The following is a 54498-nucleotide window of genomic DNA, read 5'->3' as shown; positions in this document are numbered from 1 at the left end:
CGGCCGGAGCGATCCAGCGCCACGGTCCGCGCGGGGAGCCCGTCCAGGCCCCGCTCCCCCGCCCATTCGTCCAGACGGTGCTCGACCAGCAGCAGCGCGCAGCCGGTCTGATCCGTCGCGGCGTCGACGGCGCCCCGCACCGCGGCCACGCCCTCGGCGTCGAGCATGGCAGTGGGCTCGTCGAGCAGGAGCAGACGGGGCCGCGCGGCGATCGCGGCGGCGAGCGAGGCCCGCTGCAGCTGTCCGCCGGAGAGCGTCGCGGCGGAGCGGTGCGCGAGCTCGCCCACGCCCATCGCGCTGAGCACCTCGTGGACCCGCGGCCCGATCCGCTCCGGAGGCGTGCAGGCGCTCTCGAGCGGGAGCGCGACGTCGTCGGCGATCAGCGGGAGGCAGACCCCGTCGACCGGGTCCTGGCCGAGATGGCCGAGCACGGGTACGGTCGCGAGGACCCCGCCCGCCACCGGGTCGATCACGCCCGCACCCTCGGCGACGCCATCGGCCGCACCGCCGGCCGTGCCGTCGCCGGGACCTCCGGCCGTGCCCCCGGCCATGCCGTCGGCCGGGTCCCCGGCCGTGCCGTCGAACAGACGCACCGTTCCGGTGACCCGACCGCGCTGATGGGACGGGATCGCCCCGGCGAGCACCCGCAGCAGGGTCGACTTGCCCGAGCCGGACGGTCCCAGCAGCAGCACCTGCTCGCCCGCACGGATCTCCCCGCTCCAGGGGCCGACACCGGCCCCCGAGGGCAGCACCGCCTCGAGCCCCTCGGCCACCAGAACCCGGGGATCCCCGGCGGTGACCGGGGACCGAACCGGGCTCTGCTCCTGCACCGGGGCCGCTCCCGCGGCGTGCGCCTCAGCGGACACGGCGCTCGGGGATCGGTGCCGCGTCCGCGGCGCCGATCGCGAAGTCGGCGAGCACGCCGGTGCGCTCGAGCGCGCGGACGATCACCTTCGCCAGCAGTCCGCCGAGTACGATCCCGGACAGCACCTGCATGCCGAGCCGGAGCGCGAGCAGGTCCTGGCCGTACCAGCCCATCCGGTACGCGGTCCAGAAGAACACCAGACCCGCGCCGAGCGCGCCGGAGGCGGCGAACACGCCCCAGCCGAAGCGGCGATAGCGGGCCAGGGCGAAGGGCAGCTCGGAGCCGATCCCCTGCAGCGCCGCGGAGAGCAGCAGCAGGGGGCCGACGGGGCTGCCGAGGAAGACCACCTCGATGATCGCGGCGAGCATCTCGGCGAGGATCCCCACGCCCGGGCGGCGCAGGATCGCGATCGCGATCGGCGCCACCAGCAGCCAGGAGCCGAACACGAGGTGCTGGGCGAGGTCCCCGGCCGGGCCCATCGCGATCGCCAGGCCGTTCCAGGCCTGCACGAACACCCAGTACAGGAACCCGAACACGACGCCGAGCACCACCACGAGCACGAGCTCGCGCAGGCTCAGCGGGGTGCGGCGACGGGACGTGCCGGCAGAGGCGGTCGCGCCGACGTCGGCGGGCGCCGCGTCGGGAGCGGCGGACTCGTGCGCGGGCGCGGCGGTGCCGTGCTCCTCGGTCATCGCGCATCCTCCCGGCCCTCGTCGTCGCCGCCCGGTGCGTCGGCGCCCGCCGCGAGCTCCCGCACCTCGTGCGAGGGGCTGTTCAGCGAGAGGGTGAGGTGGCTGGTGACGTGCTGGACGCCGCGGCCGACGAGCAGCCAGCCGGCGAGCGCGGTCGCGATCACGTCGCCGGCGTCGCCCTCGAGCCGGGTGACGAAGTGCTCGGAGCCGCGGAAGGTGCCGAGGTCCTTCGCATGCTCGATCGCGGCGTAGATGTCGCGCATGTGATCGGGGGCGGTGCCGTCGACGGCGACCTCGTCGGCCAGCGGGTACAGGGCCCACTCGGCGCTCGCGAAGCGACCGGTGCGGCGCGGCTGCGGCACCTCGGTCGCGCGGGGGCCCGCGCCGCCGGGCAGCTCGCAGGCCACCTCGCCGGGGCAGCCGCGCGAGAGGAGCACGGAGAGGGTCGCGTGGTGACCGGTGCGGGCGAGGGCCTCGGCCAGGTCGATCAGGGCGCGCTGGAGGTGGGTCTCGTGGCCGCCGAGATAGGTCGAGACGTCCCCGGTCTCGTGCACGAGGCCGGTGAGGTCCAGCCGGGAGAGCGCATCGGTGAGGATCCTGGCGTAGTCCTCGCTCATCACGGCGGCGGTGACGCGGGCGCCGACGCCGAAGCCGAGCGGGGTCGCGGTCGGGTCGTCGACGGCTGCGGCAGACTCGGCGGACACGCCGGGCGTCCAGGCGACGTCCTCGGTCGCGGAGGAGGTGCGGGCGGGCGATGAGGTCACGGTCCATGCCTTTCGTACGGGCACGGGCGCGCGGCGACGATCGCTCGGCGGAGCTCCCTGCGCCGGCATGATCCGGATCAGGTTCTACGGTCGGAGTTCGAGTACTCCCTCTCAGCCCGGCCTACCGGACTCCCGTGCACGCCCCACACCCTACCGGTCCCGCCCGGCGCACGCCCCTCGTGTCCAGCGCTGCTGTCAGCGGGTCGTCGGCGGATCCTCGACGAGGGGGACGAAGAGATAGGCGCCGTGCTCGCTCACGGTGACCCCCTCGCCGTGACGCTCCAGGCGCAGCATCCGCTCGCGCACGGGGATCACCATCACGCCGCCGTCCGCGAGCTGCGCGACGAGGCTCTCCGGCACGGCGTCGGCCTGCGCGGAGACGAGGATCCGGTCGTACGGCGCGTCCTGCGGCGCGCCGAGCACGCCGGGGTGCGCGAGACGGATCTCGGCATCCGCCGTCCCCGCGTCCGCTGTCCCGGCGAGCGCGGCCCGGGCCGGACCGATCAGCTCGGCGCGCCGCTCGACGCCGATCACCCTCCCCTCCGGTCCGCACAGCCGGGCCAGCAGCGCCGTCGTCCACCCCGATCCCGAGCCGAGGTCGAGCACTCGCTGCCCCGGTCGCACGTCGAGGAGGATGAGCATGTTCCGCACCGTCGTGGGCTGGGAGTTCGTCTGGCCGTGGCCGATCGGCAGGGGCCGATCCTCGCGGGCGAGCCGCCGCAGCTCCTCGGGGAGGAACCGTCGCCGGTCGGTCGCCGCGAGCGCCTCCCCGAGGCGGCGCTCGCTCTCGGCCCGGTGCGACATGGCGCCTCAGCTCCGGGCGATCTCGACGACGCCGTCCTCCGGCCAGTCCCGCACCTCGGTGCCCTCGGGGGCGAGGTTCGTGACCTGGCGCAGGTAGATCGGTCGTCCGAGGTCGCTCGCGACCGCGTCGTGGACGGGCAGGGCGAGTCGCGGGCCGACGGCGCGGAGGAACTCGATGGTCTCGGACATCTTCGACCAGGGCGCCGTGACGGCGAAGGCGAGGACGTCGATGCCGTGGAACTCGGGGACCGGCTCGAGGGAGTCGCCGGTGATGCCGAGCCGCGGCCCGTCCCCGGCGGACAGGACGATCCCGCAGTTCCCGATCCGCGGGATGTCGGGGTGGATGATCGCATGGCGTCCGCCGACGGCCTCGAGCCGCAGCGACGGGTGGTCGCCGACGGGCGTGAAGCGGTGCGCCTCCCCGGCCGCGAGCGGGATCACCCGCTCCTGCGCGACGAGTGGCCCGCCGCTCCCCTCGCCGGCGCCGCCGTCGGAGGCATCGGCGGCGGTGAGCATCCGGGCGGTCTCCGGCTCGGCGATCACCTCGGCGTCGGACGCGGCGGCGAGGGCCTCGCCCAGCAGATCGGGGTCGACGTGGTCGGGGTGCTGATGGGTGATCACCACGGCGTCGAGGCTCGCGAGCTCCTCGGCGCCCAGGCCCCGCACCGCGTCCGCGCTGAAGCCGCCCGGATCCACGAGCAGGCGCCGCCCGGCGGTCTCCACGAGCAGGCAGGAATGGACGAGGTGGCGGATCTTCATCGGGTCCTCCCGGGGGTCGAGGTCGCGTGCCTCGAACCTAGTCCCGTCGGCCGGTACGTGCCAGGGCAACGGGCCGTCCGCTCGGGAGGGCGCCGCCATGGGCGCCCCGTCGGCGCCGCGGCGTTCCTCGGTACGATGGGGCCCTCGGGCCGTGCCCGAGCACCTGCCCCCGGCACGCCGCCGCGCGCGCCACACGTCCCCTCAGGAGTGCCCCCATGCCACGTGTCGTGGTCCACGTCATGCCGAAGCCGGAGATCCTCGACCCGCAGGGCAAGGCGGTCGCCGCCGCGCTACCCCGTCTGGGCTTCGAGGGCATCGCCTCGGTGCGCCAGGGCAAGCGGTTCGAGCTCGAGGTCGAGGGCGAGGTCACCGACGAGGTGCTCGCCTCCCTGCGCGAGGCCGCCGAGACCCTGCTGTCGAACCCGGTGATCGAGGACGTCGTCTCGATCGACGTGGAGGACCCCTCCGCGAAGGGCGCGGCCTGATGCGCATCGGTGTGGTGACCTTCCCCGGCACGCTCGACGACCGCGACGCGCTGCGCGCCGTGCGGCTCGGCGGCGCCGAGCCGGTCGCGCTGTGGCACGGCGACGACTCGCTGCACGAGGTCGACGCGGTCGTGCTGCCCGGCGGCTTCTCCTACGGCGACTACCTGCGCGCGGGGGCGATCAGCCGCTTCGCCCCCGTGATGGACAAGGTGGTCGACGCCGCGAACGGCGGCATGCCCGTCCTCGGCATCTGCAACGGCTTCCAGATCCTCTGCGAGACGCATCTGCTGCCCGGTGCGATGATCAAGAACGCGCACCGCGCGTTCATCTGCCGCGACCAGCCGCTGGCCGTGGAGAACAACCGCACCGCCTGGACCTCCGGCTACGAGGCCGGCCAGGTAATCCGGGTGCCGCTGAAGAACCAGGACGGCCAGTACGTGGCCGACGAGCGGACCCTAGCCCAGCTCGAGGACGAGGGCCGTGTGGTCTTCCGCTACGCCGCCGGCGCCACCCACGGCCCGGCCGGCTTCGAGCAGAATCCCAACGGCTCGCGCCACGACATCGCGGGCGTCACCAACGCCGCGGGCAACGTCGTGGGCCTCATGCCGCACCCGGAGCACGCGGTCGAGCCCGGCTTCGGGCCCGACGAGCCCGGCGCGGGCACCCGCACCGGCACCGACGGACTGACCATGTTCAGCTCGGTGCTGCGCAGCATGGTGGCCTGAGCGGCGACATCGCCTCGCCGGCCCCGAGGCCCCGTCACGGCAGCCTCCTCCCCGGGAGCGGCCTGCGCGGTCAGGCCCTGACCGCGCTCAGCACCGTGAAGCGGCGGTCGCGGGCGCGCTGGCGGACGGCACCGAAGCGGGCCTCGAGTTCGGGCCGGTAGCGCAGGTGGGAGTTGTGCACGAACCACAGCTGCCCGCCGGGGCGCAGCACGCGGGCCGCGGCGTCGAGGAGGCCCTGGACGAGCGTCGCGTCGACCACGGTGCCGTCGTGGAAGGGCGGGTTCAGCAGCGCCAGGTCGGCGCTCGCCTCCTCGCACCGGGAGAGCGAGACGTCCCAGGTCACCTCCACCCCTTCGCGGTCCAGTCCGGAGGCGGCGAGGGTCGCGCGGGTCGAGGCGACCGCGTCGGCGTCGTCGTCGCTGCCGAGCACCCGAGCCTCCGGGAGCGCGGCGGCGAGATACGCGGTGAGCAGGCCGTTGCCGCAGCCGAGGTCCACCGCGAGGGGCAGGTCGCCGGCGTCCCCGTCCGCGCGGGCCATCGCGTTCTCCCCGGTTCCGTCCTCTGCGGCGGTAGCGGACCGCTCGCCTCCCGTCGCGAGCTGCCCGCCGACGACCGCTCGATCGAGCGCCTCGAGCAGCAGGAGGGAGCCGGCGTCGGCCCGGGCCCCGCCGAACACGCCGCCGAGGCCGCGCAGCGCGAGCGCCTGCTCCTGACCGCGCACCGCGATGCGCACCTCACCGGTCGCGGGCTGCGCGGCGTCGACGTCGGCGCGCGGGCCCGAGGCGACGAGGGCGCGGGACTTGCCCAGTCCGCGCGAGCCGCGCACCTCGGAGAACACGGCGGCGAGGGTGTCGTTCTGGGAATGGGTCATGTGCTTGACGCGGCCGCCGGCGACGAGGGTGAGATCGTCCCGCCCGCTGCGCTCCGCGACGACCGCGAGGCGTCGGGCGAGGTCCTCGAGCGCGGCGAGGGACTTCGGCAGACGGGCCAGCGCGAGATGCGCCTCGGCCCCGGCCGCGAACTCCTCGAGCGGGGCGGGCTCCGCATCCGTCGGCAGCACGAGGCGCCCGGCCTGAAGCGGACCGGGCAGCAGCGCGGCGAGCGCGTCCGTCTCCGCGCGGGAGCTGGTCCACGACAGGACCCGCGCGCCGGGGTGGTCGGCGACGAGCTCGAGCGCCTCGGCGGTCAGCACACCGGTCGCATCCCCGATCACGAGCATGTCGCAGGGGCAGCCGATCTCGCCGTGCTCCTGGGCGGCGCGCAGGATCACCCGCTCGGTCTGGTCGGGGGCGGGGAGCTCGCCGGTCGGCTCGGGCAGGGCAGCGGTGCTGGTCATGAGATCTCTCGTGCAGTGGGATGGAGGGCAGGGACGTCGGGTGCACGGCGGGGGCGTGCGGCATTCCTCGGAGGCAGGGGCGCGGCCCGCGCGTCGGTCTCAGGCGGGCATGCCCCGCCGTCCCCGCGAGCGCAGGCGCCCGCCCGGCAGCCTCGGGGCGGGCAGCGCGGCGGGGGTGTGCGGGGCGAAGGGGCCGAACTGCTCGTCGTCCTCGGCGAGTCCCCCGCGCTCACGGGCGCTCTGCGCGATCGGGGCGTCCTCGAGCGCGAGCTCGACGCCGATCTCGGCCTGGTAGCGGGCGCGGAACGCCTCGACCTCCTCGTGGGAGCGGCCCACGAAGTTCCACCACATGATGATGTCCTCGCCCAGGGGCTCCCCGGACAGCAGTATCAGGCGGAGGTCCTCGTCGCCGGTCACCTCGATCTCGAGGTGGTCGACACCGTCGGGCAGGACCATCAGCTCGCGCGGCGCGACATCGGCGCGCAGCGACCGGGCCGACGACTCGTCGCCCGTTCCGCCCGTCGCAGGTCCCGTCCCGCGGGCCGTCGTGAGCCGCGCGGTGCCGCGGTCCACGAGCACGCCGTGCTCGTGTCCCGGGTCGAGGTCGAGCCGCAGCATGCTCCCGGCACGCAGCTCGAGCTGGGCCATGCCGAGGTCCGTGTCGGTGACGACGGGGCTCGCGTCCTCGAGCAGGTCCCCGTCGCCGTCCACGCCGTGCAGCGTCCCGAGGCCCACGCGGGCGCGGGCCGTGCCGGTCGCGACCTCCGCCGGGGTGCGGACGAGGAACTCCTGCTCGCGGAAGCGGGTGCGGTCCGGCAGGGCGTACCAGAGCTGGACGCCGTGCAGCACGGTGGTGTCGTTCGCGGAGAACTCCGAGTGGGTGATGCCGGAGCCGGCGACCATGAGGTCCACGTCGCCGGGCCGCACCAGGGCGTGGCTGCCGATCGAGTCGCGGTGGGTGATCGCCCCGTCGAACAGCCAGGACACGGTCGCGAGGCCGGTGTGCGGGTGGCGGGCCACGCGCATCCCGTCGGTCGCGGAGACGTCGTCGGGACCGAAGTGGTCCACGAAGCACCAGGCGCCGATGAGGGAGGTGCGCCGGGCGGGCAGGGTGCGGTGCACGGTCATGCCGCGCGGTCCGCCGAGCGGGACCTCACGCGGCTCCAGCAGCACGAAGTCCTCGAAGGTGGTCATGGTCCGAGTCTAGGCGGCGGGGTGGTCCGCACGGCCGGCCCTGTCCCGGCTGTCGACCGCACCCCTACGCTGTGTCCATGTCGCCGCCGACCTCGCCCGCCGTCCGACTGCTCGAGTCCGCGATCGATGCGGGGACCGTGCCCGGCGGGATCATCGCGCACGGGCGGGATCCCGAGCCCGTCGCCCGCGGGGCGGTCGCGCCCGGGGGTGCGGCGTTCCGGGCCGATGCGATCGTGCGCATCCAGTCGATGACCAAGGCGATCCAGGCCGTCGCGGCGCTGCGCCTGGTCGAACGGGGCGTGCTCGCGCTCGACTCCCCGGTCGCTCCCTGGCTCCCCGAGCTCGCCGCCCCGCGCGTGCTCCCCCGTCCTGACGCCGACCTCGACCGGGCCTTCCCCTCCCCCACCGAGATCACGCTCCGTCATCTGCTGACCTGCACCTCCGGGCTCGGGATCGCGACCGCGGAGGGCCCGCTGCAACGGGCGATGGCGGAGTCCGGCCTCGAGGCGGGCTCGGCGCCGTGGACCCTCGCGGCCGACGAATGGCTCGCGGCGCTCGGCGCGCTGCCGCTGGCGGGCGAGCCCGGTCGGGTGTGGCGCTACCACCACTCCTTCTCCGTGCTCGGGATCCTGCTCTCCCGGGTGACCGGATCGCCGCTGGACGCGCACCTGCGCGCGGACCTGCTGGATCCGTTCGGGATGGTCGACACCGGCGCGTTCGTGCCTGAGGCGCAGCGACACCGCCTCCCGCCTGCCTTCGCCGTCGAGGACGGCGAGCCGGCGGAGGTCGAGCCCGCGGCCGGCGGACCGCTCGTCGGACCGCCGCCCGGGGACGTCTCCCACGGCGAGCTCGTCTCGACCGCCGCGGACTACCTGCGCTTCCTGCGCGCGCTGCGGGACGGGGAGCTGCTCTCCCCGGAGCACCTCGCGATGATGACGACCGATCAGGTGCCCTCGTCCGTCAAGCAGCCCGACTCGTTCTACCCCGGCTTCTGGGACGGGACGGGCTGGGGCTTCGGGGTCAGCGTCGTCACCGGAGGGGAGCATCGCGGCCGCTGGGGCTGGTCCGGCGGGTACGGCACGGACTACTTCGTCGACGCCGACGGGACGATCGGGCTGCTGCTCGCGCAGGTCGAGATCGGCGAGCACCTCATGCCGCTGCTCGAGGCGTTCCAGGAGCTGCCGACGCCGCCGAGCTGAGTCGGCCGCGGGCCCTGCCTCCAGCTCAGCCCTCCCGCGCCTCCAGCTCGGCGATCAGCCGCGCCGGGGCGACGGTGCGGTAGGACTCCTCGATCAGCTCGGCGAGCTCGACGAGGTCGGTCGCCTCGTCCAGGTCGATGCCGAGCCAGCCCGACGGGCAGAGATAGGCGGGCACGTAGCTGCGGGGCTCCTCGGCGAGCGCGGCCCGTTCCCGGGGCGGGAGGTGCAGCATCACGGACTGCTCATGAGGAACCCACTCCCCGTCGACCTTGAGGGATCCGCCGTAGTAGCAGTGCACCTTCACGGTGTGGAAGGCGGGCCGGCCATGGCTGATCTTCTCCCTCGCCCCGGGCAGGGCGAGCGCGATCTCCCGGACGCGCTCGAGCCACGGATCGTCGTCGTCGAACATCTGCGGATGCGCCATGAAGAGATCCTCCGCCCTCCTGCGGCCCGAGGGAAGGGATTCCGGAAGCGGCCTCTGTCGCGCCGGGGAGCATGGTGGGATGGGTGCATGGACACCGCCCCCTTCGTCGTCCTCCTGCTCGTGGCGCTGATCGATCTCGTCCTCGCGGCCTGGTTCATCGGCCAGGGCCTGCGAGCCGGGGCGAACTCCGCCGAGGGCCGGCCCCGACTGCTGGTGGGGAGCATGCTGATCCCGGGCGCGCTCCTCATCGCCGTCCTCGCGTTCGTCCTGTTCGGGCCGATGGGCTGACGTATTCCAGCGCCCCGAGAGCCCGGTGCTCTCCGCGTGTCGCACGATACGAGCGTCGCCGGTCCGAGCCGGCGCCGACGGGAGGTGCCGGCCGTCTCGCCCCGGTCGGCGGCCGGATCACGAGCGTCCGTGCCTCCGTAGGCTGACTCCATGGCACTCTCCCTCCTGGTCGACTGCGACACCGGCATCGACGACGCGATCGCCCTGACCTATCTCGCCTGCCGGGACGACGCGGAGGTCGCCGGGATCGTCTCGACCGGCGGGAACGTCCCGGCCGCGACCGTGCACCGCAACAACCTCGCGCTCTCGGAGCTGCTGGGCGTGGACGCGCCGGTCGCCCTCGGTGCGGACCGTGCGCTGGTCGAGCCGCCGATGTTCGCCGACGACACCCACGGGCCGGCCGGGCTCGGCCACGCCGAACTGCCCGAGGCCGCGCGCGCGGAGGATCCCCGCTCGGGGGCGCTGCTGTGGGTGGAGCTGGCGCGGGAGCGGCCCGGGGAGCTCGTCGGCCTGGTGCTCGGACCGCACACGAATCTCGCGCTCGCCCTCGAGATCGAGCCGGAGCTGCCGCGGCTGCTGCGCCGGCTGCACGTGATGGGCGGTGCGATCAACCATCGCGGCAACACCGGTGCGACCAGCGAGTGGAACATCGCGGTGGACCCGGAGGCGGCGCAGCGCGTGCTCGCCGCCTTCGCCACGGCGCCGCAGCTGCCGGTGCTGGGCGCGTTGCAGGCGACCGAGCAGATCGTCTTCACCGGGGCGGAGCTCGAGCGGCTCGAGGCCCTCGCCGCCCGCTCGGCGCATCCGGTCGCGCGGATCCTCGCCGATGCGGTGCGGTTCTACTTCGAGTTCCATCAGGCCGACGGCTTCGGCTGGACCGCGCACGTGCACGATCCGCTGGTCACCGCCCATGCCCTGACCGGCGAGTTCGCGAGCACCCGGCCGCTCCCCGTGGACGTCGAGGTGGCGGGGACGCTCACCCGCGGTCAGACCGTCGGCGACGAGCTGGGGCGGTGGGGTCGAGGACCGACGGTGGAGCTGCTCGACGAGGTCCGGCCCGCCGAGTTCGTCGAGCACCTGCTGGGAACGCTCGAGGCCGGTCTGGGCTGAAGGTGCCGACGGCTCGGTCTCAGGCCGCGTCCTGTTCCGGTGGCCGTGCGCGTGAGCCAGTGGGCGGCAGGACCACGAGGTAGTCCACCCGGGCCGCTCTTCTCCCTGCGGGAGGATGCGGCCGCACTGTGCCTCCTCGTCGCGACGTCGTGGGCTCTGCGTCGGGAGCGGGCCCTTCGCTGAGGGGCCGCGCGTCCTCGGGGTGCACCTCGGCAGCCTGCACCTCGCCGTCCTCCTCCACTGCACGAAGCTCCGGCAGCGCGAAGCGTCGGTGCATCGGGGGGAGCACGTCATGGTCAGGGTCTGCGGCGCCTCCCTCGCCGACGTCCGGGACAGCCGGTGCCTTTCCCGCCTTCCGCAGCGCCGTGCCGACGGGGTCGAAGTTCACGCCGCGCCGCCTTGCGGTCTGTCCATAGCGGGTCGTCCATTCGACGATGCGTCGTGTGCCGTCCTCGTCGATGACCACACGGGCTGTCGCGCCCGCCGCCTCCTTCTGGTTGTCGGCGGCGCAGAGCCCGTTGCCGTTGTCGAGGCTCGTCGGCCCGCCCTGCGGCCAGGGGACGATGTGGTCGTTCTGCCGGATGCTCGCATCGCAGTGCGGAGCGCGGCAGGTCTGGTGCGCGTAGCGGAGGAGGCGGCCGAGGCCGGCCGGGAACGCCCGTGATCGGGACTCCACTGCGACGAGCTGCCCGTCCTCCGCGTCCTGGAGGAGCTTCCGCAGCGCGAGGACGACCTCGGGGTCCGGGTGCTCGAGCGCGCGCAGCATCTCCTCGCGGATGTGCTCGTACGGGACCGCGCCGAGTCCTTCCACGGTCGCGGCGTCGGCATGGCCGGGCGCGAGCAGGGAGCGGTCGGTGATGATTACGCCGATGTCGACCACAGGGAGCTCGCCTCCCTCGCCGCGGCCGAGGACGGTGTCGGCGAGGAGATCGGCCATGATCTGCTGGTGACCGCGCCGGTCGCCGTCGGCCCGCGACCGCTCGGCGGCCACCGACAGCGTCTTGCGGATCCGCGCGGCGTCGAGGCCGGGCAGATGCGCGGTCAGGGTCGCCATGCCGTGCCGTCCGCGGCGCACGGTGACGCTGCGCTCCCGTCGCGCCACGCGGTGACGCGCGGCCGCACCCTCGGGGTCCAGCGCGTGGAGGATCCGCGCGGCCTCGTCGCCCCATTCCCCCGGTCCGCAGTCCTCGAGGTCCGCGAGATGCGCGCCGAGGATCCGGTCCACATGCTCCCGCTGTTCAGGCGTCGCCGGCCCCATCGCCCGTCCCACCTGGTGACCTGCGGCGGGCATCGCCCGCCCCTGGGCGAGAGCCCGGAGCACACGCGGCATCGAACGGACCAGCCGCCTGCACGAGGACATGCTCTGCCCCGCGGCCGACGTGGACTTCTTCAGCGCGGCTGCAGCCTCCGCACGCGCGACCCTCTGCGCCTGCCGGGGCGTCTCCCCGCGCTCGAGGCCGTCCTCCGCGACCGCCGACTCGAGACGGACGAGGGCACGCGCCTCGATCGCCGCCACCGCGCCGGAGAGCTTCCGCAGCTCCGTCAGCAGGGCGATCGTCCGCTGCGCGTCGAGCGCCTCGAGATCGGCCGATCCCCGCTCCCCGAGCCGTGCGAGAGCCGCCTCGGCCAGGACGACGTCGATGCCGTCGACGACGAGCTCCTCGACCCCCGCGACGAGGCTCGGCATGCCACCGGGCCGCCGGGACTCCCCGTCGGGCTCCGGGGGCTCGACGGCCCCACCACGCGAATCGAATGACATGCCTGTATTTTCGCAGGTCTGTTCGATGAACGGAAGAGCTGCGCCATCACTACTGATCAGTAGTCCGGAATTGTGGACAACCATCCTGTGTGGAGGAGACGTGACGCTCACGCACCTCACGACCATGGGTACGGTCGCCGCGATCGGCCGGAGGGAACGGGCGTCGCCGACCCCACATCGTTTCGAACGTCGCCTGACTCCTGTTCGCGCTCTCGACCGATCACCGCTCGAAGAATCAGCAGGAGCCACGACAGCGAGAGCGGCGGGGACACCGCCGAGACCGTCCCGACCCCGCCCCGTCTACCGCTCGAGCGTCGTCACCTCGACCTCGAAGCAGCGCCGCGGCCCCTTCTCCCCGCGGGCGGGCTTCCAGCCCACGCACCGCGCGGTCCCGGCCGATGGATCGTCCTCGAAGGCGACGAGCACGGAGCCGGGCAGCGTGACCGGGGCGTCGAAGGTGACGTCCCAGCGCAGCGGCTTCGACAGGTCCACCCGCGCCTCGGTGAAGGCGCGCGAGGCGGTGTACATCCCGTGCGCGATCGCCGAGGGGAAGCCGAAGGCCTTCGCGGTGACGGCGGAGAGGTGGATCGGGTTCACGTCGCCGGAGACCGCGCCGTAGCGCCGTCCGATGTTCGCACCGAGCACCCAGCGGCCCGTCGGCTGCGGCGGTTCGAAGTCGCGCCGCGACCGCCCGCCGTCCGACGGAGCGGTGCCCGAGGGCTCCGCCGCTGCCGGCTCCCCGCCCTTGACGAGATAGGTGGAGACGTCGGTGGCGATGATCTCGCCGTCCTCGCCGAGGATCGTGGAGACCGCCTCGAAGGTGCGGCCCTTGCGGTGCGGGCGCAGGTCCCGCACCCGGCACTCGACGTCCACGAGATCGTCCACCTTCACGGGCCGGTGCTGGAGCACCTGGTTGCGCAGGTGGACGAGGCCCAGCAGCGGGAAGGGGAAGTCGCGCCGGGCCATGAGCGCGAGCGAGACGGGGAAGGCGAGCACGTGCAGCACGCCGGGGTGGACCAGGTCCGTCGCGGGACCGCCCATCAGGTGGTCGAAGTCGCGGGCGCGCTCGGCGTCGATCCGCACCTTCCTCACCCGGTAGGCGATGTTCGGCAGCGTCTCCGCGCCGCCGCCCGCACCGCCCTTTCCACCCTTCCCGCGCTTCCCGCCGAGGCGGGAGCGCGGGTCGAGCGCGGCGGCGTAGATCGCGGGGAACGAGGGGACGTCGGAGAGGTGCTTGACCTGCTCCGGCGCGTTCTCGGCGTGCGCCGCGGCGCCCTGCCCCGCCCTCACTTGCCCACCATGTTCTGGCCGCACACGCGCAGGGTCTCGCCCTGCACGCCGCCCGCCTCGTCGCTCGCGAGGAAGGCGATCGCCTCGGCGACGTCGACGGGCAGGCCGCCCTGCTGCAGCGAGTTCACGCGCCGGGCGACCTCGCGGGTCAGCGGCGGCATCTTCGCGGTCATCTCGGTCTCGATGAAGCCGGGCGCGACCGCATTCGCGGTGCCGCCGAGCGGGGCGAGACGACCCGAGAGCGCGTCGACGAAGGCCATCACACCCGCCTTGGACGCGGCGTAGTTGGTCTGGCCGCGGTTGCCGGCGATGCCGCTGGTGGAGGCGAGCGAGACGACGCGCGGCTGCGCGCCGAGCACGCCGCCGCCCTCGCCCTGGGCCTCGAGCAGCGACTCGGTGAGCGCGATCTGGCTGGTGATGTTCACCGCGAGCACCGGGTCCCAGCGGTCCGGGGTCATGTTGGCGAACAGCTTGTCCCGGGTGATGCCGGCGTTGAGCACCAGCACGTCGAGGCTCAGCCCCTTCTCGCGCAGGAACTCGACCACCCGGCGCCCGGCGTCGGCCGAGGTGACGTCGAGCTGGAGCGGGATCGCGCGCAGCTCGTTGGCCAGGCGCGCGAGCTCGGTGCCCGCGCCGGGGACGTCGAGCACCACGAGCCTCGCGCCGTCGGCCGCGAGCGTGCGGGCGATCGCCGCCCCGATGCCGCGCGCTGCACCGGTGACCAGCGCCGTGCGCCCGGCGAGCGGGAGCGAGGCGTTCTCGGTCGTGCTGCCCGCCTCGGTGGAGACGGTCAGCAGCTGACCGGTGATGAAGGCGCTGCGGGCGGAGAGGAAGAAGCGCAGCGCGCCGACGGCGCCGGGGGCGTCGACACCGACCCCGTCTGCCAGCAGGATGCCGTTGGCGGTCGCGCCGCCGCGCATCTCGTGCGCGACCGAGCGCAGGAACCCCTCGACACCGCCGCGGGCGGCATCGCGCGCAGGCTCCTCGCCCGTCGCCGGGCGGGAGATCGTCACCAGGCGCGCGCCCGGTGCGAGGGCGCGCATCGCCCCGGCGAGCGGGAGCAGCAGCGGCCCGAGCTCCGCGGGCGCGGAGAGCTCGTCGGCCACGACGATCACCGAGCCGATCGAGCGCAGGCCCTCGACGCGGCGGCGCACGTCGACGCCGCCCTCGAGGAGTCGGTGGGCGACCGCATCGGCGCCGGCCGAGGCGCCGAGCACGACGACGGGGCCGAGCACGGGCTCGGGGCGGTCCTCCCGGCGCAGGAGCCGGGAGGGTCGGGGCAGGCCCAGCTGCTTGGCGAGCATGCCGCCGGGGGCGGAGCGGATGAAGCGGGTGTAGGCGTCGACCATGGGGACCTCCGTGAAGGGTCGGGGTGTCAGTCGGTGACGGACTCGAGCAGCATGACCGTGCCCTGGCCGGCGGCGGCGCAGACCGAGATCAGGCCGCGCTGGACCTGGCCGGTCTCCTTCGCCCGCTCGTGCAGGAGCTTGGCGAGGGTCGCGACGAGGCGTCCGCCGGTCGCGGCGAAGGGGTGGCCGGCCGCGAGCGAGGAGCCGGTGATGTTCAGCCGCGAGCGGTCGATCGCGCCGAGCGGCGCGGAGCGGCCCAGGCGTTCGCGGCAGAACTCCTCGGACTCCCAGGCCTTGAGCGTGGTCAGCACGGTGGAGGCGAAGGCCTCGTGGATCTCGTAGAGGTCGAGGTCCTGCAGGGCCAGGCCGTTCGCGTCCAGCAGCTCGGGGACCGCGTAGGCGGGGGCCATGAGCAGGCCCTCGTCGCCGTGGGCGAAGTCGACGGCGGCGCTGCGCGCGTCGACCACGCGGGCGAGCGGGGTGAGGCCACGCTCGGCGGCCCACTCGGCGCTGCCCAGCAGCACGGAGGAGGCGCCGTCGGAGAGCGGGGTGGAGTTGCCGGCGGTCATCGTCGGCTCTGCGACCTGCGGCGACTTCACGCCGAAGACGGGCTTGAGGGTGCCGAGCTTCTCCAGGGTCGAGTCGGCACGCAGGTTCTGGTCGCGGGCGAGGCCGCGGTAGCCCGTGACGAGGTCGTCGAGGAACCCGGCGTCGTAGGCGGCGGCGAGGTTCTTGTGGGAGGCGAGCGCGAGCTCGTCCTGGGCCTCGCGGGTGATGCCCCACTGCGCGGTGGTCAGCGCCTGGTGCTCCCCCATGGACAGGCCCGTGCGGGGCTCGCCGTTGCGGGGCGGGACCGGGGCGAGGTCCGCGGGGCGGATCGCGGAGAGCGCCTTGACGCGCTGCATCGCGGTCCTCGCCGCGAAGGCGCGGTGGAGGATGCGGCGCAGGCGCGGGGTGACCTCGATCGGCGAGTCGGAGGCGGAGTCGACGCCGCACGCGATCGCGGAGTCGATCTGGCCCAGGCGGATCCGGTTGGAGACGTGCAGGACGGTCTCGAGGCTGGTCGCGCAGGCCTTGGACATGTCGACGGCGGGGGTGCGGGGGTCCAGCGGCGTGCCCAGCGCGCTCTCGCGGGCGAGGTTGAGGTCGCCGGCGAGCTTCAGCACGGCGCCGCCGGCGACCTCGCCGAGCTTCTCGCCCTGGAGCGAGTAGCGGGCGACGAGGCCCTCGAGCGCGGCGGTGAGCAGGTCCTGGTTGGAGATCCCGGCGTAGGGCCCGCCGGAGCGGGCGAACGGGATCCGATTGCCGCCGAGGATCAGCGCATCGCGCGGGGAGTCGGTGGGGGTCACTGTGGGGCACCTCTTCGTGGTCACGGGGACGGATCGTCGGGAAGGACTTTACATAGAACCGTCGGTACTTGATACCCTAGGTTCTGTGAATGCGACGACGCAAGCCCCCGCGGACGGGCGCTCGGCCCGCTGGGCCCAGCACCGAGAGCAGCGACGTGCTGAGCTGCTGGACGTGGCCCGGCACCTGATCCACGAGCGCGGCCCCGACGTGACGATGGAGGACATCGCCGCGGCCTCGGGCACCTCGAAGTCCATCGTCTACCGGTACTTCGAGGACAAGTCCCACCTCCAGCGCGACCTGGGCCGCAGCATCCTCCAGGCGATGCACGACAAGCTGCTCGCGGAGATGCGCGTGCTCGAGGAGCGGATGGGCCGCGAGCCCGCGCCCGGGGAGCGCATCCACGCGATGATCCGCGCCTACGTCGGGACCGCGCAGCGCTCCCCCGGCGTGTACCGCTTCGTCACCCGCCCCAGCGACGGGCTGAACCACTTCCTCGCCTCCGTGACCCGCATCATCACGACCTTCCTCCCCGCCGGGACCCCCTCGCCGCAGATCTGGGCGACCGGCGCGGTGGGCTTCGTCGAACGGGCCGTGGACACCTGGATGAACGACCTCGAGGCCCCCGACGGCGCCTCGACCACCCTCACCTCCGATCAGCTCGTGACCCACCTGGTCACCTGGCTCATGAAGGGACTGCACGCATGACCGCCGAGACCTCCACCACCGCATCCGCCCCCGCGCCCACCGCCGCGAGAGGCACCGACGCCGCCGCGAGCCCCACGCCGACCGGCCCGATCCCGGTCCCCGCCGACGGCAGCCCCCGCCTCGACGTCGAGATGGTCTCCGAGGCGCTGCTGGGCAGCTGGGCCGACGCTCGGCGCGACGCCCGCGAGCGGGCGGCCCGCCCCGAGATGCACCGCCCGATCGACGCGAGCGTCGCCGAGCACCGGGAGCGGGTCTTCGGCCAGCTCCGGACCCTCGCCGAGGAAGAGGTCTCGCTGCCGATGCTCCCCGAGCACCTCGGCGGTCCGAACGACAACGGCGCCAACGTCGCCGCCTTCGAGGAGCTGGTCGTCGCCGACCCGTCCCTCCAGATCAAGGCCGGCGTCCAGTGGGGGCTGTTCACCTCCGCGATCGTGCAGCTGGGCGACGAGGAGCAGCAGAAGGCCTGGGTGCCGGGCGCCATGAACCTCGAGACCCCCGGCGCTTTCGCGATGACCGAGATCGGGCACGGCTCCGACGTGCAGTCCCTCGCCACCACGGCGACCTTCGACCCCGAGGGCGGCGAGGACGGCGAGTGGGTCATCAACACCCCCTTCCGCGCCGCGTGGAAGGACTACCTCGGCAACGCCGCGATCCACGCGAGGGCCGCCACGGTCTTCGCGCGCCTGATCACGAACGGTGTCGACCACGGCGTGCACTGCTTCTACGTGCCGGTGCGCGATGCGGAGGGGAACCTCCTGCCCGGCGTGCAGAGCGAGGACGACGGCGAGAAGGGCGGCCTGAACGGCATCGACAACGGTCGCCTCGCCTTCGACCACGTGCGCGTCCCGCGCCGCAACCTGCTGAACCGCTACGGGGACGTCGCCCCCGACGGCACCTACTCCTCCCCCATCGACTCCCCCGGGCGGCGCTTCTTCACGATGATCGGCACGCTGGTGCAGGGCCGCGTCTCGCTCGACGGCTCCGCGATCCGCGCCTCGCAGCTCGCGCTGCACATCGCGATCACCTACGCCACCCAGCGCCGCCAGTTCACCGCCGCCGACCCGACGCGCGAGACCGTGCTGATGGACTACCAGGCGCATCTGCACCGCCTGCTGCCGAAGCTCGCCGCGACCTACGCGGGCGCCTTCGCGCACGAGCAGCTGCTCCACGCCTTCGACGACGTGTTCTCCGGCCGCGGCGACACTCCCGAGGGCCGCGAGGACCTCGAGACCCTGGCCGCGACGCTCAAGCCGACCTCCACCCGGCTCGCCCTGGACACCATCCAGGAGTGCCGCGAGGCCTGCGGCGGCTCCGGCTTCATGGCCGAGAACCAGCTCGTCGGGCTCCACCAGGACCTCGACGTGTACGCGACCTTCGAGGGCGACAACACGATCCTGCTGCAGCTGGTCGCCAAGCGGCTGCTGACGGACTACACCTCCGAGCTGAAGAACGTGGACCGCGCCGGGATCGGCCGTTTCATCGCCCAGCGCGCCGAGGTGCTCGCCAAGCGCCACACCCCCTGGGCCCGCCTCGGCCAGAGCGTGAGCGACCGCGGCAACGCGCGCCGCGCCTTCGACTCGATGCGCAGCGCCGAGTTCCAGGAGGAGATGCTCGCCGACCGCGCCAGGGTCAAGGTCGAGGAGGTCGCCCTCGCCCTGCGCAGCACCGCGAGGATGAGCCCGGCCGACGCCGCCGCCGAGGTCAACAAGCACCAGGTCGAGATGCTCGACGCGGCCCGCGCCCATGCGGACCTCGTGCGCTGGCGCGCCTTCACCGCCGGGATCGAGGCACTCGAGGGCTCGGGCGCTGAGGGGTCCAGGGCCGTGCTCACCGACGTCCGGGACCTGTTCGGCCTCACCGCGATCAACGACGACCTCGCCTGGTTCCTGCTCTCGGGCATGATCTCCACCCAGCGCGGCCGTCAGATCGAGGGAGACCTGCGCCGGCTGCTGTGGCGCCTGCGCCCGCACGTGCTCGACCTCGTCGCGGCCTTCGACATCCGCCCGGGCCACGTTCGCGCGCCGATCGCGCTCGGCGGGGAGCAGGAGCGCCAGGACGAGGCCGCCGCGTACTTCCGCGCGCAGCGGGCGAGCAGCGACGCGCCCGTGAGCGAGAAGGCGCTGCGCGATGCGGAGAAGCGGGCGCGCCGCGCGCAGGGGAAGAAGGGCTCCTCGCGCTGACGCCCCGAGCGCTGACGGTCAGAGCGCTGACAGGCCGAGCACCGAGCGCCTGAGCAGCACGGACCGGGAGAGCGGCCGACGGGACGAGGTCCCCGTCGGCCGCTCTTCCCGTGCGCGCCGTCCCGCCGGATGCCGCTCCGGTCCCACTCCCGGTCTCAGCGCTCGCCCCGGGCGCACCTGCCGTCCGTGTCGCTCGTAGACTGGGGGCACCCTGCGCCGGGCCGCGAGGCCCGCCGCTCCCCCAGCCCTCGTGACGAACGGACCCGACCCCGCGATGACCGCTGAGACCACTCCCACCTCCCCCCACGGCCACGCCGCGGAGTCCGACACCGTCGAGAACGCCTCCGCGACGCCGGACCAGGTGCAGCCCTATGCGGAGCTCGGGCTGAAGGACGACGAGTACGCTAGCATCCGCGAGATCCTGGGCCGCCGCCCCACCAACGCCGAGCTCGCCATGTACTCGGTCATGTGGTCCGAGCACTGCTCCTACAAGTCCTCGAAGAAGCACCTGCGCACCTTCGGGAAGCACACCACCGACGCGATGCGCGAGAAGCTGCTGGTGGGCATGGGCGAGGACGCCGGCGTCGTCGACATCGGCGACGGCTGGGCGGTGACCTTCAAGGTCGAGTCCCACAACCACCCCTCCTACGTCGAGCCGTACCAGGGCGCCGCGACCGGCGTGGGCGGCATCGTGCGCGACATCATCTCGATGGGCGCCCGGCCGGTCGCGGTCATGGACCAGCTGCGCTTCGGTGCGATCGACCACCCCGACACCGCCCGGGTGGTCCACGGCGTGGTCGCCGGTGTGGGCGGCTACGGCAACTCGCTCGGCCTGCCGAACATCGGCGGCGAGACCGTCTTCGACGCCTCTTACCAGACCAACCCGCTGGTCAACGCGCTCGCGGTGGGCATGATGCGCCACGAGGACATCCGCTCCGGCGCCGCGACCGGCGCGGGCAACAAGGTGGTCCTCTTCGGCGCCCGCACCGGCGGGGACGGGATCGGCGGCGCCTCCATCCTCGCCTCGGAGACCTTCGAGGAGGACGGGCCGCTGAAGCGGCCGAGCGTCCAGGTGGGCGATCCCTTCATGGAGAAGGTTCTCATCGAGTGCTGCCTCGAGCTGTATGCGGCCGGCACCGTCGCGGCCATCCAGGACCTCGGCGCCGCGGGCATCTCCTGCGCCACCTCCGAGCTCGCCGCCAACGGCGGCTCCGGCATGCACATCCACCTCGAGGAGGTGCTGCTGCGCGACCCGACCCTCACCGCCGGGGAGATCCTCATGAGCGAGTCGCAGGAGCGCATGATGGCGGTCGTCCCGCCGGAGAAGCTCGAGGAGTTCCAGGCGATCGCCGCGAAGTGGGACGTCGAGGCCGCCGTGATCGGCGAGGTCACCGGCGACGGCCGTCTCACCATCGACCACCACGGCGAGCGGATCGTGGACGTGGACCCGGCGACCGTCGCGATCGACTCCCCCGTCTACGACCGGCCCTACGCCCGCCCCGACTGGCAGGACGCCCTCCAGGCCGACCGCGCCGAGGCCCTCCCCCGCCCCGAGGGCACTGAGGAGATCCTCGCGCAGATCCGCACGCTGATCGCCTCCCCGAACCTCGCCTCCCCGGGCTGGGTCACCGACCAGTACGACCGCTACGTCGGCGGGAACACGGCGCTGGCCATGCCCGACGACGCCGGCGTGCTGCGCATCGACGAGGAGACCGGACGCGGCATCGCGCTCGCGACCGACGCGAACGGCCGCTACACCAAGCTCGACCCCCGCACCGGCGCGCAGATCGCGCTGGCCGAGGCGTACCGCAACGTCGCGACCGCCGGGGCGACCCCGCTGGCGATCACGGACTGCCTGAACTTCGGCTCGCCCGAGGACCCGGGCCCCATGTGGCAGCTGGTCGAGGCGATCGGCGGGCTCGCCGAAGCGTGCGAGGCGCTCGAGGTGCCCGTCACCGGCGGCAACGTCTCGCTGTACAACTCCACCGGCGAGCCTGGCCTGATCGACTCCGCGATCCACCCGACGCCCGTCGTCGGCGTGCTCGGGGTGTTCGAGGACGTCGCGCGCCGCGTCCCCTCCGGCTGGCAGGGCGAGGGCCAGACGGTGCTGCTGCTCGGCGCGACCCGCGAGGAGCTCTCGGGCTCGGCCTGGTCCGACGTGATCCACCAGCACCTCGGCGGGCTGCCCCCGCAGGTCGACCTCGAGGCCGAGCGCGCGCTCGCCCGCGTGCTGATCGCCTCCTCCGAGCAGCATCTCGCCGCCGCTGCGCACGACCTCTCCGAGGGGGGTCTGGTCCAGGCCCTGGTCGAGGCCGTGGTCCGCTTCGGGACCGGTGCCCGTATCGACCTCGCCGCCCTGCTCGCGCGCGACGGCGTGGATCTCGTCTCCGCCCTGTTCTCCGAGTCGCAGGCCCGAGCGCTGGTCGCCGTGCCGACGGAGTCCGAGGAGCGGTTCCTCGCCCTCGCCGCCGAGCACGGGGTGCCCGCGCTCGCGATCGGCACCACCGGCGGCGACGCCCTGGAGATCGAGGGTCTGGGAGCCTTCGGCATCGGGGAGCTGCGGGAGCTGCGCGAGGGCACCCTGCCGCGGTACTTCGGCTGAGCGAAAGCAGCTGAGCCGCTACGACGACGGGGTGCGCGAGCCGAGAGCTCGCGCGCGCCGTCGCCCATCCGTCGGTTTCGTCTGCGGCTCAGGCGTCGCTCAGCCGATCACGCCCTGGAAGCGGGTGAGCAGCGCGGCTAGACGCTCGTGGTTGACCGGATCGCCGGGCTTGAAGGAGCGACCCCAGCCAGCGGAGATGCCGGTGTCCGCCATCCAGGCGATCTCGGTCGCGTACGACGAGCTCTTCGACACGTCCGAGAACCCGTAGGCCCGCGCCGGCGACCACTTCGGGCTCCCGGCCCCGCGGTGCAGGAAACAGGAGAGCTCGTCACGACGCACCGCGGCCGACGGACGGAAGCTGCCGTTCGAGAAAGGCTCGAGGATCCCCTTCGAATGCGCCCACGTGACCTCGCGGTACTGCGCGTGCCGCGGGGTGATGTCGGAGAACGGGGAGCGCGTGGGCGGCGTGAAGCTCGGCGATCCCAGGAGCCGGTACAGGTAGGTGATCGCCTGGTTGCGCGTGGTCGCGTCCTTGACCCGGAACTTCCGCCCCGACCAGCCGGGGATGATCCCCTGCTCGCGCAGGTCGTGGATCTCCAGGAAGTACTGGTGGGTGACGGGGACGTCAACGAAGTAGGGGGTGACGAAGCGGTTGCGCCCGTTCTCCCGCACCGCCATCCCCTTTTCGAAGCGCTGCGTGTGGCGATCACCGGCGCTGACGTGGTCCTCCAGCGGCCTGCCCCAGGACGGCCGCCAGCTGCGGCGGATCGAGTCGGTGGTGGTCGCCGCCCGTGCCGAGAGGCCCGGGCCGGACACGATGAGGCCCTCGGACAGGCGGGTGATCGTGTGGTCGCCCTCCTTCTGCGCCGAGGTCAGCACCGTGCCCAGCGTCGAGGCGCCGCCGTGGTCCGCGAAGGCGCGCAGATGGAAGCGCCACCCGGAGTCGATCCGGGTCTGGATCCCCCAGCGCAGGTCGTCCATCGCGCTGTAGAGGGCGTCGCCGGGGCACGAGGTCGTGTTCACGTCACGGTGCCCGAAGAACCTCGGCAGGCTCACCGTGGTGCCGCGCTTCCAGCGGGTGCCGTCCACGCCGACCGTCCAGGAGCTCTTCGCCTTCACGTCGTCGAGGAAGGTGGACAGTAGCTTCCAGGCGGCCACCCGCATCACGGCCTCCCGCGCCTCGGTGCTGGCCTTGAGCGAGGAATGGTCGCCCATCACGGAGATGCCGAAGCTGCCGGTGTTGAACCCCAGGGCGTGGGCGCCGTTCACGTTGCGCGTGAGGCCGCCGTGCCGCCCCTCGTAGATCTGCCCGTAGCGATCCACCAGCACGTTGTACCCGATGTCCGCCCAGCCCAGCACGCGCACGTGATAGTCGAAGATGCCGCGGATCTGCTGAGCGGCCTGGGACCGCGAGTAGTTGTTGGTCCCGGCGGTGTGGTGCAGCACCACGGACTTCAGGGCGGAGCTCGTGGAGGTCGAGCGGGTCGCGCTCTCCGTCGCGCCCCACTGCGCCCGGGTGATCATCGGCGGCGCGCCGGGGATCCCGAGATCCTTCGGGGCCAGCGCCATCGGCTGGAACGGACCCCGGGCAGGCACCGCTGCGCCCTGGATTCCGGCGCCGCCGACGCCGCCTCCCGCGCCGCCGCTGTCGGAGGGCGCGCCACCACCCCCGTCGGAGGGGCCCGCCCCGCCGCCGTCGGAGGGAACAGGCGCGGAGCCGGGCTGCTCGTCCTCGCCGGTCTCCTCGGGGGCGGCGGTCTCCTCGGCGCGCCGCTGCGGGGTCTCCTGCGGCGCGGTCGGCTCGGCCGACGCGCTCGCAGCCTCCTCGCCATCGCGGTCGCGCGCGACCTCGTCGGCCGGGATCCCGCCCTCGTCCAGCGCCATCGGGGCCTGCTTGGGATCCTCGGGGAAGTCGATGAGATGGACGTACAGGCCCTCGGTCGCGTCCGCGCCGTCCAGCTCGCCGATCACCTCGACCTCGGTGACGTCGGCGAAGAACACCGGCTCCGTGCCGCTGCTGCGCACCCCGGTGTCGAGGTCGACGGCGACCTCGAGCTCGTGCCAGGGACTCCAGGCCCCGTCGACCTGCAGGCCGCGCGCCGAGACGGCCGGCTCGACATCTCCCTCGTCCCAGGTGATGCCGACCAGCGCCGCAGGGTGACCGACCACCCTGCGGACCTGGCGCCCATCGCGCTCCACGAGCTCCGCCTCCCGCAGCGCGATGGTGGTGGTGCGCGGCTCGGCCGCGCGTCGGCCGGTGCCGCCCTGCGCGGGCGGCTGGTCCTCGTGGGCGCCGTCGGGGTCCGGCTCCCCCTCGGCGCGGGCGACGCCCGTGGCCAACATCGCAGCGCCGGCCACCGCCGATCCCGCGAACAGCGAACGGCGGCGCAGGGAGGAGCCGGCGGGTGGGGCGTCTCCGCCCCGCTGCCCGAGGACCGGGGCGGACGGTGCGGGGAGGCCGGGGTGCGACAACGAGGAGGAAGGGTGCTGCGTCATGGTGGGGTCACTCCGGAGGATGAGGAACGGGACGCCGGCCATGCCTGCGAAGTGCGGGACCTGCCCGGCCACACCGCTGCACGACGACTGCACACACCGTACTGCACCGCCCCCTGCCTCTCGAGGTCCAGTCGGCGGTGAGCACCGCAGCGGCCCCGGACGGGAGTCGGCGGGGCCTCGGCGACGCTGCGGAGGGGCGCGGACGACGACGAGGGCGGACCGTCGGGACCCCTCCCGTCGGTCCGCCCTCGTGATCAGGCGGGATCAGACGCTGCTCAGGCGTCGTCCGCCCCGGCCGTCGCGGCCTCCTCGCGCTGCGGTGCGGTGCTCTCCTCGGCGGCGGGCTTCTCGTCGGCCTTGGAAGCATTCTTCGCGGCGCCCTCGGCCTCCTTCACCACGGACTGCTTCGCGGAGTACTCCTCCGTGACCAGCTCGATGACGGCCATCGGGGCGTTGTCGCCCTTGCGGGGGCCGACCTTGGTGATGCGGGTGTAGCCGCCGGGACGCTCGGAGAAGGTCGGAGCGATCTCCTCGAAGAGCTGGTAGACGACGCCCTTGTCTCGGACGGTCTGCATCACGCGGCGACGGGAGGCGAGGTCGCCCTTCTTCGCCTGGGTGATCAGACGCTCCGCGTGGGGGCGGAGGCGCTTGGCCTTGGTCTCGGTGGTGGTGATCCGGCCGTGACGGAACAGCTCGGTGGCGAGGCCCGCGATGATCATCCGCTCGTGCGCGGGGGATCCGCCGAGGCGCGCGCCCTTGGTGGGTGCAGGCATGGTCGTTCTCCTTGGTGGAAGTGAAGGTCAGTACTGGTCGCCGAAGTCGTCGGAGTAGGAGTCCAGGGCAGCGGGGTCGAACCCGGCCGGGGAGTCCTTCAGCGACAGCCCGAGCTCGGCGAGCTTCGCCTTGACCTCGTCGATGGACTTCTGTCCGAAGTTGCGGATGTCGAGCAGGTCCGCCTCGGAGCGGGCGGTCAGCTCGCCGACGGTGTGGACGCCCTCGCGCATCAGGCAGTTGTACGAGCGGACCGTGAGGTTCAGGTAGTTGATCGGCAGGGCCAGATCAGCGGCCATCGCCTGGTCGGTGGGCGAGGGGCCGATCTCGATGCCCTCCGCCTCCTGGTTCAGCTCGTGGGCCAGGCCGAACAGCTCGACCAGGGTCTTGCCCGCCGAGGCCACCGCGTCGCGGGGGCTGATGGCCGGCTTGGTCTCGACGTCGACGATGAGCTTGTCGAAGTCGGTGCGCTGCTCGACACGGGTCGCCTCGACCTTGTAGGTCACCTTCAGCACGGGCGAGTAGATCGAGTCGACCGGGACCCGGCCGATCTCTCCGTCGACGCCCTTGTTCTGCGCGGCGGAGACGTAGCCGCGGCCGCGCTCGACGATCAGCTCGACCTCCAGGCGGCCCTTCTCGTTGAGGGTCGCGATGTGCAGGTCGGGGTTGTGGATCTCCACGCCGGCCGGCGGGGTGATGTCGGCGGCGGTGACGCGGCCGGCCTCCTCGCGGCGCAGGTACATCACGACCGGCTCGTCGTTCTCCGAGGAGACGACGAGGTTCTTGATGTTGAGGATGACCTCGGTGATGTCCTCCTTGACGCCGGGGACGGTGCTGAACTCGTGCAGCACGCCGTCGATGCGGATCGAGGTGACCGCGGCGCCGGGGATGGAGGACAGCAGGGTGCGGCGCAGGGAGTTGCCGAGGGTGTAGCCGAAGCCCGGCTCGAGCGGCTCGATGACGAACCGGGAGCGGTTGTCCGACACGACCTCTTCGGTCAGCGTGGGGCGCTGTGCAATGAGCACTGTGGATCCTTTCGGCGAGCGTCCGCCATATGACGCTCAGAAGGGGGCGGTGGGCCTGGAAGACGGGGATGACCCGCGAGGGGTCCGGGGACGCCGGGCGCGGGAGACCCCGCCCGACACGGTCGACCGTGACGAGCGGGGCGTCCCGTCGTCACGGTCGACGGGATCAGACGCGGCGGCGCTTGGCCGGACGGGTGCCGTTGTGCGGCTGCGGGGTGACGTCCTGGATCGAGCCCACCTCGAGGCCGGTCGCGGTGAGCGAGCGGATCGCGGTCTCGCGGCCCGAGCCCGGGCCCTTCACGAAGACGTCGACCTTCTTCAGGCCGTGCTCCTGCGCCTGGCGCGCGGCGGCCTCGGCGGCCATCTGCGCGGCGTACGGGGTCGACTTGCGCGAGCCCTTGAAGCCCACCTGGCCGGCGGAGGCCCAGGAGATGACGGCGCCGGTCGGGTCCGTGATGGACACGATGGTGTTGTTGAACGTGCTCTTGATGTGGGCCTGGCCGTTGACGATGTTCTTCTTGTCCTTGCGGCGCGGCTTGCGCGCAGCGGCCTGACGGGTCTTGGTTGCCATGCGGCAGAACTCCTCTGGTGGTGTGGGGGTGCGCCGGTTCCCTCAACGGCGCGAAGTGACTGCGGGCTCCGGGGACGGAGCCGGGCGGCCGATCAGCGGAAGCCGCGGATCAGCGAGCCTTCTTCTTGCCGGCGACCGTGCGCTTCGGACCCTTGCGGGTGCGCGCGTTGGTCTTCGTGCGCTGACCGTGGACGGGCAGGCCGCGGCGGTGGCGCAGCCCCTGGTAGCTGCCGATCTCGACCTTGCGGCGGATGTCGGCGGCCACCTCGCGGCGGAGGTCGCCCTCGACCATGTAGTTCGCCTCGATGTGATCGCGGAGCTGGACGAGCTCCTCGTCGCTCACCTCACGGACGCGCTTGTCACCGGAGACGCCGGTCGCGGCGAGGGTCTCCTGGGCGCGCGTGCGCCCCATGCCGAAGATGTACGTCAGGGCGACCTCGAGGCGCTTCTCGCGCGGAAGGTCCACTCCCACCAGACGTGCCATGTGCAGATTCTCCTACTGTCTCGGAGGCCTGAGCCGACACCTCGCCGGGACTGTCTCCCCGACGCCGCAGCCTCCGTCCTGCGGGTGACCGGCCGATGCCGGTGGTGTCGTCTCTTCACTTGTGTGGTGCCCGCGATGCGGGCGCGATGCCCCGCGCTGCGGGGCGTGCCGCCTGACGGCGGCTGTCACGGCAGGAGCCGGGACGGGCGGATCGCTCCGCTCAGCCCTGGCGCTGCTTGTGACGGGGGTTCGAGCAGATGACCATGACGCGCGAGTGGCGACGGATCACCTTGCAGTTGTCACAGATCGGCTTGACGCTCGGCTTGACCTTCATAGCTTTCCTTCTCCCGGGACGATCACTTGTAGCGGTAGACGATGCGGCCCCGGTCGAGGTCATAGGGGCTCAGCTCGACGACCACACGGTCCTCGGGAAGGATGCGGATGTAGTGCTGGCGCATCTTTCCGGAGATGTGCGCGAGCACCATGTGCCCGTTGTCGAGCTCGACGCGGAAGCGCGCGTTCGCGAGCGCCTCCGTGACCGTGCCCTCGACCTCGATCACTCCGTCCTTCTTCGCCATGCCTCCCCAATCTCCCGCCTCCGGCGAAGCCGGGGCCGAGTTCCGCGTACTTGGTTCCTGGTTCCCCAGGCCCTGCACACCGACCGTCGGGTGACGGTACGGTGATCGACGAGGGTGGCGCCGAGGCAGCGCGTCGGCCTCGCCCTGCGGCCTCGAGGACCTGCCGGACGGACGGCACGACGGGACTGCACGAGCACACGTTCGCACGCGCGATCGGAGCACACCCGATGGACCAGCCTACACGCGAGGTCCGGATTCGGCGAGGGCCGACGCGATGATGCCCATCACGTCGGCCCCGCTCCCCCTCCGCGCCCGTCGACGGGACGACCCCGCACCGGGCGGACGGAGCCTGCCGGCTCAGGCCGCGAGGGGATCGGGCGCGGCGACGACCCCGCGCCGGGCGAGCTCGGCCGCTCCCCCGTCGCCGGCGGTCAGCACCAGCAGCCCCTGCTCGGTCACGGCGACCGAGTGCTCGGCGTGGGCGGCGCGGCCGCCGCAGGTGGCGCGGACTGTCCACTCGTCGTCCTCGAGCTCCCAGTTCCCCTGGCCCTGGATCAGCATCGGCTCGATCGCGACGCACAGGCCCGGGCGCACCTTCGGTCCGCGGGAGCGGACCCGGTAGTTCATGACATCGGGCGCCTGGTGCATCGCGGTGCCGATGCCGTGGCCGCCGAAGCCCTCGAGGTGGGAGAGGGACTCCCCCGCCGCCTGCTCGACGTAGTCCTCGATCGCGGCGCCGACGTCGCCCACGCGCTCGGCGGTGGCGAGCGCCGCGATCCCGGCCCAGAGCGCCTCCTCGGTGATCCGCACCAGGTCCTCGTCGCCGACCGAGCGGGCCCGGCCGACGATGTGGGTACGGGCCGCGTCCGAGTGCCAGCCGTCGATGATCAGGCCCCCGTCGATGGAGACGACGTCCCCCTCCTCGAGGGGGCGGGCGTCGGGGATGCCGTGGACCACCACGTCGTTGACGCTGATGCAGAGCGTGGCCGGGTAGCCCTGGTAGCCCAGGAAGTTCGGTGTCGCCCCCGCGTCGCGGATCATCGTGTGGGCGAGGGAGTCGAGCTCGTCCGTGGTGATCCCGGGGCGGATCTCGGACTCGAGCATGTCGTGGACGCGGTGCAGGAGGTGGCCGCTGCGCCGCATCACCGCGATCTGCTCGGGCGTCTTCCACTCCACCCGTTCGGGCAGGAGGCTCATCGGGCGCCGAGGGCCTCGCGCAGCGCAGCGGTGACCTCGTCGATCGGGGCCATGCCGTCCACGCGGCGCACCAGGCCGCGCTGCTCGTAGACGTCGATCAGCGGGGCGGTCTGCTCGGCGTAGACCTCGAGGCGGCGTCGGATCGTCTCCTCGGTGTCGTCGCTGCGGCCCTGCTCGGCGCCGCGCGCCAGCAGGCGCTGCACGACCTCCTCCTGCTCGACCACGAGCAGCAGCACGAGGTCCAGCGGGGTGCCGAGCTCGGCGAGCATCCCGTCGAGCGCCTCGACCTGGTCGAGGGTGCGGGGGTACCCGTCCAGCAGGAAGCCGTCCCGGGCGTCGGCCTCGGCCAGTCGCGAGCGGACCATGTCGTTGGTGACGGAGTCCGGGACGTACTCGCCCTTGTCCATGTAGGACTTCGCGAGGACGCCGAGCTCGGTCTGCCCCGAGACGTTCGCGCGGAAGATGTCGCCGGTGGAGATCGCGGGGATCGAGAGCTCCTCCGCGATGCGCGCGGCCTGGGTGCCCTTGCCCGCTCCGGGCGGGCCGACGATCAGCAGGCGACGGGCGGGGGCGGTCGAGCCGTTCGAGGCGGTGGGGGTGGTCACCGGAGAATCCCTTCGTAGTGGTGCTGCTGGAGCTTCGCGTCGATCTGCTTGACGGTGTCCAGTCCCACGCCGATCACGATCAGGAGGGAGACGCCGCCCAGCGGGAAGTCCTGCGAGGTGCCGAGGTAGAACAGCGCGACCAGCGGGATCAGGCAGATCACCGCGAGATAGACGGCGCCGCCGCTCTGGATGCGGTTGATGACGTAGCGCAGGTAACGCTCGGTGGGCTTGCCCGCGCGCACGTTGGGGACGAAGCCGCCGTACTTCTTCATGTTGTCGGCGATCTCCTCCGCGTTGAAGGTGATCGAGACGTAGAAGAACGCGAAGAAGACGATCAGCGCCACGTAGACCACCGCGTAGATCCACGAGAAGGACTGGCCGAGGACGAGGTGCGAGTTGATCCACTGCACCCATCCGGCCGACGGGTCGCCGAAGGAGGCGGCCATCTGCGGCAGCGCGAGGATCGAGGAGGCGAAGATGACGGGGATGACGCCGGCCTGGTTGACCTTGATCGGGATGTAGGTCGAGGTGCCGCCGTACATGCGCCGCCCCACCATGCGCTTGGCGTACTGCACGGGGATGCGGCGCTGGGACTGCTCGACGAAGACCATGCCGACCATGATCAGCAGGCCCACGAGCATCACGAGGGAGAAGGTGATCCAGCCCTTGAGCTGCCAGACCTGCCCGAAGGCGGAGGGGAAGCTCGCCGCGATGGACGAGAAGATCATCAGCGACATGCCGTTGCCGACGCCGCGCTCGGTGATCATCTCGCCCATGAACATGATCAGGACGGTGCCGACGGTCATGGTCATGACCATGAGCAGCAGGGTCGGGATCGACTGGTCGGGGACGAGCTCGAGGGTGCAGCCGACGAAGAAGTTGCCCGAGCGCACCAGCGTGATGATCGTGGTGGCCTGGAGGACGCCCAGGCCGATCGTGAGATAGCGGGTGTACTGGGTGAGCTTGGCGGTGCCGGAGGCGCCCTCCTTGTGGAGTGCCTCGAACCGCGGGATCACCACGCGCAGGAGCTGCACGATGATCGAGGCGGTGATGTACGGCATCACGCCGAGGGAGAAGATGGACAGCTGCAGCAGCGCGCCGCCGGAGAACATGTTGACCATGCCCAGCACGTTGGCGCCCTGGCCCGAGGCGGCCTGGTCCGCGCACATCATGACGTTGGTGGCGTCGAATCCCGGGGTGGGGATGAAGACGCCGAGTCGATAGACGGCGATCAGACCGAGCGTGAAGAGGATCTTCGCCCTCAGCTCGGGGGTGCGCAGCGCGCGCACGAACGAGTTCACCTGATTCCCTCCTGGAGGTCCTGGGACGGGGCCGAGGCGGTGGTCGGCCGTCCTGCGGCCGCGTGGTGCACGCGGACTCTCGGACCGGCCCTGGAATGACGACAGGGCACCGCGGCTCAGATTAAGTCTGTGCCGCGGTGCCCGTCAAAAAGATGTCACGCGGTGGTGACGGACCCGCCGGCCGCCGCGATCTTCTGCTCCGCCGAGGCGGAGAACTTCTGAGCGGTGATGTCGAGCTTGACGCTCACCTCGCCCTGGCCCAGCACCTTCACGGGCTGGTTCTTGCGGACAGCGCCCTTGGCGACGAGGTCCTCGACCGTGACGGTGCCGCCCTCGGGGAACAGCTCCTGCAGGGTCGACAGGTTCACGACCTGGTACTCGACGCGGAAGGGGTTGGTGAAGCCGCGAAGCTTCGGCAGCCGCATGTGCAGCGGCATCTGCCCGCCCTCGAAGCCGACGGGCACCTGGTAGCGGGCCTTGGTGCCCTTGGTGCCTCGACCGGCCGTCTTGCCCTTCGAAGCCTCACCACGGCCGACGCGGGTGCGCGCGGTCTTGGAACCGGGCGCGGGGCGCAGGTCGTGGAGCTTCAAAGGGGTTGCTGCGTTCTGGTCCTCGATGCTCATGAGATTCACTCCACCTCTTCGAACGTCACCAGGTGGGTGACGGTGCGGATCATGCCGCGGATCTCGGGGCGGTCTTCCTTCACCACCGTGTCACCGATGCGCTTGAGGCCGAGGCCGCGCAGGGTGGCTCGCTGGCTCTGGGTGCCGCCGATCTCGGAACGGGTCTGGGTGACCTTGATCTGCATCACGCACCCACCTTCTCGGCACGGGCCGCGGCGCGGCCCTCGGCCTGGGCCCGCAGGAGCGCCGCAGGGGCGACGTCCTCGACCGCGAGACCGCGACGCGCGGCCACGGCCTCCGGCTCCTCGAGCTGCTTGAGGGCGTCGACGGTGGCCCGCACGATGTTGATCGCGTTGGTCGAGCCGAGCGACTTGGAGAGCACGTCGTGCACTCCGGCGCACTCGAGCACGGCGCGGACCGGACCGCCGGCGATCACGCCGGTGCCGGGGGCGGCCGGGCGCAGCAGGACGACGCCCGCCGCATCCTCGCCCTGGACCGGGTGCACGACGGTGCCCTGGACGCGCGGGACGCGGAAGAAGTTCTTCTTCGCCTCCTCGACGCCCTTGGAGATCGCCGCCGGCACCTCCTTGGCCTTGCCGTAGCCGACGCCGACGGTGCCGTCGCCGTCGCCGACCACCACGAGGGCGGTGAAGGCGAAGCGACGGCCGCCCTTGACGACCTTGGAGACGCGGTTGATGCTCACGACGCGCTCGAGGAACGCCGACTTCTCGGCGTCCTGACCGCGACCGCGACCACCCTGACGGCCGCCGCGGTCGCCGCCCTGGCGGCCGCCGCGATCGTTGTTGCTGTTGCTGGTGTTGTCGTCCCGTCGGCCGGAGGCCGCGGGACCGTTGCTACGCTGCTGTGCAGCCATATTCAGATCCTCTTCTCGTCCTGTGTCCGGGCGGCGGTCACAGCGCCAGGCCGGCCTCGCGGGCGCCGTCGGCGACGGCGGCCACGCGGCCGTGGTACTTGTTGCCACCGCGGTCGAAGACGACCGCGTCGATGCCGGCGGCCTTGGCGCGCTCGGCGACCAGGGTGCCGACGGTGCGGGCCTTGTCCGACTTCGTCGCCTCGGCGCCGCGGAGGTCCGCCTCCATGGTGGAGGCCGACGCGATGGTCTTGCCGAGGGAGTCGTCGACGACCTGCACGAAGACGTGACGCGACGAACGGGTGACCACCAGGCGCGGACGCTGGGCGGTGCCGATGACGCGGCGACGGACGCGGAGGTGGCGACGACCGCGCGAGCGCAGCTTGCTGCCGCGGTTGCCCTTGGTGTGCTTGAGTGCGTAACCCATGGTCACTTACCAGCCTTTCCGGCCTTGCGGAGCACGACCTCGTCGGCGTACCGAACGCCCTTGCCCTTGTAGGGCTCCGGCGGACGGATCCCGCGGATCTTCGCGGCCACGTGCCCGACCTGCTGCTTCGAGATGCCGCTGACCGAGAACTTGGTCGGCGACTCGACGGCGAAGGTGATGCCCTCGGGCGCCTTCACCGTGACGGGGTGGGAGAAGCCGAGCGCGAACTCGAGGTCCGTGCCCTTCGCGACGACGCGGTAGCCCGTGCCGACGATCTCCAGCTTCTTCGTGAAGCCCTCGGTGACGCCGAGGACGATGTTGTTGATGAGCGTGCGGGTCAGACCGTGCAGCGCACGGTTCTCCTGCTCGTCATCGGGACGCGAGACGACGATGTTGCCCTCGTCGTCGCGCGCGACGGTCAGGGGCGCAGGCACCTCGTGGGTGAACTCGCCCTTGGGGCCGGTCACCGTGACGGTGCGGTCCTCGATGGTGACGTTCTGGACTGAGGCCGGCACTGCGACCGGCAGGCGTCCGATGCGGGACATAGCTAGTGGTCTCCTCTCCCGCTCACCAGATGTAGGCGAGGACTTCCCCACCCACACCCTTCTTGGCAGCCTGCTTGTCGGTCAGGAGGCCGGAGGACGTGGACAGGATCGCCACGCCCAGTCCGCCGAGGACCTTGGGCAGGTTGGTGGACTTCGCGTACACGCGCAGGCCCGGCTTCGAGATGCGGCGGATCCCGGAGATGGCGCGCTCGCGGCTGTCGGAGTACTTGAGCTCGAGGACGAGCGACTTGCCCACCTCGGCCTCCTCCTCACGCCAGCCGAGGATGTAGCCCTCTGCCTTCAGGATGTCCGCGATGCGGGCCTTGAGCTTCGAATACGGCATGGACGCGGTCTCGTGGTACGCCCCGGAGGCGTTCCTGATCCGCGTGAGCATGTCCGCGATCGGGTCGGTCATGGTCATGTCTGTTGCTTCTTCCTCACCTGGTTTCCCCTACGCCCCGTGACGGGGCCGTGGGACCTGTGGCGGTAGTCCTTACCAGCTGCTCTTGGTGACGCCGGGGAGCTCGCCGCGGTGAGCCATCTCGCGCAGGCACACGCGGCAGAGGCCGAACTTGCGGTAGACCGAGTGGGGCCGACCGCAGCGCTGGCACCGGGTGTAGGCGCGCACCGCGAACTTCGGCTTGCGCTCCGACTTCTTGATCAGGGCTGTCTTCGCCATATCAGTTCTCCTCCTTGAAGGGGAAGCCGAGCAGCTTGAGCAGCGCGCGCCCCTCGTCGTCGGTCTTCGCGGTGGTGACGACCGTGATGTCCATGCCGCGGACGCGGTCGATCTTGTCCTGGTCGATCTCGTGGAACATGACCTGCTCCGTGAGACCGAAGGTGTAGTTGCCGTTGCCGTCGAAGTGCTTCGGCGAGAGGCCGCGGAAGTCGCGGATTCGCGGGAGCGCGGTCGAGAGCAGGCGGTCCAGGAACTCCCACATGCGGGCGTTGCGCAGCGTGACGTGCGCACCGATCGGCATGCCCTCACGCAGCTTGAACTGCGCGATGGACTTGCGAGCCTTGGTGACCTGGGGCTTCTGGCCGGTGATGGCGGCGAGGTCCTTGATGGCGCCGTCGATGACCTTCGAGTCGCGTGCGGCGTCGCCGACGCCCATGTTCACGACGATCTTGGTCAGGCCGGGCACCAGCATGACGTTCTCGTAGCCGAACTGCTCGGTCAGCTGCGCCTTGATGGTGTCGTTGTACTTCGTCTTCAGGCGCGGGGTGGGCGCCTGGGTGGCGGTCTCGCTCATCAGATGTCCTTCCCGGAGCGCTTGGCGAAGCGGACGCGCACCTGCTTGGTGCGGCCGTTCTCGAGCTCGACGGTCTCGACGCGGTAGCCGATCTTGGTCGGCTTGTTGTCCTCCGGGTCGACCAGGGCCACGTTGGAGACGTGGATGGGGGCCTCGCGCTGCTCGATGCCGCCCGCGCCGCCTGCCTGGTTCGGCTTGACGTGATGGGTGCGGCGGTTGATGCCCTCGACCAGCACGCGCTGGGTATCGGGGAACACCTGCAGGACGCGACCCTGCTTGCCCTTGTCGCCGGCCTCGAGGCCACGCGCGGCGGCCTTGTCGGCGTCGCTCGTGCGGCCCGTGATGACCTGGACGAGATCGCCCTTCTTGATCTTCATCTTTGCCATGTCACAGCACCTCCGGTGCCAGCGAGACGATCTTCATGAAGCGCTTGTCGCGCAGCTCGCGGCCGACGGGGCCGAAGATGCGGGTACCGCGCGGCTCGCCGTCGGTCTTGAGGATGACCGCCGCGTTCTCGTCGAAGCGGATGTAGGAGCCGTCGATGCGACGGACCTCCTTGGACGTGCGGACGACGACCGCCTTGACGACGTCGCCCTTCTTGACGTTGCCACCGGGGATGGCGTCCTTGACGGTCGCCACGATGGTGTCGCCGATGCTGGCGTAACGGCGACCGGAGCCACCGAGAACACGGATGCAGAGAATCTCCTTGGCACCCGTGTTGTCGGCGACCTTCAGTCGCGACTCCTGCTGAATCACTCGTTCTCCTATCGTCTCACCGGTTCTCTTCCGACCCGCGGGAGCGGGCCGGCCGAGCCTGGCGGAACGGAATATGGACCTTGCTCAGCGCCGCCATGGACGCTGCCGCGCCGGGGCGTCGCCGCCGACGGGTCCCGGGCACCAAAAAACCCTCTGCCGGACTCAGGCACTGGCGTGGTGAACGCGGGGCGTTCGCCTCTCGTGCGAGGTCTCCGGCGAGGACGGATCGGGTGTCCCGGATCCTGTCGCGGAATCGGGCACCACCACCACGGGGCGGGGCGCAGTCCTCCGGCAACCGTTCAAGACTACGCTCCGCCCCCGGAACTGTCACCCCTGCGGGGCGGGCTCCCTCGTGTGTGCTTGCTCTCCTGCACCCGGGGCTCGTCCTCACACCGTCCGGTGATCCGGTCCCCGGACCCGGAGCATGGTGCCGGCACCCGGCAGGGGCGTAGTTTTCTCCCCATGATCGACATCGATGTGGCCAGGCGGCTCCGGGACGCGGGTCTGCCCTGGGAACCGGCCGACGGGGACCTCTTCGCCATCGACAACGCGCTGCTGCGCGAGGAGGCGTTCATGCTCTCCTCGATGGTGGTGGAGGTGGGCCGAGGGCGCACCGGCAGCCGCGTCCTGCGCTTCAACGGCACCACCGAGTGGGCGCTGGACTCCGTGGAGCAGGACGAGGCGGTGTGGCTGCCGCGGGAGGACCAGCTGCGCGGCGCCCTCGGCGCCGCCTTCTCCGCGCTCCGGCGGAGGGAGGACGGCAGATTCGTCGTGGAGCTGCGCGTCGGGGACGGGGAGCTGCGCGAGGTCGCCGCCCCGAAGGCCGAGGACGCTCTGGCCGGTGCACTCCTGGTGCACCTCGTCGGCCCTCCGGGCTGAGCCCCGGATGCAGCAGAAGGGCCGGCCCTCCCCGTGGGGAGGACCGGCCCTTCTCAGTGCTGCCGGGCGGTCACGCGGACCGACGGCGGATCACTTGGCGCGCTCGAGGATCTCGACCAGCCGCCACCGCTTGGAGGCGGAGAGCGGGCGGGTCTCCATGACGAGGACGCGGTCGCCGATGCCGGCGGTGTTCTCCTCGTCGTGGGCCTTGAACTTGCTCGTCTTGGTCGTGACCTTGCCGTAGCGGGCGTGCTTCACACGCTCCTCGACCTCGACCACGATCGTCTTGTCCATCTTGTCGGAGACCACGTAGCCGCGCAGGGTCTTGCGGTAGGGACGCTCGCCGGACGACGCCTGCGCACCCTCCTTCGCGACATCCTCGACGGCCGGGGTCTCGGCCTGGTTGTTCTCAGTCATCTCAGTTCCTCGCTCCGGGGTCACTCGGCGGCGCTGGGCGCCTGACGGATGCCCAGCTCGCGCTCGCGCAGGATCGTGTAGATCCGTGCGATGTCCTTCTTGACGGACCGCAGACGGCCGGAGCTCTCGAGCTGACCGGTGGCGTTCTGGAAACGGAGCTTGAACAGCTCGTCCTTCGCCTTCGCCAGTTCCTCGGCCAGCTTGGAGTCGTCCAGCTTGTCGAGTTCATCGGCGGTGAGCTTGGTCGCTGCCATCAGATGTCACCACTCTCTCGGCTCAGGATGCGGCACTTCATGGGGAGCTTGTGCATCGCCAGGCGCAGAGCCTCGCGAGCCACCTCCTCCTCGACGCCGGCGACCTCGAACATGACGCGTCCCGGCTTGATGTTGACGATCCACCACTCGACCGAGCCCTTGCCGGAGCCCATGCGGACCTCGGCAGGCTTCTTGGTGAGCGGACGATCGGGGTAGATGTTGATGAACACCTTGCCGCCACGCTTCATGTAGCGGGTCATGGCGATACGAGCCGCCTCGATCTGACGGTTGGTGACGTACGCCGGCGCGAGCGCCTGGATGCCGTACTCACCGAATGCCAGATCGGTGCCGCCCTTGGCCATGCCGCTGCGGGTCGGGTGGTGCTGCTTGCGGTGCTTGGTCCTGCGAGGGATCAGCATGTCGCTCAGGCCTCCGTTCCGGGCTGCTGCGCGGGAGCCGCGGCCTGCTCGGCGGGAGCAGCGGTCTGCGGGGCAGACTCGTTGTTCTCACGACGGGCAGCGGCGTTGCGCTCGTTGCGACGACCGCGCGGGCGCTCGGCACGCGGGCCGCGTCCGCCGGAGCGGGGACCCTGCGAGGCGGCCTGCTGGGCCGCGAGCTCCTTGGCGGTGACGTCGCCCTTGTAGATCCAGACCTTCACGCCGATGCGGCCGAAGGCGGTGCGGGCCTCGTAGAAGCCGTAGTCGATGTTCGCACGGAGGGTATGCAGCGGCACTCGCCCCTCGCGGTAGAACTCGTTGCGGCTCATCTCGGCGCCGCCGAGGCGGCCGGAGACGGCCACTCGGATGCCCTTCGCGCCGGCGCGCTGCGCGGACTGCATGCCCTTGCGCATCGCACGACGGAAGGAGACGCGGGCGGCGAGCTGCTCGGCGATGCCCTGGGCGACCAGCTGAGCATCGGCCTCGGGGTTCTTGACCTCGAGGATGTTCAGCTGGATCTGCTTGCCGGTGAGCTTCTCCAGCTCGCCGCGCAGACGCTCGGCCTCCGCCCCGCGACGCCCGATGACGATGCCCGGGCGGGCGGTGTGGAGATCGACGCGGACGCGATCGCGGGTGCGCTCGATCTCGACCTTGGAGATGCCGGCGCGCTCGAGCCCCTCGGACATGAGCTTGCGGATCGCGACGTCTTCCTTCACGTAGTCGCGGTACCGCTGCCCCTCCTTCGAGGAGTCGGCGAACCACCGGCTGCTGTGCTCCGTGGTGATCCCGAGGCGGAACCCGTTCGGATTGACCTTCTGGCCCATTCGGGACTCCTTACTTGTTCACGGGAGCGACCACCACGGTGACGTGGCTGGTGCGCTTCTTGATCTGGAAGGCACGACCCTGAGCACGCGGCTGGAACCGCTTCATGGTCGGACCCTCGTCGACGAATGCGGCGGACACGACGAGCTCACGCTCGTCGAAGCGCTCCCCCGCCTGGTCTGCCTTCACCCGCGCGTTGGCGATCGCGGACTCCACGAGCTTCAGGACGGGCTCGCTGGCGGCCTGCGGGGCGAACCGCAGGGTGTCCAGGGCCTCGGCCGTGCTCTTGCCACGAATCAGGTCCACAACGCGGCGAGCCTTCATGGGCGACATGCGGAGGTACCGCACCTGCGCCTTGGCTTCCATTGCTTCCTGCTTTCTCTCGAGTTCGAGAAGTGCAGTCGCTGCTGACGTCATGTCAGCGACGACGGCCCTTCTTGTCGTCCTTCTCGTGGCCCTTGAAAGTCCGCGTGGGGGCGAACTCGCCGAGCTTGTGGCCGACCATCGACTCGGTGACGAACACCGAGACGTGCTTGCGACCGTCGTGCACTGCGAAGGTGTGGCCGAGGAAGTCCGGGGTGATCACCGAACGACGCGACCAGGTCTTGATGAGGTTCTTGGTGCCCTTCTCGTTCTGGGCGTCCACCTTCTTCTGAAGGTGGTCGTCCACGAACGGGCCCTTGGAAATACTGCGAGGCATGTGTGGTTCTCCCTATCAGCGCTTCTTGCCGGTCCGACGACGGCGCACGATGAGCTTGTCGCTCTCCTTGCCCGGCTTTCGGGTACGGCCCTCGGGCTGACCCCAGGGCGACACCGGATGACGACCACCCGAGGTGCGGCCCTCGCCACCACCATGGGGGTGATCGACGGGGTTCATGACCACACCGCGGACGTGGGGGCGCTTGCCCTTCCACCGCATGCGGCCGGCCTTGCCCCAGTTGATGTTGGACTGCTCGGCGTTGCCGACCTCGCCGATGGTGGCGCGGCAGCGGGCGTCGACGTTCCGGATCTCGCCGGAGGGCATACGCAGCTGGGCGTACGGGCCCTCCTTGGCGACGAGCTGCACGGAGGCGCCGGCGGAGCGGGCGATCTTCGCGCCGCCGCCGGGGCGGAGCTCGATCGCGTGCACCACGGTGCCGAGCGGGATGTTCTTGAGCGGCAGGTTGTTGCCGGGCTTGATGTCGGCGCCGACGCCGTTCTCGATCCAGTCGCCCTGACGCAGCTTGGCCGGCGCGAGGATGTAGCGCTTCTCGCCGTCCAGGTAGTGCAGCAGCGCGATGCGCGCGGTGCGGTTGGGGTCGTACTCGATGTGAGCGACCTTGGCCTTGACGCCGTCCTTGTCGTGACGGCGGAAGTCGATCACGCGGTAGGCCCGCTTGTGGCCGCCGCCCCGGTGACGGGAGGTGATACGACCGTTGCTGTTGCGGCCGCCGGACTTGGACAGCGGGCGCACCAGGGACTTCTCCGGCGTGGACCGGGTGACCTCGACGAAGTCGGCGCCACTCGAGCCGCGACGACCGGGAGTGGTCGGCTTGCTCTTACGAATTGCCATGTGGGTTTCCCTCAGACTCTCTGCTCCTCGGAGATCGGCCGCCTCAGGCGACCGACCCTCCGAAGATGTCGATGGCTCCGTCGGTCAGGGTCACGATGGCGCGCTTGGTGTCCTTGCGCTTGCCCATCCCGAAGCGCGTGCGACGCGCCTTGCCCTGACGGTTGATCGTGTTCACCGAGGAGACCTTGACGTCGAAGATCTTCTCGACGGCGATCTTGATCTCGGTCTTGTTGGCGTCGGCAGCCACCACGAAGGTGTACTTGCCCTCGTCCATCAGCCCGTAGCTCTTCTCGGAGACGACCGGGGCCAGCAGGACGTCGCGGGGATCCTTGTTCTGCGCGCTCACTTGGCGGCCTCCTCATCGGACGAGGCGGACTCCTTGACCGCGTTCACGAACCCGGCGGCCTTGGCGGCCTCCGGCGTCGCGAACCAGACCTCGGCCTTGGTGCGGCCGTACCACGGGGAGTCCGGGGTGTGGAACTTCATCGAGCCCTGGTTGCCCTTGATGTCGAAGCCCTCGGGGGCGGAGCCGTCGGCCAGCGGGGCCGCGGAGCCCTCGCCGAACGGGGCGTCCTGAGCAACGACAGGCGCGGCGGCGGCGGGCGCCGACGAGCCGGCCTTCGCCGCGGCGAAGATCGAGGTGGGCAGGGTCAGGGAGGCCTGGGCCACGAAGTCCTCGAGCGCATCGGCGGTGAAGACCACGTCGTCGGAGAGCATGACGTCGTAGGTGTTCACCTGGTCCGCGTACAGGACGTGGGCGGCAGGCAGATTGCGGGTGCTCAGGGCGCCCAGGTCGTCGTCACGACGCACGACCACCAGCAGGTGGCGACGGTCGGAGACGTGCGACAGGGTGACCTTCGCAGCCTTGGTGGAGGCGGACTCGCCCGCGAGGAGCGAGGAGACGACGTGCACGCGGCCGTTGCGGGCCCGGTCCGAGAGGGCACCGCGCAGGGCGGCGGCCTTCATCTTCTTCGGGGTGCGCTGGGAGTAGTCGCGCGGGACGGGACCGTGGACGGTGCCGCCGCCGGTGAACTGCGGGGCGCGGAGCGAGCCCTGACGGGCGCGGCCGGTGCCCTTCTGCTTCCAGGGCTTCTTGCCGCCGCCGCGCACCTCGGCGCGGGTCTTGGCCTTGTGGGTGCCCTGTCGGGCCGCCGCCTGCTGGGCGACGACGACCTGGTGGATCAGGGCCACGTTGGTCTGGACGTCGAAGATCGACGCAGGCAGCTCGACGGTGCCGGACTTCTTGCCGGCCGGGTCGAGCACGTCGACGGTCAGATTCGCTGCCATCGGGCTCAGGCCTCCTTCGCGGGAGTCTTGACAGCCGAGCGGACCAGCACGAGGCCGCCCTTGGGGCCGGGGACGGCACCCTTGACGAGCACGAGGCCCTTCTCGACGTCGACCGCGTGAACGGTCAGGTTCTGGACACTGGTGCGGTCGCCGCCCATGCGGCCAGCCATGCGCTGGCCCTTGAACACGCGACCGGGGGTGGAGGCGCCGCCGATGGAGCCGGGCTTGCGGTGGTTGCGGTGCTGGCCGTGCGTGGCGCTGACGCCCGCGAAGCCGTGACGCTTCATGACACCCGCGGTGCCCTTGCCCTTGGAGGTGCCCACGACGTCGACCTTCTGGCCCGCGGCGAAGATCGACGCGTCGATCTCCTGGCCGAGGGAGTAGTCGGCGGCGTCGGAGGTGCGCAGCTCGACGAGGTGGCGGCGCGGGGTCACGCCGGCCTTCTCGAAGTGGCCCTTGAGCGGCTTCGACACCTTGCGGGGGTCGATCTGCCCGAAGGCGATCTGGACCGCGTCGTAGCCGTCGGTCTCGACGGAGCGGACCTGGGTGACCACGTTCGCGCCGGTCTGCACGACGGTCACGGGCACGAGCTTGCCGTTCTCGTCCCAGACCTGGGTCATGCCGAGCTTGGTGCCGAGCACGCCCGCGACGGGGGTGGCCTTCTGGCCGGTCAGTTCGTTGCTCATCTCCACCACCCTCAGAGCTTGATCTCGATGTTGACGTCCGCCGGCAGGTCGAGGCGCATGAGCGAGTCCACGGCCTTGGGCGTGGGGTCGACGATGTCGATCAGTCGCTTGTGCGTGCGCATCTCGAAGTGCTCACGGGAGTCCTTGTACTTGTGGGGCGACCGGATCACGACGAACACGTTCTTCTCGGTCGGCAGCGGCACCGGGCCCACCACAGTCGCGCCCGCGGAGGTCACCGTGTCGACGATCTTGCGCGCCGAGCTGTCGATCACCTCGTGGTCGTACGACTTGAGCCGGATGCGGATCTTCTGTCCCGCCATGGCGTCCTGTCTCTCTTCTTCGTCTGGCATGGATGCGGCCTCTCCCCGGTACCCGAGGACGGGCGTGTCGGCCTGTGCGGGGCGAAAAAGCCCAGCACGGGACCGCCGAGGATCGGCTGCTTCTGCGTCGGATCCCTACCTCTGATGCGCACTCCGCACGATGGTGCGGTTCGCATCCTCGGGACGGACCTCATCCGGTGATCATTCGCCGAGGTGGACCTCGGAGAACGGAACCGGGCATGTCGGCCCGCGCAGACAACTCGAACAGTCTGCCAGACGAGCGCACAGGCCCACAAGGGAGAGTGTCGTGCACCCCGTCACAACGGGGGCCCGGGCGGCCGCGCCCTGAAGTCGCGGCTGCGGCGACGTCTGCGGCTGCGACTGCGACTGCGACTGCGACTGCGACTGCGAGGATGGTTCTCCGGCCACGATGCCGGTCCCGACGCGACGGAGGGCCGGGACCACCGTACGGCATCCGTGCCGCCGGGGTCCCGGCCCTCCCTCCCTTCGCTCTCCCGGACGCAGCGGACCGGGGCGCGCGGGGTGCTGCTACTTGTTCGTGCTGGGGCCGAGCCCGCCCTGGAGCTGGCGCTGGAAGATCACGTAGACGATCAGCACCGGCAGGATCGTGATCGTGACCGAGGCGAACATCGCGCCCCAGTCCGATTCGTAGCCCTGCTGCGCCTGGAGGCTCTTCAGCCCCTGGGCGAGGACGTACTTGTCCTCGTCGGTGTTCAGCACCACCGGCAGGAGGTACTGGTTCCACAGTCCCAGGAAGTTGAAGATCGTGACGCTCATCAGGCCGGGGGTGGCCAGCGGCACCATGATCTGGAAGAACGTGCGGAAGTCCCCGGCGCCGTCGATCGCGGCGGCCTCGGCGATCTCCTCCGGCAGCTGCCGGAAGAAGGCGTAGAGGAAGAACACCGTGAACGGCAGCGCGAAGCCGACGTAGGCGAGGATCAGCCCGATGTACGTGCCGCGCAGGCCCATGTTCATCAGCACGAAGAACAGCGGGACGACGGCGAGGAAGATCGGGAACGTGAGCCCCGCGATCATCCCGTAGTAGATGATCCGACGGCCCGGGAACTCGAAGCGCGCCAGGACGTACGCGCACATCGCGCCGAGCAGCATCACCAGGAACAGCGCACCGCCGACGACGATGAGCGTGTTCAGGAAGTAGCGGCCGATCCCGGCCTCGGTCCAGGCGGTGATGAAGTTGTCGAGGTTCCACTCGCTCGGCATCGAGAACGGCGAGGTGAGGATCTCGCGGGACGTCTTGAACGAGCTGTAGACGGTCCACAGCAGCGGCAGCACCACCGCGAGGGTCCACATGATCAGCACCACGTGGGCGACGCCGGCGAAGGCGCGGTCGCCGCGGCTGCGGCGCGGCCGACGGGGCTCGATCCGGCGCGTGCCGCCATCCTCTGCGGAGGCGGTGGTGTCGAGGGGCGGAGCCTGGGTCATGCGTCCTCCTTCGACCGGCTGCCGAACAGCACGATGACGGCCATCAGCATCGTCACCAGCGCCAGCACCACGCCCATCGCCGAGGCGAGGCCGAACTGCGAGCGCGCGAAGGCGGTCTCGTAGAGATAGCGGGAGACCACCTCGGTGCTGCGGGCGGTGCCTCCCGACGGGGTCATCACCGAGACGTAGACGAACATGTCCAGTGCCATGATCCCCATGTAGACCACCGCCGTGGAGACGTTCTCCCGGATCTGAGGGAGCACGACCTGCGCCGCGAGGCGGACACGGCCGCAGCCGTCGAGCCGGGCGGCCTCGATGATCTCCGAGGGGATCGCCTTGATCGCGGCGACGAACAGGACCATGTAGAAGCCGACGAGCGACCACACCACGGCCAGGATGATCGCGCCGAGGGCGAAGCGGGGATCGCCGAGCCAGGCGGTGCCGACCAGCGGGACATCCGCGCCGAGGGCGTTCAGCAGCCTCAGCGGGAGGTTCAGCAGGCCGTTGAGCAGGCCGCCGTTCGGGGAGTAGATGAAGGCGAAGAGGATGCCGATCACGACGGCCGGCAGCACGTAGGGGAAGAAGCTCACCACGCGATAGATGTTCGAGCCGCGGATGCCGTGGATCTCGCCCTTGGTGTCCCCACCGATCGTGACCATGACGGCCAGGACGAAGGCCAGGGTGATGGTCACGGCGGGCAGGATGATCATCAGCAGCAGGTTGTTGCGCAGCGCCTTGAGATAGACCGGGTCGGTGAAAATCCGGACGTAGTTGTCCAGGCCGATGAAGTCGGCGTTCCCGCTGACCCCCTTCCAGTCGGTGAGGGAGTAGTAGAACGCCTGCAGGAAGGGCGAGACGACGAAGACGATGTAGACCAGCAGCGGGAGGCCGAGGAAGACGGCGAAGAACAGCAGGCGCGACGGCGCGGGGCGCCGGCCGCGCCGCGCGCGGGGTGCGTGCGGCGCGGCCGACGGCCCGGCGAGGGTCGTGGTCGGGAGGCTCATCCCTCGACGTCGAACTTCTCGATGCTGTCGTCCTCCCGCACGCGGTCGAGGACGGCCTGGGAGCGCTCGCGCACCTCGTCGGCCTTGATTCCGCCGCTGAGGAACTCGTTCCAGATCGGCTTGAAGTCCGGCCCGAGGCCGTACCAGTCCGTGAAGTTCCAGGTGAAGACGTTCTCGCCCGCGGCCTGGATCATCTCGTTCGCGGAGGCCAGCGCCGTGGAGCCGAAGGCGTCCTCGGGCACGGAGTCCTTCACGATCGTGGTGGAGGAGGTGACCTTCGCGAAGTTCTGAGCCTGCTCCTTGGAGAGCATCACGCGCAGGAACTCAAGGCCGCCGGCGCCGTTCTTCGCCTGGGCCGGGACCTGGAAGGGCTCGCCCGCGGTGCCGTGGATGGCCTCGGCCGGCATCGCGCCGTCCGTGCTCAGCAGCGGCTCGGGGCAGCCGGTCATCGCGAAGTCGTCGGGGGTGACGCCCTTCTGCTCGTTCTCGATCCACGAGCCGGAGGGGTACATCACAGCCTTCCCGGTGACCCACTGCGCCTGGGCCTCGGTGTGCTTGATACCGGCGCCACCGGGCAGGAAGAAGTCCGCCGCGACCGCCTCGCCGATGGCGTCGATCGCCTGCACGACGGCGTCCTGCTCGTACGCTCCCGCATCGAGGGAGTCGAGCGCCGTGGCGACCTCCTTGCCGCCCTGCTTGACCGCCATCGCGATCGCCATGGTGTGGTAGTAGTCCGCGGCGTTCTGACCGCCGAAGGCGAAGAGCGAGAGCCCCTCCCCCGCGGCGTTCTCGCCGATGGTCATGACGTCGTCCCAGGTGACCGGGGCGCTCCAGCCCTTCTCCTCGAACTGCTTGGCGGAATACCACAGCGCGAACACCGTGTACACGTAGTTCAGGGAGTAGAGCTTGCCGGAGTAGGTGCCGGGCTCGAGAGCGCCGGGAAGGAGGGACTCCTCGATCGTGCCGCCGTCGATCGAGGGCGCCTTGATGAGCTCGTCGAGCGTGGCGAGCTGCCCCTCGGAGATGAGAGCCGCGGAGTTCATCGCCTGCGCGCCGGAGTTGTCGAAGAGGTCCGGCGGCTCGCCCGCGACGAAGCGGGGCTGGAGCTCGGGCTGGATGTCGACGGTCGAGCTGACGGTGACCTCGATGCCGTCGTGCAGCTCGGACATCGCCGTGCCGGCGTCCTCGGCGTACTGGTCGCCGTAGCCGCCGTTGAAGATGACGACCTCGACGGGCTGGGAGGGGTCGACGCCGAAGGGGTTCTCGTCGCTGACCTCGCCGCCGCCCTCGGCGACGCCGCCGCCGTCGGAGCCGCCGTCGTCGTCACCGCCGCCGCCACCGGTGGCGCAGGCCGCGAGCGCCCCGGCGCCGACGCCCGCACCGGCCAGCGCGAGGAAGCGCCGGCGGGATGCCGCGAGACGGTCGAGGGGGGTCAGCGGCAGGTTCGTGCTGTCACTGGGAGTGTCCATGGGATCTCTTTCGTCGTTGAAAGGGGCGGGTTCGCCATGCCGAGCGCGCACCCGAGGGTGTCGTGGCCCACATGCTACGCCGCAGTATGTCCAGAGCCCGACCGAATCCGTCCCGGGCGCGTCACGTTTTCATATACCCGGTCAGAACCTCCGCGTCGGCGCGCGGCGGCGCCCGGTGCGAGGGGCCGGGGGCGCCGTCAGCCTGACACGGCCACGAGGACCCCGCCGTGTTCAGGGATCGCCCCGGGAGCGCTCAGGCGGATCCGGATCCGGGGGGCTACCGTGACCCCATGAGTCAGAGCCCCTACGCCCGTCAGAGTCCCTCGGCGTCGTCCCCGCTGACCGCGCGCCTCTACGACCTCGAGTACCCGCGGTCCCTCGGCGTGTACAGCACCTACCAGGAGGTGCAGTCGGTGGTCGACACCCTCGCCGACCACGAGTTCCCTGTGCAGTCCACGCTGATCGTCGGCACGGATCTGAAGCTCATGGAGCGGGTCACCGGCCGACGCACCTGGCCGAAGGTCATCGGGCAGGGCATCCTGTCCGGGCTGTGGATGGGTCTCTTCCTCGGGCTGCTGTTCATGCTGATCACGCCCGGCGACCTGATGATCGTCCTGTCGAGCGTGCTGATGGGCATCGTGTTCTTCACCGTGTGGTCCGTCATCGGCTATGCGATGACCGGAGGGAAGCGGGACTTCACCTCGATGACCTCGACGATCCCCATGCAGTACGAGCTCCTGGTCGAGCACAAGCACGCGGACCAGGCGAGGCGCATCCTCGCGGAGTCCGGTGCCGGGCCGGCCGTGGCCCCCTCCCCCGCGGCCGCGCCGCAGACCTCCCCCCAGGCGAGCGGACGCCACGGCAGCCCTGCCCCGATCCAGGGCGGCGGGCAGTACGGCGCTCCCGCCCCCACGCAGGGCGGAGGGCAGTACGGCGCTCCCGCCCCCACGCAGGGCAGCGGACAGTACGGCGGTCCCGCCGGGCAGGGCGGTCCCGGATACGGCGCACCCGGCCCGCAGCAGAGCGGGTTCCCTGCGCAGGGTCAGGCCGGGCAGCAGGGCGTCGGCCCGCAGCACGGCGCGGAACAGCAGCAGGGGTTCGGCGCCGCCCCCGCGCCCGGGAGCAGCACGGACCAGGCCGGTGCACCGTCGCGCCCGCGCCGCCCGAGCTTCGGGCAGCCGGCCGGCACCCCGCAGCGCGAGGACGCCCAGGCGGGCAGCGTGCAGGACGGGACGGCGACCGGGGACCACCGGAACCCCGGCACTGCGCCGCAGGATGGCGCTGCACAGCAGGACGGCGCCGCGCCGCAGGACGGCACGACGCCGGAGCGCTGAGCCTCCCGACGCACCGCATCTCCAGAGCCCCCGGTCGACGATCCGTCGGCCGGGGGCTCTCCTGTGCCCTGTCTCCGGCCCACGAGCCTCCGTCTCCGGACCACGGGATCCTGCATGTCCATTCCGGCGACGCCGGAGAGGCGCACCGTCGCCCCGGCTCGCCGCCGTCCAGCCCGGCCCTCGCCCTGCCCGAGGCTCCACGCGCTCCGGCGCGGACCTCGGCCCGCGGCGACCTCCGTCCCGCCTCGACGGAGCATCGTCCAGGGACTGCTGCGCCGTCGGCCAGCCGAGGGACGACCACCTGGTCGTCCCCGCCCCGAATACCGTCCGGAGATGCGAGAAGGCCCCGCACCGGCGAACCGGTGCGGGGCCTTCTCTGCGCGGTGCCCCCGAGGGGGCGAGCCACGTCGGCGGGGTCTCCCCCGCTCAGATCACTTGTTGATCTTGGTGACGCGGCCGGAGCCCACGGTGCGGCCACCCTCACGGATTGCGAAGCCGAGGCCCTCCTCCATGGCGATGGGCTGGATCAGCTCCACCGACATCTCGGTGTTGTCGCCGGGCATGACCATCTCGGTGCCCTCGGGCAGCGTGATGACGCCGGTGACGTCGGTGGTCCGGAAGTAGAACTGCGGACGGTAGTTCGAGTAGAACGGGTTGTGACGGCCGCCCTCGTCCTTGGACAGGATGTAGACCTGCGCCTCGAACTCGGTGTGCGGGGTGATGGTGCCGGGCTTGGCCACGACCTGGCCGCGCTCGACGTCCTCACGCTTGGTGCCGCGGAGCAGCAGGCCGCAGTTCTCGCCGGCCCACGCCTCGTCCATCTGCTTGTGGAACATCTCGATGCCGGTGACCGTGGTCTTCTGGGGCGCACGGATGCCGAGGATCTCGATCTCGGAGTTGATCGCGAGCTTGCCGCGGTCGACCTTGCCGGTGACGACGGTGCCACGACCCTGGATCGTGAAGACGTCCTCGATCGGCATGAGGAAGGGCTGGTCGAGGTCACGGACCGGGTCCGGGATCTTCTCGTCCACGGCCTCCATGAGGTCCTCGACGGACTTGACCCACTTGGGATCGCCCTCGAGCGCCTTCAGCGCGGAGACCTGGATGACCGGCGCGTCCTCGTCGAAGCCCTGGGAGCCCAGCATCTCGCGGACCTCCATCTCGACGAGCTCGAGGATCTCCTCGTCCTCGACCATGTCGGACTTGTTGAGGGCGGCGAGCAGGTAGGGGACGCCGACCTGCTTCGCGAGCAGCACGTGCTCACGGGTCTGGGCCATCGGGCCGTCGGTGGCGGCGACCACGAGGATGGCGCCGTCCATCTGCGCCGCACCGGTGATCATGTTCTTCACGTAGTCGGCGTGGCCGGGCGCGTCGACGTGCGCGTAGTGGCGCTTGTCGGTCTCGTACTCGATGTGCGAGACGTTGATCGTGATGCCGCGCTGCTTCTCCTCGGGCGCGTTGTCGATCGTGTCGAAGTCACGCTTCTCGTTGACCTCGGGGAACTTGTCGTACAGAACCTTCGAGATCGCGGCGCTCAGCGTGGTCTTGCCGTGGTCGACGTGACCGATCGTGCCGATGTTGACGTGCGGCTTGGTCCGCTCGAACTTGGCCTTGGCCATTGTGGTGTCCTCCTAGGACTTTCTCGTGGTACTTCTGGATCGGGATCGGATCCCCTCCCCGAGAGGAGGGGGTCCGAGGGAAGCGGGGGAACAGGAGAAGGAGCCTACCTGCTCCCCCGGCCTCTCACTCGCCCCGGGTCTTCGCGACGATCTCGTCCGCGATGCTGGACGGGACCTCCGCGTAGCTGTGGAACTGCATCGTGTACATCGCACGACCCTGGGTCTTGGACCGCAGGTCGCCGACGTAGCCGAACATCTCCGACAGCGGGACGAGAGCACGGACGATCTTGACCCCGCTCGCGTCCTCCATCGACTGCACCTGCCCGCGACGCGAGTTCAGGTCGCCGATGACATCTCCCATGTACTCCTCCGGAGTACGGACCTCGACGTCCATGAGCGGCTCGAGGATGACCGGCTGCGCCTTGCGCAGGGCCTCCTTGGCGGCCATGGAGCCGGCGATCTTGAAGGCCATCTCCGAGGAGTCGACGTCGTGGTACGCGCCGTCGATCAGGGAGGCCTTCACGTTCACGACCGGGTAGCCGGCGAGGATGCCCGACTGCAGGGCGTCCTGGATGCCCGCGTCCACGCTCGGGATGTACTCGCGCGGGATGCGGCCGCCGGTGACCTTGTTCTCGAACTCGTAGAACACGCCGTCCTCGGCATCGGTCAGCGGACCGAAGGTGATCTGCACCTTCGCGAACTGGCCGGAGCCGCCGGTCTGCTTCTTGTGGGTGAAGTCGTACTTCTCCACGACACGCTTGATCGTCTCGCGGTAGGCGACCTGCGGCTTGCCGATGTTCGCCTCGACGTTGAACTCGCGACGCATGCGGTCCACGAGGACGTCGAGGTGCAGCTCGCCCATGCCGCGGATGACCGTCTGGCCGGTCTCCTCGTCGAGCTCCACCTGGAAGGTCGGGTCCTCCTTGGCGAGCTTCTGGATGGCGACGCCGAGCTTCTCCTGGTCGCTCTTGGTCTTCGGCTCGATGGCCACCGAGATCACGGGCTCCGGGAAGCTCATGGACTCCAGCTGGATCGGGTTCGCCGGATCGGTCAGGGTGTCACCGGTGGTGGTGTCCTTCAGGCCGATGAACGCGTAGATGTGGCCGGCGAAGGCCTCGTCCACGGGGTTCTCCTTGTTGGAGTGCATCTGGAAGAGCTTGCCGACGCGCTCCTTCTTGCCGGTGGTGGCGTTGAGGATCTGCTCGCCCTGCTTGACCTGGCCCGAGTAGACACGGACGTAGGTCAGCGATCCGAAGAACGGGTGCGCGGCGACCTTGAACGCGAGGGCCGAGAAGGGCGCGTCCCAGTCCGCGGCGCGGGTCAGCTCGACCGACTCGTCGCCCGGCTTGTGGCCGACCATGTCGGGAACGTCGAGCGGCGAGGGCAGGTAGTCGATGACACCGTTGAGCATGGGCTGGACGCCCTTGTTCTTGAAGGCGGTGCCGCAGAAGACGGGGTAGGCCTCGGAGTTGACGGTCAGGCGGCGGATGCCGGCCTTCAGCTCGTCGACGCTGAGGTCGCCCTCCTCGAGGTACTTGTCCATGAGCTCCTCGGAGCTCTCGGCCACGTCCTCGACGAGCTTGCTGCGGTACTCCTCGACCGTCTCCCGGAGGTCCTCCGGGATCGGGATCTCGCGCTGCCACTGGCCGAGCGAGGGATCACCCTTCTTCGAGTTGATCGCGGCCATGTCCTCCTCGAGCGTCTCGGGCCAGTCGTAGGCCTTCATCTCGACGAGGTCGACCACACCGGTGAAGTCGTTCTCCGCACCGATCGGGACCTGCATGACCAGCGGCTTCGCACCGAGGCGCTCGACGATCGTCTTCACGGTGAAGAAGAAGTCGGCACCCAGCTTGTCCATCTTGTTGACGAAGCAGATGCGCGGGACGTCGTACTTGTCGGCCTGGCGCCAGACGGTCTCCGACTGGGGCTCCACGCCCTCCTTGCCGTCGAACACAGCGACGGCGCCGTCGAGCACGCGGAGCGAGCGCTCCACCTCGACCGTGAAGTCGACGTGCCCGGGGGTGTCGATGATGTTGATCTGGTTGTCGTGCCAGTAGCAGGTCGTCGCGGCCGACGTGATCGTGATGCCGCGCTCCTTCTCCTGCTCCATCCAGTCCATCGTGCCGGCGCCGTCGTGGGTCTCGCCCATCTTGTAGTTCACGCCGGTGTAGAAGAGGATGCGCTCGGTCGTGGTGGTCTTGCCGGCATCGATGTGAGCCATGATGCCGATGTTGCGGACCTTGTTCAGGTCGCTGAGCACTTCGAGTGCCACGGGCTTGTGCCTTTCTGGAGAACGGGTGCTGCAGGAGCCGCCGGACGGCGATCGGTGGGGCCCACCCGCGAGGGCCGACCCCACCGTGCTCTCACCAGCGGTAGTGAGCGAAGGCGCGGTTCGACTCGGCCATCTTGTGAGTGTCCTCGCGGCGCTTCACAGCGGCACCGAGGCCGTTGGAGGCGTCGAGGATCTCGTTCATCAGACGCTCGGTCATGGTGTTCTCGCGACGGGCGCGGGAGTAGCTGACCAGCCAGCGCAGCGCCAGCGTGGTCGAGCGACCGGGCTTGACCTCGATCGGGACCTGGTAGGTCGCACCGCCGACGCGGCGGGAGCGGACCTCGAGCGACGGACGGATGTTGTCCAGCGCCTTCTTCAGGGTCACGACCGGGTCCTGGCCGTTCTTCTCACGGGCGCCCTCGAGCGCACCGTAGACGATCCCCTCGGCGACGGTCTTCTTGCCGTCCAGGAGGATCTTGTTGATGAGCTGGGTGACGATCGGCGAGCCGTAGACCGGGTCGACGACGAGCTGGCGCTTGGGAGCGGGGCCCTTACGAGGCATTACTTCTTCTCCTTCTTCGCGCCGTAGCGGGAGCGCGCCTGCTGGCGGCCCTTGACGGCCTGGGTGTCCAGGGCGCCTCGCACGATCTTGTAGCGGACACCGGGCAGGTCCTTCACACGGCCGCCGCGGACGAGCACGATCGAGTGCTCCTGCAGGTTGTGACCCTCGCCGGGGATGTAGGCGGTGACCTCGAGGCCGGTCGACAGCTTCACACGCGCGATCTTGCGCAGCGCGGAGTTCGGCTTCTTGGGGGTCTGGGTGTAGACGCGCGTGCAGACACCGCGGCGCTGGGGCGAACCCTTGAGCGCGGGCGTCTTCGAGGCGGACGACCGGGCGTCCCGCCCCTTGCGCACCAACTGCTGAATAGTGGGCACAGCTTCTCTTCCTGTTCGGCCATCGGGACTGTTCGTCCCGCTGGATCGACTTCTTCGACCGTTCGCACGGCCGGCGACCCGATCCGCCGCTCCCTCGGCCCGGGAGCTCGGCGGTTCGACCCGCCCGTCAGGTGATGGCACCTGCCGGGCGTCCTGGAGGACCGTGATCGATGCCCACGGGCAGCGGCCGGGCCAGGCCGACTTCCCGCTTTCGGGCACGCCGCGAGGATCCGCTCCTCGCGGGGGACGCCTCCCGCCTGCTCCGAGGAGCGGCGGTTCTGTCCCGGTCACGACCAGAGGGCACTCCGGACGCGGAGTCGATTCTACTGAGACGCGCACGATGCGGTCAAAGCTTCGCGTCCCATCCGACGCAGATCACATGACGGCATGTGGCCGGGAACTTGCATCGACGTGAAGCGGCAGAGTACGGGACCGGAACGCGACGAGCGCGCCGCAGATGCGGCGCGCTCGTGGCGTGAGAGGGGTGGGGATAAGCTGCGCCCCCGCGCTCATCTCCTACCGCTCGTTCCTCGCAGTACGTCGATCAGCGGCTCTCCCGCGCTGATCTCCTACCGCTCGTTCCTCGCAGTACGTCGATCAGCGGATGCCGAGCTTCGAGGTGCATGCGGGCCAGGCGCCCCAGCCCTGGCCGGCCTGGACCTTCTTCGCGATGTCGATCTGCTGCTCGCGGGTGGCCTGGTGGGCGACCGGGGCGTACTTGCCGCCGCCGAAGGCGAGCCAGGTCGACTTGGTGAACTGCAGGCCGCCGGAGAAGCCGTTGCCGGTGTTGATCGACCAGTTGCCGCCGGACTCGCACTGGGCGAGGCGGTCCCACACGCCGCCGGACGCGGCGGCGGGGGCGGAGGCGCCGGTGTTGCCGGACTCCGAGGACTTCTCCTCGGCGGACTCGGTGGACTCGCGCTCGGAGCTGCGGTTCGACTTGGTGTCGGACTCGCGCTTCTCGGTCTTCGGAGCCTCCTGGGCGGCGGGAGCGGCCTGCTCCTCCTCGACCTCGACCTCGGCCTCGGGCTCGGGCTCGGGCTCGGGCTCGACCTCGGGCTCGGGGGCAGGCTTGGTGCCCTTGGCGACGACCTCGGTGACGGGCTCGGCGACGACCTTCTCCGAGACGAGCTCGGACTCGGTGACCTCGCCGTCCACGACGGTGTCGGTGTAGACCTTCTCGGTAGAGCCGGCCTTGCCCTCGGTGGTGGTCTTCGTGGTGCCCTCGACAAGGGAGTCGTCCTCGACGGTCTTCGTCTCGAAGGGTATCTCCTCGGTCTCCTTGCGCTCCTTCTCGCGGACGCGGTGGATCTCGTGGGTCGCGCCGTCCTCGAGGACGGCGTCGAGCGGGACGTCGGAGGTGTCGGTGTCCTCGACATCGCCGAGGACCTTCTTCATCGCCTCGCCCACGGTGAGGGCGGTGACCTCGAAGGTGTCCTGGCCGTACTGGCCGACGAAGGTGACGGTCTTGCGGGTGACCACGGAGACCTCGCCGTCGGCGTCCTCGAGGGAGGTCTCGGGGGCGGGGCTGATCGCGGCGCCCTCGGCCTTGTACTCGGTCTCCGCGAGCGCGTCGGCGACGGTGTCACCGGTGGTCAGCAGCTCCTGCTCCTCGCCGTCGATGGAGACGGTGACGGGGGTGCGCTGGACGACCTGGATGTCCATGCCGTCGGTGACGAGCTCCTCGAGGCCCGGGGTCACGAGGTCGGTGTCCTTGACCTCGATGCCCTGGGCGGCGAGCAGGTCGCCGACGGTGGGCTGGGAGAAGATGCGGACCGCGGTCTCCTCGCCGTAGGCGGTGATCTGAGCCTCGTTCGACATCGCGAAGGCGGTGCCGCCGCCGCCGACTGCCACCACGCACACGGTCGCCGCACCGACGATCCACGGAGTCTTCTTCACTGTTCCACCTTTTCCCTGCCGCGTCCGCGGCCTTCACGTGTCGTTCCCTGAGCGTCGGATCCCGCAGGGCGGGATCTGCAGCTCCGGCACGCGCGCACCCCCGCGGGCGCGGGTCGGTGCTGCAGGAAAGGTCGCGTGGGAACTGCCGGGGGCCACTCTTCCGTTCTTCTCCACCTGACGTAAGGGGTGAAACCGGACTTTGGGCTGGGGCCCACGAGGCCTTTACCCTCTCGTGAACCTCCGCGTCCGACACATCACGCCGGGCCCGGTCAGAGGCCTCTTCGGAGCGACGCAGGCCACTCCCCCCGCCCTCCCGACGGACCCTCGGAGGGCGTTTCCTCCGCAGGACGCCCGCAGGACGCAGGAACGCCGCGGGGCGGCCCCACCGTGTGGTGGGACCGCCCCGCGGCGTTCTCGGTCAGAGGGCGCTCAGCACCCGCGCACCGCTCACCGGAAGTCGGTGC

At 71.0% G+C, this 54498-nt stretch carries 62 protein-coding genes and 1 riboswitch (2 of these 63 cut by a window edge); of the genes, 10 read left to right on the top strand and 52 right to left on the bottom strand.

Annotated features, from left to right (window positions below; genetic code table 11):
* From L3K22_RS06025 to L3K22_RS06005, 5 genes are all read right to left on the bottom strand, one after another.
* A protein-coding gene (locus L3K22_RS06025) for an ATP-binding cassette domain-containing protein (RefSeq protein ID WP_263310583.1) crosses the window boundary here: on the bottom strand, positions 1 to 830 show its start. 1804 nt of this gene lie to the left of the window's left edge; the window shows 830 of its 2634 coding nt (coding positions 1-830); its start codon is at positions 828 to 830; the stop codon falls past the left edge of the window.
* A gap of 25 nt (positions 831 to 855) precedes the next feature.
* Positions 856 to 1557 (bottom strand): ECF transporter S component, encoded by a 702-nt coding sequence (locus L3K22_RS06020; RefSeq protein ID WP_263310582.1) that lies wholly within the window; start codon positions 1555 to 1557, stop codon positions 856 to 858.
* Positions 1554 to 2321, bottom strand: coding sequence for a YkoF family thiamine/hydroxymethylpyrimidine-binding protein (locus L3K22_RS06015; protein WP_263310581.1), 768 nt, complete (start codon positions 2319 to 2321; stop codon positions 1554 to 1556). Before L3K22_RS06015 ends, L3K22_RS06020 begins: the two co-directional genes overlap by 4 nt.
* A gap of 37 nt (positions 2322 to 2358) precedes the next feature.
* A riboswitch (TPP riboswitch) is annotated at positions 2359 to 2467 on the bottom strand.
* A gap of 49 nt (positions 2468 to 2516) precedes the next feature.
* Positions 2517 to 3125 carry a protein-L-isoaspartate O-methyltransferase family protein gene (locus L3K22_RS06010; RefSeq protein ID WP_263310580.1) on the bottom strand — a complete coding sequence of 203 codons (609 nt, stop codon included), beginning with the start codon at positions 3123 to 3125 and terminating at the stop codon, positions 2517 to 2519.
* A gap of 6 nt (positions 3126 to 3131) precedes the next feature.
* The gene (locus L3K22_RS06005) at positions 3132 to 3884 is read right to left on the bottom strand and encodes an MBL fold metallo-hydrolase (RefSeq protein WP_263310579.1); all 753 of its coding nucleotides are present in this window, start codon (positions 3882 to 3884) and stop codon (positions 3132 to 3134) included.
* A 215-nt stretch (positions 3885 to 4099) separates the two neighbouring features.
* Here L3K22_RS06005 and purS point away from each other — a divergent pair, with 215 nt between their 5' ends.
* On the top strand, positions 4100 to 4369 hold the full coding sequence (gene purS, locus L3K22_RS06000; RefSeq protein WP_053917105.1) for a phosphoribosylformylglycinamidine synthase subunit PurS: 270 nt from the start codon (positions 4100 to 4102) through the stop codon (positions 4367 to 4369).
* On the top strand, positions 4369 to 5094 hold the full coding sequence (purQ, locus tag L3K22_RS05995) for a phosphoribosylformylglycinamidine synthase subunit PurQ (protein ID WP_010550288.1): 726 nt from the start codon (positions 4369 to 4371) through the stop codon (positions 5092 to 5094). The genes purS and purQ overlap by 1 nt, the downstream gene beginning before the upstream one ends.
* Positions 5095 to 5164: 70 nt before the next feature.
* Here the strand turns inward: purQ and L3K22_RS05990 are convergent, their stop codons facing one another.
* Both L3K22_RS05990 and L3K22_RS05985 read right to left on the bottom strand, forming a co-directional pair.
* Positions 5165 to 6430, bottom strand: a complete 1266-nt coding sequence (locus tag L3K22_RS05990; protein WP_263310578.1) for a class I SAM-dependent methyltransferase — start codon at positions 6428 to 6430, stop codon at positions 5165 to 5167.
* A gap of 99 nt (positions 6431 to 6529) precedes the next feature.
* Positions 6530 to 7624 (bottom strand): pirin family protein, encoded by a 1095-nt coding sequence (locus L3K22_RS05985; RefSeq protein WP_263310577.1) that lies wholly within the window; start codon positions 7622 to 7624, stop codon positions 6530 to 6532.
* A gap of 77 nt (positions 7625 to 7701) precedes the next feature.
* Between L3K22_RS05985 and L3K22_RS05980 the strand changes: the two genes are divergently transcribed.
* Positions 7702 to 8823, top strand: coding sequence for a serine hydrolase domain-containing protein (locus tag L3K22_RS05980; RefSeq protein ID WP_263310576.1), 1122 nt, complete (start codon positions 7702 to 7704; stop codon positions 8821 to 8823).
* Between the two features lie 25 nt (positions 8824 to 8848).
* On the opposite strand, the gene L3K22_RS05975 is transcribed toward L3K22_RS05980, so the two are convergent.
* Positions 8849 to 9247, bottom strand: a complete 399-nt coding sequence (locus tag L3K22_RS05975) for an MmcQ/YjbR family DNA-binding protein (RefSeq protein ID WP_263310575.1) — start codon at positions 9245 to 9247, stop codon at positions 8849 to 8851.
* An 87-nt stretch (positions 9248 to 9334) separates the two neighbouring features.
* On the opposite strand from L3K22_RS05975, the gene L3K22_RS05970 reads away from it, so the two are divergent.
* Both L3K22_RS05970 and L3K22_RS05965 read left to right on the top strand, forming a co-directional pair.
* Positions 9335 to 9535 carry a hypothetical protein gene (locus L3K22_RS05970; RefSeq protein ID WP_126986398.1) on the top strand — a complete coding sequence of 67 codons (201 nt, stop codon included), beginning with the start codon at positions 9335 to 9337 and terminating at the stop codon, positions 9533 to 9535.
* A gap of 150 nt (positions 9536 to 9685) precedes the next feature.
* Positions 9686 to 10645, top strand: a complete 960-nt coding sequence (locus L3K22_RS05965) for a nucleoside hydrolase (RefSeq protein ID WP_263310574.1) — start codon at positions 9686 to 9688, stop codon at positions 10643 to 10645.
* A 19-nt stretch (positions 10646 to 10664) separates the two neighbouring features.
* On the opposite strand, the gene L3K22_RS05960 is transcribed toward L3K22_RS05965, so the two are convergent.
* The 4 genes from L3K22_RS05960 to L3K22_RS05945 all read right to left on the bottom strand — a co-directional run bounded on the left by L3K22_RS05960 (position 10665) and on the right by L3K22_RS05945 (position 16392).
* Positions 10665 to 12404: an HNH endonuclease signature motif containing protein gene (locus L3K22_RS05960; protein ID WP_263310573.1), complete on the bottom strand. Its 1740-nt coding sequence runs from the start codon at positions 12402 to 12404 to the stop codon at positions 10665 to 10667.
* A gap of 300 nt (positions 12405 to 12704) precedes the next feature.
* Positions 12705 to 13694, bottom strand: coding sequence for a MaoC/PaaZ C-terminal domain-containing protein (locus L3K22_RS05955; RefSeq protein ID WP_263310572.1), 990 nt, complete (start codon positions 13692 to 13694; stop codon positions 12705 to 12707).
* Positions 13691 to 15043 (bottom strand): 3-oxoacyl-ACP reductase, encoded by a 1353-nt coding sequence (locus tag L3K22_RS05950; protein ID WP_263310571.1) that lies wholly within the window; start codon positions 15041 to 15043, stop codon positions 13691 to 13693. The genes L3K22_RS05955 and L3K22_RS05950 overlap by 4 nt, the downstream gene beginning before the upstream one ends.
* Positions 15044 to 15069: 26 nt before the next feature.
* Positions 15070 to 16392: an acetyl-CoA C-acetyltransferase gene (locus L3K22_RS05945; RefSeq protein WP_263310570.1), complete on the bottom strand. Its 1323-nt coding sequence runs from the start codon at positions 16390 to 16392 to the stop codon at positions 15070 to 15072.
* An 85-nt stretch (positions 16393 to 16477) separates the two neighbouring features.
* Here L3K22_RS05945 and L3K22_RS05940 point away from each other — a divergent pair, with 85 nt between their 5' ends.
* From L3K22_RS05940 to purL, 3 genes are all read left to right on the top strand, one after another.
* Complete coding sequence (locus L3K22_RS05940) at positions 16478 to 17098, top strand: TetR/AcrR family transcriptional regulator (protein ID WP_263310569.1); 621 nt, start codon at positions 16478 to 16480, stop codon at positions 17096 to 17098.
* Positions 17095 to 19278, top strand: coding sequence for an acyl-CoA dehydrogenase family protein (locus L3K22_RS05935; protein WP_263310568.1), 2184 nt, complete (start codon positions 17095 to 17097; stop codon positions 19276 to 19278). Before L3K22_RS05940 ends, L3K22_RS05935 begins: the two co-directional genes overlap by 4 nt.
* Before the next feature lie 274 nt (positions 19279 to 19552).
* Positions 19553 to 21880, top strand: coding sequence for a phosphoribosylformylglycinamidine synthase subunit PurL (purL, locus tag L3K22_RS05930; RefSeq protein WP_263310567.1), 2328 nt, complete (start codon positions 19553 to 19555; stop codon positions 21878 to 21880).
* A 99-nt stretch (positions 21881 to 21979) separates the two neighbouring features.
* Here purL and L3K22_RS05925 read toward each other — a convergent pair whose 3' ends face one another.
* The 20 genes from L3K22_RS05925 to rplN all read right to left on the bottom strand — a co-directional run bounded on the left by L3K22_RS05925 (position 21980) and on the right by rplN (position 35383).
* Entirely contained in the window at positions 21980 to 24376 is a 2397-nt protein-coding gene (locus L3K22_RS05925) for an S-layer homology domain-containing protein (RefSeq protein WP_263310566.1), read from the bottom strand.
* Between the two features lie 275 nt (positions 24377 to 24651).
* Entirely contained in the window at positions 24652 to 25149 is a 498-nt protein-coding gene (gene rplQ / locus L3K22_RS05920) for a 50S ribosomal protein L17 (protein ID WP_263310565.1), read from the bottom strand.
* 27 nt (positions 25150 to 25176) lie between these two features.
* Complete coding sequence (locus L3K22_RS05915; RefSeq protein WP_263310564.1) at positions 25177 to 26172, bottom strand: DNA-directed RNA polymerase subunit alpha; 996 nt, start codon at positions 26170 to 26172, stop codon at positions 25177 to 25179.
* A 166-nt stretch (positions 26173 to 26338) separates the two neighbouring features.
* Positions 26339 to 26743 (bottom strand): 30S ribosomal protein S11, encoded by a 405-nt coding sequence (gene rpsK, locus L3K22_RS05910; RefSeq protein WP_010550306.1) that lies wholly within the window; start codon positions 26741 to 26743, stop codon positions 26339 to 26341.
* 109 nt (positions 26744 to 26852) lie between these two features.
* Positions 26853 to 27227, bottom strand: coding sequence for a 30S ribosomal protein S13 (rpsM, locus tag L3K22_RS05905; protein WP_010550307.1), 375 nt, complete (start codon positions 27225 to 27227; stop codon positions 26853 to 26855).
* Positions 27228 to 27447: 220 nt separating this feature from the next.
* Complete coding sequence (rpmJ, locus tag L3K22_RS05900) at positions 27448 to 27561, bottom strand: 50S ribosomal protein L36 (protein ID WP_010532506.1); 114 nt, start codon at positions 27559 to 27561, stop codon at positions 27448 to 27450.
* 22 nt (positions 27562 to 27583) lie between these two features.
* Positions 27584 to 27805 (bottom strand): translation initiation factor IF-1, encoded by a 222-nt coding sequence (gene infA, locus L3K22_RS05895; protein WP_010550308.1) that lies wholly within the window; start codon positions 27803 to 27805, stop codon positions 27584 to 27586.
* Positions 27806 to 28162: 357 nt separating this feature from the next.
* Positions 28163 to 29002 (bottom strand): type I methionyl aminopeptidase, encoded by an 840-nt coding sequence (gene map / locus L3K22_RS05890; protein ID WP_263310563.1) that lies wholly within the window; start codon positions 29000 to 29002, stop codon positions 28163 to 28165.
* Positions 28999 to 29607, bottom strand: a complete 609-nt coding sequence (locus tag L3K22_RS05885; RefSeq protein WP_263310562.1) for an adenylate kinase — start codon at positions 29605 to 29607, stop codon at positions 28999 to 29001. Before L3K22_RS05885 ends, map begins: the two co-directional genes overlap by 4 nt.
* The gene (gene secY, locus L3K22_RS05880; RefSeq protein WP_263310561.1) at positions 29604 to 30908 is read right to left on the bottom strand and encodes a preprotein translocase subunit SecY; all 1305 of its coding nucleotides are present in this window, start codon (positions 30906 to 30908) and stop codon (positions 29604 to 29606) included. The genes L3K22_RS05885 and secY overlap by 4 nt, the downstream gene beginning before the upstream one ends.
* A 155-nt stretch (positions 30909 to 31063) precedes the next feature.
* Entirely contained in the window at positions 31064 to 31531 is a 468-nt protein-coding gene (gene rplO / locus L3K22_RS05875) for a 50S ribosomal protein L15 (RefSeq protein ID WP_010550312.1), read from the bottom strand.
* A 5-nt stretch (positions 31532 to 31536) separates the two neighbouring features.
* Positions 31537 to 31719, bottom strand: coding sequence for a 50S ribosomal protein L30 (rpmD, locus tag L3K22_RS05870; protein WP_053917125.1), 183 nt, complete (start codon positions 31717 to 31719; stop codon positions 31537 to 31539).
* Entirely contained in the window at positions 31716 to 32405 is a 690-nt protein-coding gene (gene rpsE / locus L3K22_RS05865) for a 30S ribosomal protein S5 (protein ID WP_010550314.1), read from the bottom strand. Before rpsE ends, rpmD begins: the two co-directional genes overlap by 4 nt.
* Before the next feature lie 37 nt (positions 32406 to 32442).
* The gene (gene rplR, locus L3K22_RS05860) at positions 32443 to 32829 is read right to left on the bottom strand and encodes a 50S ribosomal protein L18 (protein ID WP_062947605.1); all 387 of its coding nucleotides are present in this window, start codon (positions 32827 to 32829) and stop codon (positions 32443 to 32445) included.
* Between the two features lie 2 nt (positions 32830 to 32831).
* Positions 32832 to 33374 (bottom strand): 50S ribosomal protein L6, encoded by a 543-nt coding sequence (gene rplF / locus L3K22_RS05855; RefSeq protein WP_263310560.1) that lies wholly within the window; start codon positions 33372 to 33374, stop codon positions 32832 to 32834.
* A gap of 22 nt (positions 33375 to 33396) precedes the next feature.
* Positions 33397 to 33795: a 30S ribosomal protein S8 gene (gene rpsH / locus L3K22_RS05850; protein WP_010550317.1), complete on the bottom strand. Its 399-nt coding sequence runs from the start codon at positions 33793 to 33795 to the stop codon at positions 33397 to 33399.
* 72 nt (positions 33796 to 33867) lie between these two features.
* Positions 33868 to 34053 (bottom strand): type Z 30S ribosomal protein S14, encoded by a 186-nt coding sequence (locus L3K22_RS05845; RefSeq protein WP_010550318.1) that lies wholly within the window; start codon positions 34051 to 34053, stop codon positions 33868 to 33870.
* A 1-nt stretch (position 34054) separates the two neighbouring features.
* A complete protein-coding gene (rplE, locus tag L3K22_RS05840; RefSeq protein WP_010550319.1) occupies positions 34055 to 34627 on the bottom strand; it encodes a 50S ribosomal protein L5 in 573 nt (190 codons plus the stop codon).
* The gene (gene rplX, locus L3K22_RS05835) at positions 34627 to 35013 is read right to left on the bottom strand and encodes a 50S ribosomal protein L24 (RefSeq protein ID WP_062947604.1); all 387 of its coding nucleotides are present in this window, start codon (positions 35011 to 35013) and stop codon (positions 34627 to 34629) included. Before rplX ends, rplE begins: the two co-directional genes overlap by 1 nt.
* Before the next feature lies 1 nt (position 35014).
* Positions 35015 to 35383, bottom strand: coding sequence for a 50S ribosomal protein L14 (rplN, locus tag L3K22_RS05830; protein WP_010550321.1), 369 nt, complete (start codon positions 35381 to 35383; stop codon positions 35015 to 35017).
* Between the two features lie 462 nt (positions 35384 to 35845).
* On the opposite strand from rplN, the gene L3K22_RS05825 reads away from it, so the two are divergent.
* Positions 35846 to 36262: a hypothetical protein gene (locus L3K22_RS05825; RefSeq protein ID WP_263310559.1), complete on the top strand. Its 417-nt coding sequence runs from the start codon at positions 35846 to 35848 to the stop codon at positions 36260 to 36262.
* A gap of 90 nt (positions 36263 to 36352) precedes the next feature.
* Here L3K22_RS05825 and rpsQ read toward each other — a convergent pair whose 3' ends face one another.
* From rpsQ to ngcE, 14 genes are all read right to left on the bottom strand, one after another.
* Positions 36353 to 36679 carry a 30S ribosomal protein S17 gene (rpsQ, locus tag L3K22_RS05820; protein ID WP_263310558.1) on the bottom strand — a complete coding sequence of 109 codons (327 nt, stop codon included), beginning with the start codon at positions 36677 to 36679 and terminating at the stop codon, positions 36353 to 36355.
* Between the two features lie 20 nt (positions 36680 to 36699).
* On the bottom strand, positions 36700 to 36933 hold the full coding sequence (rpmC, locus tag L3K22_RS05815; protein ID WP_263310557.1) for a 50S ribosomal protein L29: 234 nt from the start codon (positions 36931 to 36933) through the stop codon (positions 36700 to 36702).
* Positions 36933 to 37352, bottom strand: coding sequence for a 50S ribosomal protein L16 (rplP, locus tag L3K22_RS05810; protein WP_263310556.1), 420 nt, complete (start codon positions 37350 to 37352; stop codon positions 36933 to 36935). The genes rpmC and rplP overlap by 1 nt, the downstream gene beginning before the upstream one ends.
* Before the next feature lie 5 nt (positions 37353 to 37357).
* Entirely contained in the window at positions 37358 to 38194 is an 837-nt protein-coding gene (gene rpsC, locus L3K22_RS05805; RefSeq protein WP_053917131.1) for a 30S ribosomal protein S3, read from the bottom strand.
* Positions 38195 to 38204: 10 nt separating this feature from the next.
* On the bottom strand, positions 38205 to 38558 hold the full coding sequence (gene rplV / locus L3K22_RS05800) for a 50S ribosomal protein L22 (protein ID WP_010550328.1): 354 nt from the start codon (positions 38556 to 38558) through the stop codon (positions 38205 to 38207).
* A gap of 52 nt (positions 38559 to 38610) precedes the next feature.
* Positions 38611 to 38892: a 30S ribosomal protein S19 gene (rpsS, locus tag L3K22_RS05795; RefSeq protein WP_010550329.1), complete on the bottom strand. Its 282-nt coding sequence runs from the start codon at positions 38890 to 38892 to the stop codon at positions 38611 to 38613.
* Positions 38893 to 38907: 15 nt separating this feature from the next.
* Entirely contained in the window at positions 38908 to 39744 is an 837-nt protein-coding gene (rplB, locus tag L3K22_RS05790; RefSeq protein WP_010550330.1) for a 50S ribosomal protein L2, read from the bottom strand.
* A 43-nt stretch (positions 39745 to 39787) separates the two neighbouring features.
* Entirely contained in the window at positions 39788 to 40090 is a 303-nt protein-coding gene (rplW, locus tag L3K22_RS05785) for a 50S ribosomal protein L23 (RefSeq protein ID WP_263310555.1), read from the bottom strand.
* Complete coding sequence (gene rplD / locus L3K22_RS05780) at positions 40087 to 41031, bottom strand: 50S ribosomal protein L4, sunset domain variant (protein ID WP_263310554.1); 945 nt, start codon at positions 41029 to 41031, stop codon at positions 40087 to 40089. Before rplD ends, rplW begins: the two co-directional genes overlap by 4 nt.
* A 5-nt stretch (positions 41032 to 41036) precedes the next feature.
* On the bottom strand, positions 41037 to 41717 hold the full coding sequence (rplC, locus tag L3K22_RS05775) for a 50S ribosomal protein L3 (RefSeq protein ID WP_062948134.1): 681 nt from the start codon (positions 41715 to 41717) through the stop codon (positions 41037 to 41039).
* An 11-nt stretch (positions 41718 to 41728) separates the two neighbouring features.
* Complete coding sequence (rpsJ, locus tag L3K22_RS05770) at positions 41729 to 42037, bottom strand: 30S ribosomal protein S10 (protein ID WP_010550334.1); 309 nt, start codon at positions 42035 to 42037, stop codon at positions 41729 to 41731.
* A 549-nt stretch (positions 42038 to 42586) separates the two neighbouring features.
* Positions 42587 to 43501, bottom strand: coding sequence for a carbohydrate ABC transporter permease (locus L3K22_RS05765; protein WP_263310553.1), 915 nt, complete (start codon positions 43499 to 43501; stop codon positions 42587 to 42589).
* Positions 43498 to 44505, bottom strand: coding sequence for a carbohydrate ABC transporter permease (locus tag L3K22_RS05760; protein WP_263310552.1), 1008 nt, complete (start codon positions 44503 to 44505; stop codon positions 43498 to 43500). Before L3K22_RS05760 ends, L3K22_RS05765 begins: the two co-directional genes overlap by 4 nt.
* Positions 44502 to 45974 carry an N-acetylglucosamine/diacetylchitobiose ABC transporter substrate-binding protein gene (ngcE, locus tag L3K22_RS05755; protein ID WP_263310551.1) on the bottom strand — a complete coding sequence of 491 codons (1473 nt, stop codon included), beginning with the start codon at positions 45972 to 45974 and terminating at the stop codon, positions 44502 to 44504. Before ngcE ends, L3K22_RS05760 begins: the two co-directional genes overlap by 4 nt.
* 290 nt (positions 45975 to 46264) lie before the next feature.
* On the opposite strand from ngcE, the gene L3K22_RS05750 reads away from it, so the two are divergent.
* On the top strand, positions 46265 to 47308 hold the full coding sequence (locus L3K22_RS05750; protein WP_263310550.1) for a general stress protein: 1044 nt from the start codon (positions 46265 to 46267) through the stop codon (positions 47306 to 47308).
* A 431-nt stretch (positions 47309 to 47739) separates the two neighbouring features.
* Here the strand turns inward: L3K22_RS05750 and tuf are convergent, their stop codons facing one another.
* The 6 genes from tuf to L3K22_RS05715 all read right to left on the bottom strand — a co-directional run.
* The gene (tuf, locus tag L3K22_RS05745; RefSeq protein WP_010550339.1) at positions 47740 to 48927 is read right to left on the bottom strand and encodes an elongation factor Tu; all 1188 of its coding nucleotides are present in this window, start codon (positions 48925 to 48927) and stop codon (positions 47740 to 47742) included.
* 124 nt (positions 48928 to 49051) lie between these two features.
* Entirely contained in the window at positions 49052 to 51199 is a 2148-nt protein-coding gene (fusA, locus tag L3K22_RS05740) for an elongation factor G (RefSeq protein WP_263310549.1), read from the bottom strand.
* 91 nt (positions 51200 to 51290) lie between these two features.
* Positions 51291 to 51761 carry a 30S ribosomal protein S7 gene (gene rpsG, locus L3K22_RS05735; RefSeq protein WP_010550341.1) on the bottom strand — a complete coding sequence of 157 codons (471 nt, stop codon included), beginning with the start codon at positions 51759 to 51761 and terminating at the stop codon, positions 51291 to 51293.
* Positions 51761 to 52135: a 30S ribosomal protein S12 gene (gene rpsL / locus L3K22_RS05730; protein WP_010550342.1), complete on the bottom strand. Its 375-nt coding sequence runs from the start codon at positions 52133 to 52135 to the stop codon at positions 51761 to 51763. Before rpsL ends, rpsG begins: the two co-directional genes overlap by 1 nt.
* A gap of 597 nt (positions 52136 to 52732) precedes the next feature.
* Positions 52733 to 54034, bottom strand: a complete 1302-nt coding sequence (locus L3K22_RS16665) for a resuscitation-promoting factor (RefSeq protein ID WP_308445906.1) — start codon at positions 54032 to 54034, stop codon at positions 52733 to 52735.
* A gap of 447 nt (positions 54035 to 54481) precedes the next feature.
* Positions 54482 to 54498: the final stretch of a DNA-directed RNA polymerase subunit beta' gene (locus tag L3K22_RS05715; RefSeq protein ID WP_263310548.1), read on the bottom strand. 3868 nt of this gene lie beyond the right edge of the window; 17 of the gene's 3885 nt are visible here — the last part of the coding sequence; its start codon lies beyond the right edge, outside the window; the stop codon is at positions 54482 to 54484.

This window comes from Brachybacterium atlanticum (assembly GCF_025669985.1).
Taxonomy (GTDB): Bacteria; Actinomycetota; Actinomycetes; order Actinomycetales; family Dermabacteraceae; genus Brachybacterium; species Brachybacterium conglomeratum.
Note: the sequence above shows the minus strand (reverse complement) of the source record. Positions and strands in the feature narration are given on the sequence as shown.

Bases quoted from the DNA above. Each gene is read 5' to 3' on its own strand.
- L3K22_RS05845 (WP_010550318.1), bottom strand. From the start codon at position 34,053: ATGGCGAAGACAGCCCTGATCAAGAAGTCGGAGCGCAAGCCGAAGTTC.
- purL (WP_263310567.1), top strand. From the start codon at position 19,553: ATGACCGCTGAGACCACTCCCACCTCCCCCCACGGCCACGCCGCGGAG.
- rplF (WP_263310560.1), bottom strand. From the start codon at position 33,374: ATGTCCCGCATCGGACGCCTGCCGGTCGCAGTGCCGGCCTCAGTCCAG.
- ngcE (WP_263310551.1), bottom strand. From the start codon at position 45,974: ATGGACACTCCCAGTGACAGCACGAACCTGCCGCTGACCCCCCTCGAC.
- rplE (WP_010550319.1), bottom strand. From the start codon at position 34,627: ATGAGCGAGACCGCCACCCAGGCGCCCACCCCGCGCCTGAAGACGAAG.
- rpsM (WP_010550307.1), bottom strand. From the start codon at position 27,227: ATGGCACGTCTGGTGGGAGTGGACCTTCCGCGCGAGAAGCGCCTCGAG.
- L3K22_RS05970 (WP_126986398.1), top strand. From the start codon at position 9,335: ATGGACACCGCCCCCTTCGTCGTCCTCCTGCTCGTGGCGCTGATCGAT.
- rpsE (WP_010550314.1), bottom strand. From the start codon at position 32,405: ATGGCTGCACAGCAGCGTAGCAACGGTCCCGCGGCCTCCGGCCGACGG.
- rplP (WP_263310556.1), bottom strand. From the start codon at position 37,352: ATGCTGATCCCTCGCAGGACCAAGCACCGCAAGCAGCACCACCCGACC.
- rpmC (WP_263310557.1), bottom strand. From the start codon at position 36,933: ATGGCAGCGACCAAGCTCACCGCCGATGAACTCGACAAGCTGGACGAC.
- L3K22_RS05985 (WP_263310577.1), bottom strand. From the start codon at position 7,624: ATGACCACCTTCGAGGACTTCGTGCTGCTGGAGCCGCGTGAGGTCCCG.
- L3K22_RS05950 (WP_263310571.1), bottom strand. From the start codon at position 15,043: ATGGTCGACGCCTACACCCGCTTCATCCGCTCCGCCCCCGGCGGCATG.
- L3K22_RS05935 (WP_263310568.1), top strand. From the start codon at position 17,095: ATGACCGCCGAGACCTCCACCACCGCATCCGCCCCCGCGCCCACCGCC.
- purQ (WP_010550288.1), top strand. From the start codon at position 4,369: ATGCGCATCGGTGTGGTGACCTTCCCCGGCACGCTCGACGACCGCGAC.
- rplV (WP_010550328.1), bottom strand. From the start codon at position 38,558: ATGGAAGCCAAGGCGCAGGTGCGGTACCTCCGCATGTCGCCCATGAAG.
- rpsJ (WP_010550334.1), bottom strand. From the start codon at position 42,037: ATGGCGGGACAGAAGATCCGCATCCGGCTCAAGTCGTACGACCACGAG.
- tuf (WP_010550339.1), bottom strand. From the start codon at position 48,927: ATGGCCAAGGCCAAGTTCGAGCGGACCAAGCCGCACGTCAACATCGGC.
- rpsK (WP_010550306.1), bottom strand. From the start codon at position 26,743: ATGGCAACCAAGACCCGTCAGGCCGCTGCGCGCAAGCCGCGCCGCAAG.
- L3K22_RS05980 (WP_263310576.1), top strand. From the start codon at position 7,702: ATGTCGCCGCCGACCTCGCCCGCCGTCCGACTGCTCGAGTCCGCGATC.
- L3K22_RS05990 (WP_263310578.1), bottom strand. From the start codon at position 6,430: ATGACCAGCACCGCTGCCCTGCCCGAGCCGACCGGCGAGCTCCCCGCC.
- L3K22_RS05750 (WP_263310550.1), top strand. From the start codon at position 46,265: ATGAGTCAGAGCCCCTACGCCCGTCAGAGTCCCTCGGCGTCGTCCCCG.
- L3K22_RS05825 (WP_263310559.1), top strand. From the start codon at position 35,846: ATGATCGACATCGATGTGGCCAGGCGGCTCCGGGACGCGGGTCTGCCC.
- L3K22_RS05960 (WP_263310573.1), bottom strand. From the start codon at position 12,404: ATGTCATTCGATTCGCGTGGTGGGGCCGTCGAGCCCCCGGAGCCCGAC.
- purS (WP_053917105.1), top strand. From the start codon at position 4,100: ATGCCACGTGTCGTGGTCCACGTCATGCCGAAGCCGGAGATCCTCGAC.
- rpsQ (WP_263310558.1), bottom strand. From the start codon at position 36,679: ATGACTGAGAACAACCAGGCCGAGACCCCGGCCGTCGAGGATGTCGCG.
- rplB (WP_010550330.1), bottom strand. From the start codon at position 39,744: ATGGCAATTCGTAAGAGCAAGCCGACCACTCCCGGTCGTCGCGGCTCG.
- rplO (WP_010550312.1), bottom strand. From the start codon at position 31,531: ATGAGCATCGAGGACCAGAACGCAGCAACCCCTTTGAAGCTCCACGAC.
- map (WP_263310563.1), bottom strand. From the start codon at position 29,002: ATGAGCCTCCTGCCCGAACGGGTGGAGTGGAAGACGCCCGAGCAGATC.
- rpsH (WP_010550317.1), bottom strand. From the start codon at position 33,795: ATGACCATGACCGACCCGATCGCGGACATGCTCACGCGGATCAGGAAC.
- infA (WP_010550308.1), bottom strand. From the start codon at position 27,805: ATGGCGAAGAAGGACGGAGTGATCGAGGTCGAGGGCACGGTCACGGAG.
- rpsC (WP_053917131.1), bottom strand. From the start codon at position 38,194: ATGGGCCAGAAGGTCAATCCGAACGGGTTCCGCCTCGGGATCACCACG.
- rplX (WP_062947604.1), bottom strand. From the start codon at position 35,013: ATGGCAAAGATGAAGATCAAGAAGGGCGATCTCGTCCAGGTCATCACG.
- rplR (WP_062947605.1), bottom strand. From the start codon at position 32,829: ATGGGTTACGCACTCAAGCACACCAAGGGCAACCGCGGCAGCAAGCTG.
- L3K22_RS05925 (WP_263310566.1), bottom strand. From the start codon at position 24,376: ATGACGCAGCACCCTTCCTCCTCGTTGTCGCACCCCGGCCTCCCCGCA.
- rpsS (WP_010550329.1), bottom strand. From the start codon at position 38,892: ATGCCTCGCAGTATTTCCAAGGGCCCGTTCGTGGACGACCACCTTCAG.
- L3K22_RS05965 (WP_263310574.1), top strand. From the start codon at position 9,686: ATGGCACTCTCCCTCCTGGTCGACTGCGACACCGGCATCGACGACGCG.
- L3K22_RS05765 (WP_263310553.1), bottom strand. From the start codon at position 43,501: ATGACCCAGGCTCCGCCCCTCGACACCACCGCCTCCGCAGAGGATGGC.
- L3K22_RS06020 (WP_263310582.1), bottom strand. From the start codon at position 1,557: ATGACCGAGGAGCACGGCACCGCCGCGCCCGCGCACGAGTCCGCCGCT.
- L3K22_RS05760 (WP_263310552.1), bottom strand. From the start codon at position 44,505: ATGAGCCTCCCGACCACGACCCTCGCCGGGCCGTCGGCCGCGCCGCAC.
- rpsG (WP_010550341.1), bottom strand. From the start codon at position 51,761: ATGCCTCGTAAGGGCCCCGCTCCCAAGCGCCAGCTCGTCGTCGACCCG.
- L3K22_RS05975 (WP_263310575.1), bottom strand. From the start codon at position 9,247: ATGGCGCATCCGCAGATGTTCGACGACGACGATCCGTGGCTCGAGCGC.
- L3K22_RS06005 (WP_263310579.1), bottom strand. From the start codon at position 3,884: ATGAAGATCCGCCACCTCGTCCATTCCTGCCTGCTCGTGGAGACCGCC.
- rpmJ (WP_010532506.1), bottom strand. From the start codon at position 27,561: ATGAAGGTCAAGCCGAGCGTCAAGCCGATCTGTGACAACTGCAAGGTG.
- rplC (WP_062948134.1), bottom strand. From the start codon at position 41,717: ATGAGCAACGAACTGACCGGCCAGAAGGCCACCCCCGTCGCGGGCGTG.
- rplD (WP_263310554.1), bottom strand. From the start codon at position 41,031: ATGGCAGCGAATCTGACCGTCGACGTGCTCGACCCGGCCGGCAAGAAG.
- rplQ (WP_263310565.1), bottom strand. From the start codon at position 25,149: ATGCCTGCACCCACCAAGGGCGCGCGCCTCGGCGGATCCCCCGCGCAC.
- L3K22_RS06010 (WP_263310580.1), bottom strand. From the start codon at position 3,125: ATGTCGCACCGGGCCGAGAGCGAGCGCCGCCTCGGGGAGGCGCTCGCG.